Genomic DNA, 57,671 nt, shown 5'->3' on the forward strand with positions numbered 1-57,671 from the left:
TAGCCGGCAAGCCCGGCATCGCCAGCGGTGTCTGGCTGACCCGGCAGACATTGGCGATCAACCGGACCGGCGAGCTGGACGCGGTGTGGCCGCAGGTCTGCGAGGAAGTGCTGCACTACCCCGCCCTGCGCAACGTGCGCATCCAGCTCAATGCCCGCCCCGGTGTGGATGAGCCGGTGCGCTGGCGGCAGTGCGCTACGTATTGATGGGGCAGCATCCACGCATAGCGTGGATCTACTGAACCCCGGTTGCGATTGGGCGATGCGCGCGAACCTCTGGTAGATCCACGCCACGCGTGGATGCCTTTGCAGAGTTGAGCCACGCGCGAACAGCAGCCGAGCATCGGCTCGGCTGCACATGGCGCCTGCTCAGCCCAATGCCGCGAGATGGGCGATGTAACTGGAGCGCGATTCACCCGCCGCTCTGGCCTGCGCATCCAGCCTCGCCAGGATCCGGCGTGGCAGGCTGATATTGACCCGCTCGATGGTGTCGTCCAGCAGAGCTGGATCAATGCAGATGTACGCAAGAATCCAACGGATGTCCTTGGATGCCTCGGTGGCGATCTTCTGCGGCGCGGAAGGTGTCGGAATCGAGCGCCCCTCATCCAGGGCCGCGTCAATCCAAGCGAGCGCAGCTTCCTCGGCAGCGCTGAGCGCATCATCAAGCGTGTCGGCCGCCGAGAAGCACCCCGGCAGATCTGGAACGACCACACCCCACGCGGTGCGTTCATCGCCTGCCTCGATCAAGACTGGATATCGCATGGGCCCTCCTACGTCAGTCCCGCGAGCTTCCGCAACGCCTGCACCAGCCCCGTCCCCAGATCCTTCCTTGGGTGAGGAACGGTGATGATGTGAGGGTGCTGCGGGTGCACGAATACATGATGGGATCCGCGGATCCGGCGACAGATCCAACCTGCCGCTTCCAGTTCCCGGATGAGGTCCCTGCTCTTCATGCAGGGACGATACACATCGTACACACGCCCCGACAGAGTTCAAGGCGACAGCCGTTCCGGCCCAGTAGATCCACGCCATGCGTGGATGGAATCCCTACCGCGTCCCGGGCGCGAAGCGCGCCACCAGGTCCCAGGCATCGCCGAGGAACACCTGGCGCACGCGGGTGATCGGCTGTTCGCCGCGCCAGGTCAAGCGCTCGATCACCAGACAGGCGGTGCCGGGCTTCACGTCCAGCAGCTTGGCGGTGGCGGTATCCGCGCCCCAGGCACTGATGCGGTGCTGGGCACGGGTCCACGACACGTTCTGCAGCAACCAGCTGCCCGGCGCGGTAGTGCTGAAATCGACCTCTAGCACCTCGGGCACGCCCACCGGGCTGATCAGGCGATGCTCCAACGCCAGCGGGCGACCATCGGCCAGATGCAGGCAACGCATCGCCAGCAGGTTTTCCTGCCCGGCCAGCTCGACTTCACCGGCATTGCCGGCATCGGCAAGGCGCAGGTCGCGCTGCAGCAGACGATAGGCGTACTGATGGCCGCGCGAGCCGACCTCCATCGCGATATCGGGAATCTCCAGCGCCACCTGCTCCAGGTGCGGGGGTTGCCGCGCGACGAACGAACCGGCACGGCGGCGACGCTCGATCATGCCGCTCTCGGCCAACGCGGTCAGCACCTTGTTCACCGTCATCCGCGAGCAGCCGTACTGCTCCATCAGCTCGTGTTCGTACGGAATACGAAAGCCCGGCGCCCATTCTCCGCTGAGGATGCGGCTTTCCAGATCGCTGCGGATACGCTGGTTGAGCGTGGCGGACTTGCTGGCCTTCACGTAATGGGGTCTCTGTGACGGGAGGCGATCAGCCCAGCACGCCACGCAGGGCGGCGGCGAAGGCGGTGGTGATCGCCTCGCGCTGCAGGTGGCGGCCCTCGGCCACGCATTGGCGGCCATGGCGCCAGACCGATCGCAGCGCGCCATTACGTGCGGCGAACACCCAGCTGTCAAGCCATGCGTCATCCTGTCGCGCCTGCAGCGCCGGGTGTGCGGCATCCAGTTCGACCAGGTCGGCACTGGCGCCGACCTGGAGGCCAGCGGCCACGCCCAGCGCCTGTGCACCACCGTGCAATGCACCTTCAAACAGGAAGCGACCGGTGCTGCGGGTGGCATCCGGGGCCAGTACGTTGCGCCCGCGCAGGGTCAGCCGCTGGCCGTACTCGAGCAGGCGCAGTTCTTCGGCCGCATCGATCAGCACATTGGAATCGGAGCCGACACCGAAGCGCCCACCCTCGCGCGCGAACGCCTGCATCGGGAACAGGCCGTCGCCCAGATTGGCTTCGGTGATCGGGCATAAGCCGGCCACCGCCTGGCTGGCCACGATGGCGGCGCGCTCATCGTCGGTGATGTGGGTGGCGTGCACCAGGCACCAGCGCGCATCCACCGGCGCATTGTCGTACAGCCACTGCACCGGACGCTGGCCGCTCCAGGCCAGGCAGGCCTCGACTTCACGCACCTGCTCGGCGATATGGATGTGCACCGGGCCGTCGGTAAGCGGCAGCAACGCACTCAATTCCTCGCCGGTGACTGCACGCAGGCTGTGCGGCGCGATGCCGAGCAGCGCATCCGGCAGCGCGGCCAGTGCCGGCTTGGCGGCGTCCAGCAGCTGCGCGAAACCGTCCACATCGTGGATCAGGCGGCGCTGCGCCGGATTCGGCGGCGCGCCACCGAAATCGGCATGTGCATAGAACACCGGCAGCAGGGTCAGGCCGATGCCGGTCTGGTCGGCCGCAGCGGCAATCCGCGCACTCATCTCGGCGCGGTTGGCATAGGCATGGCCCTCGGCGTCGTGGTGCAGGTAGTGGAATTCGCCGACGCGGGTGAAGCCGCTTTCCAGCATTTCCATGTAGGCCTGGGCGGCGATGGCCTGCACCGCGTCGGGGCGCAGATGGGCCAGGAAGCGGTACATCAGCTCGCGCCAGCTCCAGAAGCTGTCACCGTCACCGCCGCCGATCTCGGTCAGCCCGGCCATGCCGCGCTGGAAGGCGTGGCTGTGCAGGTTGGGCAGGCCCGGCACCAGGATGCCGACGCGGGTGTCGCCGTACTGGGCGCCCTGCCCCGTATGGATCGCCGTGATGCGGCCGTCCTGCACCTGCAGACGGACATCGCGGGCCCAGCCGTCGGCCAGCAGGGCGTGGGCGGCATGGAAACCGTGCGGGGAACGCGAATCGGACATGGCTGGACAACCCGAAATGGACGCCTATATTGTATAGACATATAAGCACAGCCGCGTTGTGGATGCCATGCACGTCGATACCCTCTGGTCCAACGTTCACCTGATCACCCTCGATGGCGAAGGGCTGGGTGTCATCCGCGATGGCGTGCTGGCCTGCGCCGGCGGCCGCATCGTCCATGTCGGGCCAGCCGGCAGCGACGCCCACCTGCAGCCAACCACCCGCATCGATGGCGAAGGCCGCTGGATCTCGCCGGGCCTGATCGACTGCCACACCCACCTGGTCTACGCCGGCAACCGCGCCAACGAATTCGAGCAGCGCCTGCAGGGCGTCAGCTATGCCGACATCGCCCGTGCCGGCGGCGGCATCGTCTCCACCGTGCGCGCCACCCGTGCTGCAACTCCGGACCAGCTGGCCAGCGAAAGCCGGCCACGCCTGCTGGCGATGCGTGCCGAGGGCGTGACCACCCTCGAGATCAAGTCCGGCTACGGCCTGACCTTGCCCGACGAACGCAAGCAGTTGCAGGTTGCGCGTGCGCTGGGCGAGGAATGCCGGGTCAACGTGGTGACCACTTTCCTCGGTGCGCATGCGATTCCGCCGGGCCGCGAAGCACAGGAGTACACCGACGAGGTGTGCAACGTGATGATTCCGGCCATCGCCGCCGAAGGCCTGGCCGAAGCGGTGGATGTGTTCTGCGAGAACATCGCCTTCTCGCCGGCGCAGGCGCGGCAGGTCTTCGAGGCGGCGCGTGGCAACGGGCTGGCGGTGAAGATCCACGCCGAGCAGCTGAGCAACCAGCATGGCGCCGAACTGGCCGCCAGTTTCGGTGCACTCTCGGCCGACCACATCGAACATCTGGATGACGCCGGCATCGCCGCGATGGCCGCGGCCGGCACTGTCGCCGTGCTGCTGCCCGGTGCCTTCTACTTCACCCGCGATACCACCCTGCCGCCGATCGCCGCGCTGCGTGCGGCCGGCGTGCCGCTGGCGCTGGCCACCGACAGCAACCCGGGCACCTCGCCACTGACCAGCCCGCTGCTGGCGATGAACATGGGCGCCACCCTGTTCCGCCTGACCGTGGACGAGTGCATCGCCGGCTTCACCCGTGAAGCGGCGCGCGCGCTGGGCCGTGGGGATCGCATCGGCCGCCTGGCCGTGGGCATGGACTGCGACCTGGCGATCTGGGACATCGACGCCCCCGCCGACCTGGTCTATCGCATTGGATTCAACCCGCTGCACGCGCGCGTGGTGCGCGGACAGCCCGACCTGCCTGCCTCCTGGAGCAACACATGAGCAACACCCTGGTTCTTCGCCCTGGCCATGTCACTCTCGCCCAGTGGCGGCAGGTCTATCGCGGTGCGCCGCTTGCACTGGACCCGGCTGCACTGCCGGTGGTGCGCGCCAGTGCTGCGGCGGTGGCCGCCATCGTCGCCAAGGGCGCGCCGGTGTATGGCATCAACACCGGCTTCGGCAAGCTGGCCAGCGTGCGCATCGAGCGCGAAGACCTGGCCACCCTGCAGCGGAACATCGTGCTCTCGCATGCCGCCGGCGTGGGCGAGCCGATGCCGGCCAGCGTGGTGCGCCTGATGATGGCGCTGAAGCTGGTCAGCCTGGCACAAGGTGCTTCGGGCATCCGCGAGGAAACCCTGCTGCTGCTGGAAGCGATGCTGGTCAAGGGCGTGCTGCCGGTGGTACCGGCGCAGGGCTCGGTGGGTGCCTCGGGCGATCTGGCGCCGCTCTCGCACCTGGCCAGCGTGATGCTGGGCGTCGGCGAAGCCTTCATTGGTGACGAGCGCCTGCCGGCGGTCGATGCACTGGCACGTGCCGGCCTGCAGCCAATCGAGCTGGGCGCAAAAGAAGGCCTGGCGCTGCTCAACGGCACCCAGTTCTCCACCGCCTATGCGCTGGCGGGCCTGTTCGAGATCGAGACCGTGTTCCAGGCCGCGTTGGTCACCGGTGCACTGTCGGTGGAAGCGGCCAAGGGTTCTGACACCCCGTTCGACCCGCGCATCCACGCCATCCGCGGCCAGCGCGGGCAGATCGCCACCGCCGCCACCCTGCGCACGCTGATGCAGGGCTCGGACATCCGCGAATCGCACCGCGACAACGACGTGCGCGTGCAGGACCCGTACTGCCTGCGCTGCCAGCCGCAGGTGATGGGCGCGGCGCTGGACATCCTGCGCCAGGCCGCAACCACACTGGAAATCGAAGCCAACGGCGTGTCCGACAATCCGCTGGTGTTCACCGACACCGGCGAAGCCCTTTCCGGTGGCAACTTCCACGCCGAGCCGGTCGCCTTTGCCGCCGACATGCTGGCGATGGCGGTGTGCGAGATCGGTTCGATCAGCGAGCGCCGCCTGGCGATGCTGGTGGACCCGGCACTGTCCGGCCTGCCGGCGTTCCTGACCCCGCGCCCGGGCCTGAATTCCGGCTTCATGATTCCACAGGTGACCGCCGCTGCGCTGGTCTCGGAAAACAAGCAGCGCGCCTACCCGGCCAGTGTTGATTCGATCCCGACCTCGGCCAACCAGGAAGACCATGTGTCGATGGCCGCGCACGGTGCGCGCCGCCTGATGCAGATGGCCGAGAACGCCGCCAACGTGATCGGCATCGAACTGCTGGCCGCTGCGCAGGGCTGCGACTTCCATGCGCCGCTGCGCTCCAGCACCGCGCTGGAAACCGTGCGCGCCACCCTGCGTGCGCAGGTGCCGACGCTGGAAGAAGATCGCTACTTCCATCCGGACATGGTGACGGCCACGAATCTGGTGCGCAGTGGCGCGCTGGCGCAGGGCCTGGGAGAGCTGCTGCCGACCGTGGAACCGCAGGCATGAATGCCCATCCCGAATGGTTGACGGTGCACGAGGGCGACGCCCCGTTGATCGTCAGCTTTCCACATACCGGCAGCGAACTGCCGCACGATCTGATCGGCGACTACCACTCGCCGTGGCTGGCCCGCCGCGATGCCGACTGGTGGGTGCACGAGCTGTACGACTTCGTGCGCGGCATGGGCGCGACCACGGTGCGCTCGGCGATCTCACGTTCGGTGATCGACCTCAACCGCGACCCCAGCGGCGTATCGCTGTATCCGGGCCAGAACACCACAGGCCTGTGCCCACTGACCACCTTCGACAACCAGCCGCTGTACCACGCGGGCCGCGAGCCGGATGAAACGGAAATCGCACGTCGCCGCGACACGTATTTCCTGCCTTACCACGATGCGCTGGCTTCGCAGATCACGCGCCTGCGTGCACGCCACGGCACCGTGGTGGTGTACGACGCGCACTCGATCCGCTCGCATATCCCGCACCTGTTCGAGGGCGAACTGCCGCAGTTCAACCTGGGCACCGCCGGTCCGTCCGGCGCACCGGACACGTCCTGCGACAACGCCCTGAGCGACGTGGTGGAGAACCTGCTCAAGATCAGCGGCATGAGTCAGGTGCGCAACGGCCGCTTCAAGGGCGGCTGGATCACCCGCCACTACAGCAACATCGCCGGCGGCGTGCACAGCCTGCAGATGGAGCTGGCCTGCCGTGGCTATATGCACGAACCCCTGCCCGACCAGGTGGACGAGCACAGCTGGCCCACCCCGCTCGACCCCGACCACGCCGCACCGCTGCGCCACACCCTGGCGCAGGTGCTCAACGCCTGCCTTGAATTCGCTACGAACCGGAGCGCCGCATGACCCGCAACGACCCGTCCCGCACCATCGCCGCGCCGACCGGCACCACGCTGAACGCCAAGAGCTGGCTGACCGAAGCGCCGCTGCGCATGCTGATGAACAACCTGCACCCGGACGTGGCCGAGCGCCCGCAGGAACTGGTGGTGTATGGCGGCATCGGCCGCGCCGCACGCGACTGGGAAAGCTTCGATGCCATCGTCGATACGCTCAAGCGCCTGGACGATGACCAGACCCTGCTGGTGCAGTCGGGCAAGCCGGTGGGCGTGTTCCGCACCCACGCCGATGCGCCGCGCGTGCTGATCGCCAATTCCAACCTGGTGCCGCGCTGGGCCAACTGGGACCACTTCAACGAGCTGGATAAGAAGGGCCTGGCAATGTACGGCCAGATGACCGCCGGCAGCTGGATCTACATCGGTGCGCAGGGCATCGTGCAGGGCACCTACGAGACCTTCGTGGAAATGGGCCGCCAGCATTTCGGTGGCGACCTGACCGGCAAGTGGCTGTTCACCGGTGGCCTGGGCGGCATGGGTGGCGCACAGCCGCTGGCTGCCGTGATGGCCGGCGCCTCCTGCCTGGCCGTCGAATGCCGCAAGAGCAGCATCGACATGCGTCTGCGCACCGGTTACCTGGATACCTGGACCGACAATCTGGACGAAGCGCTGCGCCTGATCGACGACGCCTGCAAGGCCGGTACGCCGAAGTCGGTGGGCCTGCTCGGCAACGTCGCTGATGTGCTGGCTGAGTTGCTGGCGCGCGGCATCAAGCCGGACCTGCTGACCGACCAGACCTCCGCGCACGACCCGGTGAACGGCTACCTGCCGCAGGGCTGGACGGTCGAACAATGGGACGAGAAGCGTGTGAGTGCACCGAAGGACGTGGAAAAGGCAGCGCGCGCATCGATGGCCAACCACATCCGCGCCATGCTCGGCTTCCACGCGCTGGGCGTACCGACCGTGGACTACGGCAACAACCTGCGGCAGATGGCGCTGGAAGAAGGCGTGGCCAATGCGTTCGACTTCCCCGGCTTCGTACCGGCCTACATCCGCCCGCTGTTCTGCCGCGGCATCGGCCCGTTCCGTTGGGCCGCACTGAGCGGCGACCCGGAAGACATCGCCAAGACCGATGCCAAGGTGAAGGAACTGATTCCGGACAACCCGCACCTGCACCGCTGGCTGGACATGGCCGCCGAGAAGATCAAGTTCCAGGGCCTGCCGGCACGCATCTGCTGGGTGGGTCTGGGCGACCGCGATCGATTGGGCCTGGCCTTCAACGAGATGGTGGCCAATGGCGAACTGAAGGCGCCGGTCGTGATCGGTCGTGACCATTTGGACAGCGGCAGCGTCGCTTCGCCGAACCGCGAAACCGAAGCGATGGCCGACGGCTCCGATGCGGTGTCCGACTGGCCGCTGCTGAACGCACTGCTCAACACCGCCAGCGGCGCCACCTGGGTCTCGCTGCACCACGGTGGCGGCGTGGGCATGGGCTTTTCGCAGCACGCCGGCATGGTGATCGTCTGCGACGGCACCGAGGCGGCGGCCAAGCGGATTGGCCGCGTGCTGTGGAACGACCCGGCGACCGGCGTGATGCGCCATGCCGATGCGGGGTATGACATCGCGATCAACTGCGCGAAGGAAAAGGGACTGGATCTGCCAGGAATTCTCGGCTGATCGCAGGGGTGCCGGCCGCTGGCCGGCTCTCCCTGATGCGGGAATCGGTGCCCTTGACCCGCTCTTCCGACGTGACCAACATGCGCCATCACCGCTGACGGATCACCGCGATGTACCGCACCCTGGCTGCTGCATTGCTCTGCACGCTGTTTGCGATCCCACCCGTTTCGGCGCTTGAAACTTCCGGCGATCTTTCCAATCAGCTCGACGCCCAGCTGCAGACCAACCGTGAACGTTACGGCATTGCCGGCCAGGCGGTACTGGTCGCACACAACGGCCAGGTGCTCTACCAGGGCGCCAGCGGTGAACGTGATCCCGCTACCCATGCACCGGCCACCGTCGATTCCATTTTCGCCGCGCAATCGATGGCCAAGCTGCTGACCAGCACGCTGGTGATGCAATTGGTCGATCAGGGCAAGGTGGATCTGGATGCGCCGGCCAGTCGCTATGTGCAGGACCTGCCCACAGCATGGCAAGCGATCCACGTGCGCGATTTCCTCAACCACAGCTCAGGTATCGGCGAGTACTACGACCGCGTGGACAACCGCTGGGTGAGCAAGGGCTACCCCGGTGTAGCGCCTGACCTTGCCGCTGCACTGAAGGTGGCCGGCGCGGCACCAATGCAGTTCGCCACCGGCAGCCGCGTGCAGTACACCCAGGCCAACTACCTGGTGCTGACCGCCTTGCTGGAAGCGCATTACCGCAAGCCCTACCCGGCCATCGCGCGCGAACGCATCCTGCAACCGTTGAAGATGACCAGCACCTCATGGGGCGTCACCCGCGTGCCAGCCACGCGCGCGGCGGTGCCTTACATCGGCAAGGACGGCCAGCTGCAGCCAGCGAACGAAGACCCCTGGCCGGACTACGGCTGGGGCCATGCCGATCTGCAGACCACCGTAGGCGACATGAACCGTTTCCTGCAGGCGCTGGCGACCGGCAAGCTGTTGCGCACGGCGACCCTGGAAAAACTCTGGCGGCCGCAGAAACTGGCCGGTGGCGGCAACAATTTCTTCTCCACGGGATGGGACACCACCCGCAGCGACGGCTACACCCAGGTTGGCCACGATGGCGGCACCCGCGTTCGTGCGCGGTTGGCTTACAAGGGCACGCTGGCCAGCGGTTACTGGGTGTTCGTGTACCTGACCAACGGCAGTGCCCGCAATGTCTGGTCCAGCACGCTGGTGGAGAGCGCGATGGCGGTGGCCGCGCCGCAGGAGTTTCCGCACGCTGTGCTGTCCGAACGGTTGATCGGCTACGCGCTGGATGACAGCGCCGATGCGAAACCGCTGATGCGTAGCTGGCTGCGCGACAGCAATGGCGTTCCCACCGGCGAACTGGAACGTGCGATCAATGGTGATGGTTACGCCATCCGCGAGAGTCTGGGTGCCAGCAAGGCACTGAAGGTGTTCGCGCTCAACGCCGAGCTGTATCCGGATTCGGCCAACGCGTGGGACAGCCTGGCCGAGTGCCATGCGGCGCTGGGCGATGCAGATATTGCCAAGGCGCTGTACGCGAAGGCCAAGGCGCTGGCGAAGCCTTCGCCGTAAACCCTGCTGTAGCGCCGAGCCCATGCTCGGCTGCTCTTCGTGGCGATCGCAGAGAACCCGCGCTGCGCGCGATAGCCGAGCATGGGCTCGGCTCTACAGGGCCACCACAGGTGGCCATACGCAGGTGGAGGGTGACGTGGAGGCCACCGACCTGTTAACTTGCGCGCCACTTTCGTGGTTTACAGCATTCCCACATGTCGCTCTCGTCGTACCGCCCCACCCCCTCGCTGCTGTTCCTGGCCGTTTCCCTCGGCCTCTCTTCCACCGCCGCTGCGGCCCCACAGGCCACCACGCTGGATGCTGTGCAGGTCACCGCTGCCGCCGATGCCAGCGCCCAGGCGCGCGAGGCGCTGAAGCGCGTGCCGGGCGCCAGCAACGTCATCGACGTGGCCAAGGCCGACAGCCGCCTGTCCAGCAGCGCCGATGTGCTGGCCTACCAACCGGGTATCAGCGCGCAGTCGCCGGGCAACGAAGGCACCAAGATCTCGATCCGGGGCTCGGGCATCAACCGGGGCCCGGGCGCGCATGCCTCAGGCATTGCGGTGTCGATCGACGGTCTGCCACTGACCGGTCCGGGCGGCACGCCCTACGAGCTGCTGGAACCGCTGTGGCTGTCGCGCGTCGAAGTCCTGCGCGGCGCCAACGGCTTCGAGAGCGGCGCGCTGGCGCTGGGTGGCGCCATCGACTACGTCAGCCGCAGCGGTCGTGATTCGGCGGGCGTGCAGCTGCACTACGAAGCCGGCAGCCGTGGCTACCAGAAGCGCGGCATCAGCTGGGGCGGCGTCAGTGGTGATGTCGACTACTTCCTGGCCTACACCGATACCGAATTCGATGGCTATCAGCGCCACGCGCGCGGCGACGGCAAGGGCGCAATGGCCAACATCGGCTGGCAGATCACGCCCGACCTGCAGACGCGCTTCTTCGTGCGTTACCGCGAAACCAATCATGAAACGCCCGGTCGCCTGACCCGCGATCAGATCCGTAACGATCCGCGTGCCGCGAATGCGGCCAACCTGGCCATCGATGCGCGTCGCCCGCAGCCGGGCAGCACCTGGGTGGGCAACGTCACCACGCTGCAGATCGATGAGGACTCCTCGTTGCAGGCCGGGCTGGTCTATCACACGTACCCGATGGACTTGAACGAGAGCCTGTACCGGCAGCAGCTGGACTACGCCAACCTCAACGCCACGCTGGACTACCGCCGCCGCCACCGGCTGTTCGGCCTGGACAGCGAGACCACGGTCGGCCTGCGCGTCACCCACGATCTGGACGCCGATGTACGCGAGTCGCTGCGCTTTGCCAGCAACGGCTATGCCGCCGGCACGCGCACGCGTGACTTCCGCCACCACGGCACCGACAGCACGCTGCACGTCGGCAATACCCTCGCCTTCAACGACCGCCTGCGCATGCAGACCGGGCTGGCACTGATCAACACCCGTCGCGATGTGCAGGTGACCTGGCCGAGCAGCGGCGGCCGCCTGCGCGGCCACGACTGGGACTATACGCCGCGACTGGGCCTCACCTGGCAGCACAGCGCCCAGACCCAGTGGTTCGGCAACCTCAGCCGCTCGGTGGAGGCGCCGCATCCGTGGTCGATGATCTGGGGCTCGAACCAGTACTTCGGGCCGGGCACTGGCCCGTCCACCGGCCGCCAGCGCGCGCCGGTGCCGATGCAGAACCAGACGGCCACCACGCTGGAACTGGGCGCACGCGGTGACGCGGCGCTGGGTCGCTGGGAACTGACCGGCTACTACGCACACGTAAACCACGAACTGCTCAGTGTCGAACTGCAACCGGTGCCGAACCTGTTCATCGCCGAGAACAACGCCAGCCCCACCGTTCACCGCGGCATCGAAGCCGGGTTGGACAGCACGCTGTGGCAGGCTGCACCGGGCCGCCTGTCGCTGCGTCAGGCGTATACCTTCAGCGATTTCCGCTACCGCCACGACGCGCGTTTCGGCAGCAACCGGCTGCCCGGCCTGCCGCGCCACGCCTACCAGGCCGAGCTGCGCTTCGATCATGCCTCCGGCCTGTACGCCGCGCTGAACACCGAATACGCCTCGCGTATCGCAGTGGACTACGCCAACAGCTACTGGGCCGACAGCCATGTGATCTTCGGCAGCCGCATCGGCTACGACGCACCCGGTGGCCGCTGGCAGGCCTGGGCGGAGATGCGCAACATCGGCAACCGCCACTACGCCACCACGGTCACGCCGGGCTACGACGACGCCGGCAAGGATGTCGCGCGCTCGACGCCAGGCGAAGGCCGTGGCGTCTATGCGGGCGTGCGCTGGCGCTTTGACTGATTGCCGCAGGCGGCGCCGGGTGTGGCCCGGCGCCGTCGTTCCAGGGTCAGCCGATACGCCAGGCCGGCAGGCGTTCGCTGCGCTTCCAGATGGAAGGCGCGAAGCCGATCAGCACCAGCGCCGCCAGCCACTTCGGTGAGGTATTGAGCAGTGTCGAGGTGAGCGAGCCATCGACAGGGGCGGCCATTTCCTGCCACGGGTTGTAGCCCAGGTAGACGACGCTGCCAGCCCACCACAGCAACGCCAGGCCGATGCCCACCAGCAGCAGGGCCAGCGTGCGGCAGGTCCAGCGATGTGACGTGGTGCCCCACTCGCGGGACACCGCTACCAGCAGGCCCACCACCAGCAGCGACACCAGTGCAACCAGCCCGATATCGACCTTGTGCCCAATACGCTCATAGCTGCAGGCGCGGCATTGCGCCTCTTCCGCGGCAGTGGCGGCTTCGGCGCCATCGGCCTGCCCGGCTGCGGGCTGCGCCATTGCTGCAAACGGCGTCAATACTGCCAGCAGCGTCATCATGATCCAACGAAACAACATCCTGTTGCGGTGCGTAGCGACGTCCATGCGCTCTTCCTCGTCAGTGGTTGTACGTCCAGGGCCGCAGTATGCGGCCATCCCATACGCCGCCCAGACCCCGTTCCGGGGGTTCGGCTATCCAGCGTCCTTGTTCGCGATGCAGTACGACAAGCTCCCGGTAGACGAAATCGCCGGAACACGAATCCCAGGCGACCGCGATCATAGCCCACTGCCCATCGACGCTGAAAACGGGCCGGGTCAGATAGGCGAAGTGGTCGTATGTCCGAGCCGGCCCATGCATCGTTGCCCTGCACCCCTGCTCCCGCAGCGCTCGAAGCCCCGCGCCGTCCATCCGCTGCGCACCGGCCAATGCGGCCGCAGGCACTGGCGTGGGACGGCGATTGGCGGGAACCAGGTCCGCCTGCAGCTGCAACCGCAGCGCATGAATGTCCGGCGGCCACCGGTCGTCCAGCGGCAGGACCAGATCGTCCACCTCCTGGCAGGTGGAGGCACCGCTGCCCGGCCAGCAATAGGGCAAGGTCTGCTCCATCACGTAGATGTCCTCCCCCACCGGGTCGGTCAACTGCGGCTGCTCCTGCGGGCGCCATCGATCGACGCGCGTGGACGGCGTCTGCGGTGCGGTGGGCACCTCGCCCAGCGGCGATGGCAGAACTGGCGTTGGCTGCGGCACTGACGGGGGTGGAGGGGGGAAAGGCGGCCTCCGCCGGATCGCCAGCGCCATCGCCTCCGCCTGCATCTGCGCGGTTCCCAGGTTGACCGATGGCGGACCGATCGCCTGCTGCCACCTCGGGCGCAGGCTGCAGATCCCGGCCATGAGAGCCAAAGCCGACAGCGCCGCCGCCAGCGATGCAATACGTCGCCAGGCGATGCGCCGTTGGTCATCGCGGCCTGGCATGCACGAGGTGCCCGTCATCACGACTCCGTCAACGCTGGCCACAGACCATTCCCCCAGCGCATATAGCCAAAAGGCTGCGCTTGAATACGCTCCCATCCGCCCTTCCTGCGGTGCAGAAGGTAGAGGACGCGCATCGCCGTTCCTCCACTGCACAGATCCGAGGCGATCGATGCCATCGCCCAGTTCCCATCCAGGCTGAACACAGGACGCTGCAGATAGACAACGCCAAGATCCGGATTGCCCGGTCCCCCCGTGCATCCGTCGACACCGCGCGCCCGCCGTTGCTGAAGCTCGTCCCACGTCATCCGTTGCGCCCGCACATGCGCAAGCTCAAACGCGAGGTCGGGTACCCGTACAGCCCGGCGGTTCGCAACCTGCAGCATCGATTCCAGATGCTGCTGCAGCTGAAGGGACGCCGCACTGTCATCATCGCGCCACTCGACGACGCTGTGACGAACCTGGCAGACCGGGGCGGGATCTCCTTCACCGCAGGAAGGCGCAGTCCATTCCATCACAGCGAATGGAATGTCCGGCTCCCAGCCGCGCGGCTCGAAGTGTGCTGACGCGACGTCTTGTAGTGGCACCTCCGCGGTCGCGAACCCGCTGTTACCGGTCAGCATCGGGGAGGAGGCTGCCTTCATTGGAATCGGTGGTACCGGCGGTTTTCCTGGCGGTGTCGGTCGCAGGTCGATGAGCTCTGCCATCACCTCGGCCTGCATCTGTGCGGTTCCGAGGTTGATCGGCGGCGGGCCGGCGTCCTGCCGCCACTGCGGGCGCACACTGACCACCAGCGCTGCGCCCGCAGCCACGAACAGGACGACCGCTGTCGTCAGGATGCGCTTCCGTGCAATGCGCTGTCGCATGAAGTTCCTGGAAGAAGTGATGCAGGTTGGGATATCGGCCGGGAACGTGGCGCTACAGCGCTTGAATGACCTGCAGCAGGAACTCGCACCTGGCGCGAGTTCCTGCGCGAGCCAGCCCAGCACCACGAAGAACAGCAGCAGGCCGAGCAGCGGCCAGATCGTGTGCGTTACGCATATCCGCCACCCTCCCTGCTCCTGCATGCCCTGCATGCGCCGGTACAGGCCTCCGGCGATGGCAGCGTCCACCGGCAGCTCGGTGGATCGTGGCGCATGGAAGCTCAAGAACCTGATACAGCATGCGGACATCCTTGCCGGGCACGCGTGGGCGGTGTTGCGCGGATTCTACCGCGGTCGGGGGCGCTGTCCAGACGACGGGCCGAGGCCATCGATCATCAGCTGCGGTCGACGATCCGCACGATACGACCGTCCTCAAAAGCGAACTCGCTGTGTCCGTGCAGGGCCAGTTCCGTGCCCGCGCTGGGACCATCGGGAATGTCCTGCGCGAACACGCCACGCCAGCCGATGCTGGCCAGCGCCACATCATCCCTGAAGGCCAGCTCGAGCAACCGCTGCTCGCGCTCACGGAACAACGGCGCCGATTGCCGTGCCAGTTCGCCGAAGGCATCGATGCCTTCGGTGACCATCGTCAGCTGGCCACCGCTGTGGTTCTCGAAACGCACGTTATGCGCCAGTACCGCCAGCATGGCGTCGATGTCGAAACGGTTGTAGGCCTGCAGGTAGTGCTCGATCAGGTGGCGGCAGTGCGATTCGTCCATGGCGGCGTCCAGTCAGGGCCTGCGCCGAGTCTCCCGCGACCGTGCCGCCGGATCAAGGCCGCGCGGCGGCCTTCAGCAACTGCGCGGCCACCTGATCGAACGGGGCGATGTCCTGCAGTGCGCGGCACATCGCCACCGCACCTTCCACGCTGGCAATCACCAGACTGGCCAGGCCGCCCGCCGCGGCAGGGTCGTGGCCGTCGGCGATGAACGCCGCGGCCAGATGACCCTGCCAGCGTGCGAACACCTCGGCGGCGGCGGCACGGGGCTGGCTCGGCACCGCCTCCACCGGTTCCTCCACGGCCGCGGCCAACACCGGGCAGCCGGCGCGGAATTCGGAGCGCAGCAAGCGCTCGCGCCACATTGCCAGGAGCTGCTGCAGGCCCTGCACTGCGCCGCCCTTCAGCAGCTCCACCAGCAGCGCTTCCACCTTGTCGCCAGCCATGTAAGTGGCACGCGCCAGCAACTCCTGCTTGCCGCCGGGAAAGTGGTGATAGGTGGAGCCCAGCGGCGCTTCGGCCAACTTGGTCACCTCACGGATGCTGGTGGCATTGAGACCCACGCGTGCCAGCATCTGTGCCGCAGCATCAATCACGCGTTGTGGCGCATCAGAGGGGCGCGGGCTCACGGCAGGCTCCTTGCCAGGACAGTCGTCATAGATTAGCGTATCGGCGATACTATAACAGTCGTCATAACCATGAACCTCTGGTTCCGCCTGCTCCACCTGCTGCTGTGCAGCCTGTTCCGGCCGAAGCTGGAGGCCCCGTTCGGGGTCTCGCGCCTGCAGTTCCGGGTGCTGCCCAACGATCTGGACAGCAACCTGCACATGACCAACGGCCGCTACTGGAACATCTTCGATCTGGGCCGGCTGGACCTGATCCTGCGCATGGGCCTGGGCCGGGTGGCGCTGCGCGAGAAGTGGGCACCGATCGTCGGCGCCGGCACCATCCAGTTCCGCCGCGAGCTGAAGCCGTTCCAGCGCTTCACCCTGGAAACGCGCCTGGTGGGCTGGGTCGGCTCGCGCGGCATCATGGAGCAGCGCGTGCTGATCGGGCCCGAGCAGAAGATCGCCACCCGTGCGCTGCTGGTCACCGGCATCTACGACCGTCGCGCGCGCCAGTTCCTGGGCATGCCGAAGATGATGGAAGCGATCGGCGTGGTTGCCCCGCCATCGCCGCCGCTCAGTGCAGCCGCCGAGGCGCTGCTGGCGGCCGATGCGGCGTTGAAGCAGGACGACGCCTGAGGCACCTCAGCCTACCTTCGGCATGTTCTTGGTCACGCAATGGATGCCGCCACCGCCGCCGGCGATGGCATCGATATCCACCTGTTCGATCACGCGACCGGGATACATGTCTTCCAGCAGTTCACGGCAGAAGCCATCGGCTTCGTCGTCACCGAACTGCGGCGCGACCACCGCGCCGTTGATCGGCAGGTAGTTGATGTAGCCCGTTGCCAGATCATCGTTGTCGCGGGTATGCACGTTGTCGCGCCCGTCCAGCGGCGGCGGAAGGGTGTGCACCTGCAGGCGGCGACCATCGGCATCGGTGGCCCCGCGCAGAATGTCCAGATGCTCGCGGGTCAGATCGTAGTCGTAGGACTCCGGATCGTTGTCCAGGTTGGCGATCAATACGCCGGGGCGAACGAAGCGCGCATAGAAATCCACATGCGCGTCGGTGATGTCTTCGCCGGCAATACCGGGCAGCCAGATCACCTTTCGCAGGCCGAGGTGATGCTTCAGCTCGGCCTCGATATCCGCGCGCGACCAGTCTGGATTGCGGTTACGGTTCACCCAGCAGCTTTCGGTGAGGATCGCGGTGCCATGGCCATCGACTTCGATGCCACCGCCCTCGCCCACCAGATCGCTTTCCAGCAGCGTCGCGCCGGTCACCTGCGCCAGCCACGGTGCCACCGCACCATCGTTGCGCGCGCTCTGCTTGCCGCCCCAGCCATTGAAGTTGAAGTCGACCAGCCCCAGTCCGCCCTGGCCATCGGTGACGAAGCAACCGCCGTAATCGCGCACCCAGATGTCATCCAGCGGCACCTCGAGGAACTCGATGTTGTCGCGGCCGCAGCGGTCCTGCGCCTGCTTCCGCTGCGCCGGCCGGCACAGCACGCTGACGGGCTGGTGGCGGGCGATGGTGCGGGCCAGGCGTGCCACGGCGGTGTTCACCGCATCGGCCTGCGCGCCCCACACCCGCGGTTGCGCGGCGAAGGCCAGGAAAACGCGTTCCTGCGGCCCGTGCTCGTCCGGCATGCGCCAGATACCCGCACCCGGCCCCGCTGCGGATACGCGCGCCGGCAGCCCCGCCAGGCCGAGGGCGGCCAGGCCGCCAAGGCCAGCTGCGCCCGCCAGTTGGGTGAGGAAGTGACGACGGCTGCTCATGACGGGCTCCAGGGCCGGTGTGGGATGGACGCTATGCTGCGCTTGCGTATCGATAAGAACAAACGATAGATTCAGCCATCAATTGAACAGTTTTACTTATCTGAAATGCTGAAGCATTGGCCACCGCTGAACGCGCTGCGTGGTTTTGAGGCCGCCGCCCGCCTGGGTAGTTTCCACAGGGCGGCCGAGGAACTGCACCTGACCCAGTCGGCCATCAGCCAGCAGATCCGGGGCCTGGAAGCCTCGCTGCAGCAGCCGTTGTTCTTCCGGCAGGGCCGCAGCGTCACCCTCACCGACGCCGGCATCGACCTGCTGGAAACCACCCAGTCGCTGCTGCGGCAGCTGGCGAGCGGCATCCGCCGGCTCGATCAGTACCGCAAGCCGAATCAACTGATCGTCAACACCAGCCCAGCCTTTGCCCGGCATTGGCTGGTGCCGCGCCTGGCCAGCTTCCACCGCCTGCGTCCCGGCGCCGACCTGTGGCTGCTGACCAGCGAGGATGCGCCGGATATGAGCACGCAGACGCTGGACGTAGCGGTACGCGATGACCTCGACTCACAGGCGCAGTGCCAGCATCGCGTGCTGCTGCAGGATCGCCTCTTTCCGGCCTGCCATCCGGCCCTGCTCGCCACACCGGTGCACGAACGCCTCACCCTGCATGGCGAGCGCGAAATGGACTGGAGCCAGTGGCAGGTCCAGGGCGGCGCCGATGTCGGCCAGCGCCGCGAAGGCATGAACTTCTCCGAACCTGGGCAGCTACTGGATGCCGCCTGCCAAGGGCTGGGTATCGCGCTGGTCAGCGAGCTGCTGGCGGCTCGCGCCTGCGATCAGGGCCTGCTGCAGCCGCTGGATGAGGCACGCGTGCGCGGGCCGCGCTGGAGCTGGCTGGTGCATGAGGACAGCGCGGCCGATCCGCTGGTGATCAGCTTCTGTGAGTGGCTGCTGGCAAACCTGCCGGTTGAAGCTACTACTGCTGCAGCGCGCGCTTGACCGCCGCCTCGGCCAACGGCGCCATCACCGCATAGCCCTTTGCCGTGGGATGCACGCCATCCTCGGCCAGCTGCGGATCCAGCCCACCGGCGGCATTGGCCATCGGCGTGTAGTAGTCCAGATAGACCAGATGCTGTGCATCGGCATAGCGCTTCAACGCCGTGTTCAATGCACGCACCTTGGGCGCAGGTGCCGTACCCGGCAACCACGGGTAATCGCTGACCGGCAGCACCGACGACAGCACCACGGCGATGCCATGTGCACGGGCCAGTTCCACCATCGCGTGCAGGTTGTCTTCAATCATCGCCTGCGTGGACAGGCCGGTGTTGCCGGCGATGTCGTTGGTGCCGGCCAGGATCACCACCACCTGCGGCTTCAATGCGATCACGTCCTGCGAAAAGCGCACCAGCATCTGCGCCGTGGTCTGGCCGCTGATGCCACGGTTGAGCCAGCCTTTGCCGGGGAAGAAACCGGCACTGCCTTCCCTGCCCCAGCCTTCGGTGATGGAGTCGCCGAAGAAGACCACGCGTGGCTGGCCCGGCACCGCCGCGGGCAGTCGCGCGTTGGCGTCTCGGTAACGCTGCAGCTCCGGCCAATCAGCCAGGCGCTGCTGCATGAAACGAACCTCGTCGGGGCGCAACTGGTCAATGGGCGTCTGCAGTAGCGGATTGACTGAGACGGCTTCTGCGGCACCCAGCGGAGAAGCCAACGCCAGGCTCAGCGTCACGACGGTGGCAGTGGCAAGCTCAACAGGTCCACGCATGCGGGTACTCCTGAAATCAACTTCCGCAGTCTAACGCCCTGCCCCGTGCTCAGCGTGCAGCCGTACGCGCCGCCACACCCGTGACTTTCGCCGGCATCCACATGCCCGGCGTCCAGCCGCTGGCGGCCAGGATCGTCTTCGGGTTGTCCTGCTGGATCAGCGCACGCACCGCATCACGCTTGTCCTTGGCCTGCAGGTAATAGGCCTTGGCGATGCGGTAGCCCACCCAGTACCCCAGGTCGTAAGGTTCCTGCGAGCCCGGCTTGTAGTTGTACAGCCACGGCGACAGATCGGTGCTGTCCAGATCCAGCGCGAACGCGCTTTCGATATGCACTTCCCGACCACGGGTCCAGGCCGCGTGGCGCCCGTTGCCGACGTTGCCGGAAATCAGTTCGGCGATGAACTCAGCAATGCCCTCGCCCAGCGAAACACGCAGCACCGTCGCATGCGGGTCGCCCGGCTCGAAGTCGGTCAAGCCGGTCTGCTGGATATGCACGTACTCGTGCGCGATCACATGCACGAAGCGGTCCTGCACATTGGGATTCATGAAATCGGCTGCGCACAGCGCTTCCAGGCCGATGATCACTCCGCTTTTCGAGGTCAGCCCGACCGGACGGCCACGGCCGACCGCGATGGTCACCGGCGGAAACGCGGCCTGCGGGTAGATGGCCTGCAGGTTGGAAAACACCTGCGTCAGGCGTTGTTTCACCGCCGGCAGCTCGGCCAGGCAGCTTCGTCCCTGCGCATACAGTTCCGGCTGGTTGGCGATGGACTCGGCAATGCGCTCGGGGGTTACCCGGCGCGCCTTCGCCAGCTCGGCCAGGCCCGCCGAACCCTCGGCCATGTATCCCCGCAACTGCGCAACGCTGGGTTTGCCACCTGCGTCGTCATACAGCGCGTAGAAGCGACTGACATCGTCGGTGACAATCTGAGGCCCGGCCGGTACCGCCGCCGTGGCCATGCCCACCGCCCCGGCACAGGCCAGGGCCAACAGGCCGCGCAGGATCATGGGCATCGCTCCGTCCTTGGTGGAGTGCAGGCGAAGCGCGCAATCTATCACTCCGGCCCCGCCGCCGCAGCAAGCAGATGCGGGCACCCTGGCGCTGTGCCAGACTCGATTCGGCACCTGCCACGGAAGATGGAGCACCCTGCGATGATGATCGTTCCCGCGTACTGGGCTGAAGCCCGCCTGCAGGCCCGCTTCCGTGGCCGGCCGGTGGTGGTGCGCCGCTTCGGCTGGTCCGACGAAGGCCCTGCCGAAGCGCAGGGACACGCCGACCGCCGCGCCAATGAAGCCCTCAATGCCATCCTCGCCGGGCAGGCGCTGCCGCGCCGTGAAGTGCGCAGCAACTACGGCGTGGAGGGCGTGCCGATCCGCGAGCAGATCGTGCAGCGCGACGGCGACGTCATCATCACCCGCAACAGCTATGGCGCACTGTGCCTCAACAGCCCGGACGTGCTGTTCGCCGACATCGACCATGCGCAGCCGCCTGCCGGCTGCGTGATGCCGGCCATCGTTGCGGCGGTCGTGCTGCTTGCCGGCGCCGTCACCGGCACCCTGCTGTGGCACTGGCTGGTAGGGCTGGTGCTGGGCGTGGCGGCGGTGGTTCTGGTCAATGCCGCGTTGCTGATGCGCCGCAGACAGCGGCTGGCCGCTGCCGGTGGCGCCGAAGGGCTCGCGCTGCGGCGTGTGGAAGCCTTCAGCGAACAACACCCCGACTGGCATCTGCGCGCTTACCGCACGCCTGCGGGACTGCGCGTGCTGGCGATGCATGCCACGTTCTCGCCCGAGGACGAGCAGCTGCAGGCGTTCTTCAAGGTTCTGGGTACCGACACCTTGTACGCGCGCATGTGCCGGCTGCAGCACTGCTTCCGTGCGCGACTGACACCCAAACCATGGCGCGTCGGCCTGAAGTACCGCATCCGCCCGCCAGTGGCCGCGTGGTCAGCCGAACAGGCCAACAATCCGGATCGACTGGCCTGGATTGCCGAGTACGAAAAGAAGAGCGCCGGCTTCGCGGCCTGCGCTTATCTACGCAGCTTCGGCGATACCACTCGGGTGCATGCCAAGGCCGAGCATGTGCGCGACCTGCATGACCGGCTGTCGCACGCGCAGGGTCGTCTACCGCTGGCGTGAGAGTGGCAGACGCTCAGTCAACGCTCTGCACGAACGGCTGCCCTGCCAGGGTAGTGCCCAGCCGCACCGCGATCTGTTGACCGTCCTTTTCGAAGGTCGTCGCGCATTGTTTTCCGCCCTTCTGGCATCCGACCTCCGGAAAGCCCTCCAGCGATTCCGGCGCGCCCTGCACCGGCTTCACCTGCCATCCCGCAGCATCCAGCAGGCGCTTGGCCTTGGCGTAAGGCATGCCGGCGATGATCCCCAGCTGCGCCAGCTCGGTGGGCAGGGCTTGGGCGTGTATCGCAGACGCCTGCGCCACCATCAGTAATGCAGCAAGAACCACAACCTTCATCGGTGCGCCCTACAACGTACGCTGGAACTACAGGGTAGCCCAGTGGCGGCCGCTGTCGGTGCCCGGCTCACCCATTGTTACCCAATCCGGGCAGGCTGTTACCTGATGTTACCGTTCGGCCAATGCCCCGCCGGGCGAAGCTCATCGACCCAACCCGCCCGCAACGGCCCTGTTGCCGAAGCCGTTGCGGGCATGCCACCTCATGCGCAGGCCGGATCAGCCCGGCACAAGCGTGGCGCGCGCCTCCTGACGGTGCAGTGCACCCGCCCACAGGGATGGGTCCACATCGGCCAGCTGCACAGGTGCATCGCCAACAAGCCCGGTGGCAGCACCTGCCCGGAACGCGCCCATAGCCCCTACCAGATGCTGCAACTCGGCCTCCAGCGACATTCCCTCCGGCGCAGACGCGGCGTCAGACGTCATGCTGGTGCGCAGTGCCGTCATCGGTGTCAACTGATTGGCAATCTGATCGGCGGTGATGGCGTAGCCACCATCGCCAGGCTGCACGAAAGCGATGGCGTACTGTCCACCCTGGAAATGACGAAGCACACGCATCTGCTGCCCTGCGCTGCCATCCACCCTGACGATCAGATCATCGCCGTCACGGTGATAACTCAGGCGGCTGCGATCAATGCCATCGAAGTACAACCAGTCGGTACCGCCACCGGTGTTGTCCACCGTATCGGCGCCCGACCCGGCGCGGTAGAAATACGTGTCGTTGCCCACGCCGCCGATGAGCATGTCATCGCCATCCTCGCCTACCAGCTGGTCATCGCCGGCGCCACCGATCAGGATGTCCTTGCCGGATCCGCTGAAGCTGCCGTTGCCACCGGACAGGTAATCATTGCCATCGCCACCTTCCAGCTTGTCATCGCCCCCCATGCCGAACAACTTGTCGTCGCCGGCAAGGCCCTTGATCAGGTCACGCCCGCTGGTACCGACCAACTGCTCGGCGTTCGCCGTACCGTTGATCTTGGACGGGTAGTCGGCATCGTTTCCGGTGCCCGGGGTACCTCCTCCATCACCGCCGCCGTTACTGACCAGCGCATTGATGGCCGCTGTGTTGAGCGCATTGCCGGTGGCAGCCTGCAGATAGTCGAGCGCCCAGTCACCGCCCAGGAAGTGATTGGTCACCGTAACACGCTGGTTGGCATTTCCGTTCACAACGATCACCAGATTGTCACCTTCGCGGGTGAAACCAAGCTGGCTGGTGGTGATGCCGTTCTGGAAGAACAACCAGTCGACGCCGCCCCCCGTGTTGTCGATCACATCGTTTCCGCCGCCATGGATGTACTGGTCATCCCCGCTGCCGCCCACAAGCACGTTCTTGCCGTCCTGGCCGCGCAGGGTATCGTTGCCTGCCCCTCCCTCAAGCCGGTCATTGCCGGAGCCCGCAGCACTGCCATTGCCGCCTGCAAGCTGATCGTTGCCATCGCCTCCGCGCAGCGTGTCGTCGCCTGCCATGCCGAACAGCGTGTCATCGCCCCCCAATCCCTCGATCAGGTCCTTGCCGGCGGTGCCTACGAGCTGTTCTCCCGCTGACGTACCGGTGACGGTGCTGTCGAACCCGCCTCCACTGCCACCATTCACCAGCTGGTTGATCTGCGCCGCGCTGAGTGAACTGCCGCCGTCAGGCTGGACCTGATCGATGGCCCAGTCCCCGCCGAGGAAGTGATTGCGCACGCGGACCGCCGGCGTGGCCGCCTGATCGATCCGGATCAACAGGTCATCGCCGTCGCGGGAGAAGCTCAGCCGCTCCCGGGTGACGCCGTTCTGGAAGAACACCGTATCGTTGCCGCCACCGGTGTTGTCGACCACATCGCTGCCCGAGTTCGCGTCGACCAGATAGGCGTCGTTGCCAGCGCCGCCCAGCAGGGTATCGTTGCCCGCCCCACCACTGAGCGTGTCGTTGCCGCCCCCTCCGTTGAGCGTGTTGCTACCGCTGTTGCCCGCCAGGTAGTTGCCCAGCGCGTTGCCGGTCCCGTTGATGTCGGCACTTCCGGTCAGGAACAGGTTTTCCAGATCCGCTGACAGCGTGTAGGAAGCCGAAGACTGCACCTGGTCCGTGCCACCGCCGGCCAGCTCGATGATCGTGTCCGCCGTGTTGTCCACGATGTAGATGTCATTGCCTGCCCCACCGCTCATCTGATCGGCACCGCTGCCGCCATCAAGATAGTCCGCACCATTGTCACCGCGCAGGACATCGTCACCGCTGCCGCCCCACAGCTGGTCATCGCCGTCACCGCCGACAAGGGTGTCGTTGCCGTCCATGCCGCTCAGCTTGTTGGCCGCAGTGTTGCCAGTGATGACATTGTCCAGCGCATTGCCGTTGCCGGACACGATGCCGTTGGCCAGGATCAGGTTCTCGACGTTGTCGGCCAGGATCAGGTTGGTCTCGAAACGGCGCTCGATGGTATCCACGCCACTGTCTTCGTCCTCGAACACGCGATCCTGGGCCGATTCGATGATGTACAGATCATCGCCCAGGCCACCGTACAGACGATCAGCACCGACGCCACCCTCGAGCCGATTGTTGCCATCATTGCCGTACAGCTCGTTGTCCAGGCTGTTGCCAACCCCGCTCAGGTTGCCGGAGCCGGTCAGCACCAGGTTCTCCAGATGGTCGCCGAGCTGCCAGTCCAGCGCCGACTCCACGGTATCGATGCCTTCACCCGCCACCTCGATGACAACGTCGCCGGCACTGTCGACCACGTAGGTATCATCGCCGCCACCACCGACAAGGCGATCTTCGCCGGCCTGGCCATCCAGCCGGTTGTCGCCCTGGTTGCCGATCAACGTGTTGTTGCCCTGGTTGCCAGTCCCTTCATACGCACCGTCCAGCAGCTCGAGCCGCTCGACATTCTCGCCCAGCACGTAGCGATGACTGCCACTGCGGACAGTGTCGTCGCCGCCGCCGGCCAGTTCGATTACCTGCTGGCTCGGGTCGCTCACCACATAGATGTCGTCGCCCTCGCCGCCATACAGGCGATCATCGGCACCTGCACCATTCAATACATCATTGCCCGCTCCGCCATGCAGATCGTCACGGAACTGGGTGCCGGTAAGCACATCCCCGCCGTCGGTACCCCGCAGCACGTTGCGTACATTCAGCGTCAGCCAGGCCGTGGTGCGCTGCCCCCAGCTGTCGGCGGCGATGATCTGCAGCGAAAGATCCGCACCGCCATTGGGCGGCGTGCCCGTCAGCTGGCCGGTGAGCGGGTCGATGACCAGCCAGGCCGGCGCGTTCGCACTCAGTGAATAGGTCAGCGTGTCCTGCGCCTCATCCTGGAACATGCCCGAGGGAATCTGCGCCGAGAAGGCCGCCTCACCGATGGCCTCGAACTCGACGAACGGGATCAGCGTGACCGGAGGCTTGTTGGTGTAGGGCAGCTGGTGCAGATCGCCGCGACGCACGGTGCCATCGGCGAACAGGAAGTGGTCGATCACCCCACGCACCACCAGACTGCCACCCTCCTCATACCAGTAGCTGCTGACCAAGAGCTGGTCATTCGGATCGCTGCCAACCTGCACGATCAGGTCCAGCCCACTGCGGCTGAAGGTGACGTCGTCCGGGTCGATGCCTGCACCAAACACCACACGGTCGCGCCCGGCACCCGGCCGCGAATCCACCGTATCGCGGCCATCGCCGATTCCGTAGTGGAAATCGTCGTCGCCATAACCGCCCCTGAGCAGGTCATCGCCGGTGCCGCCATGCAGGTCCGCTCCACCCTGGCCTGCGATCAGCTGGTCATTGCCTTCTTCACCGTAGAGATAGTCCCGGCTGGCCTTGTAGACCGTGTTCGGCTCGCGATCGCCGCCTTTGAGGGTATCGTTGCCTCCGCCGCCGCGGATCTCGTTGCTGAATCCGTTTCCGGTCAGGACATTGTCGCCGGCATCGCCGCGCAGATTCGCATGGAATGCGCCACCGTTGATGGTGCCCTCGCCGCGTCCGTCAGGCACCAGGTTGTTGCCCAGCTCCAGGTTTTCGACGTTTGCGAAGTGGGCGACGTCGAACCACTGGTTCTGCGGTGCGCCGTCCTCGAGGGCGTCGATTACCACGGTATCGTTGCCTTCCCCGGCCAGCTCCACCACCGTGTCGTTGGCACTGATGATGTAGCGATCATCTCCCATCCCACCGTACAGGTGGTTGGCGCCTGTCGACGTGCGGCCGTTGAGCGTGTTGTCGCCGGCATTACCCCAGCCCGACCAATCGCCGCTTCCGACCAGCTCCAGGTTCTCGATGTTGACCAGGTTGGCGATCGAGTAGGACAGGCTGGCACGTACCGTATCAATGGAGAAGCGGTTGTCCCAGCCCCAGTCACCCTCGATGATCACATCGCCGAGGCTGTCGACCACATAGGTTTCGTTGGCCTGGGTTCCGATCAGCGTGTCATTGCCGGCACCGCCGTCAAGCAGGTAGTAACGTCCACTATGGCTGCCCAGGTAGGACGGCTTGCCAAACTGGATGATGTTGTCCAGGTCATTGCCGACCAGAGCGCGGGGAATGTGCACGATCCAGCCGGGATAGGACGGATTCTGCCAATACCAGGTGCTGCTGTTGAACACGCCCACCAGGTTCTCGACATTGGCCGTCAGGGTGTACGAGAAGGACTCGGCAAAGACGGTGTCCACGCCTTCGCCTTCCAGTTCGATGACCGTGTCCGGGGACGAGCCGTACTGGTAGCCGGTGCTGATGTAGTAGCGATCATTGCCTGCGCCACCCCGGAGGATGTCCGGGCTGCCATCACTGAATTCATTCGCATACAGCATGTCGTCGCCGGCGCCGCCATCAAGCAGGTCCGCTCCGCCATCGCCGTAGATCACATCGTTGCCGTCGCCACCGAACAGCTGATCGTCGCCTTCGCCGCCGAAGATTCGATCGTTGCCCCCCTGGCCATGGACGATATCGTTGCCGGCACCCGCACGCAGGTTGTTGCCTTCATCGGTCGCCGTGTACGTATCATCACCGTCGGTACCGTTCCAGCTGCGCGTCGTCTCGACGAAGTCCTCGGCGCTCAGCCACGTGCCATCGTCGAACTCGATGATGTGACTGCGATTGCTCCCGGCAAGGAATCCATCCAGGCTCAGCGATTGGAACCCCGCGCCGGTGAAGAAGGCGAGCATCAGGTCATCGCCGGATATCTGGATGTTATTGATCATCGCCCGAGTCAGACCAGGACCGATTCGGATGATGTCCGTGCCCGCCTCGGCGCTGCCCAGATTGATGATGCGGTCGTAGCCATGACCGAAGTCGTAGTGATAGATGTCGTTGCCGGCGCCGCCGTCGAGCACGTCATGGCCAAAACCACCGATCAGTAGGTCATCGCCGCCGCCGCCGAACAGCCGGTCGTTGCCCTCCAGGCCCATCAGTGTATCGTTGCCGTCGGCACCGTACAGACTGTCATCGCCGCTGGTGCCCAACATGCTGTCATCACCGCCGGTACCGAAGACAAGCGACGGCAGCTCCAGTTGTTCCTCCAGGCGTCCGCGATCGGTGACGTCGATGCCGCCCACCGCGATCCCGCCCGCTCCGTTGGATGCAAAGTAGTTGTGCACCACCACCATATCAGCGCCGTTGATGTGGCGAATGATCAGATCTAGCCCGTAAGCCTCGTAGTGCAGATCGGCCTGGTTGATGCTTGAACCGAAGGTGACGCGATCAGAACCCGGATTGCCCTCCTGCAGGTAGACATGATCGATACCAAACCCCGCTTCGAAGTGGTACTGGTTGTTACCTGTACCACCGTAGAGCACGTCATTGCCGGTGCCGCCGTCCAGGATGTCGTCGCCGGCGCCGCCGGACAGCAGGTCATTGCCTGTGCCACCGCGTAGCGTATCGTTGCCACCCGGGCCATTGTCTTCATCACCGTACAACCTGTCATCGCCGGCGCCGCCATTGAGCTCGTCGTGCCCGCCCTGCCCGAACAGCACGTCGTTGCCGGCACCGCCGTCGAGATAGTCATTGCCAGCCGCTCCGGAACTGCCGGCGCCGCCATCACCGGCCAGGACGTCGTCACCGTCACCGCCATACAGACTGTCGTTGCCATCCTCACCAAACAGACGGTCAGCGCCGTTGCCACCGTTCAGGGAATCATTGCCGGCGCCACCCTGCAGCTCGTCGTCGCCACCGCCGCCGTCGAGCGTGTCGCGCCCATCGCCGCCCATCAACATGTCGTTGCCCGCACCGCCGGCAAGCACGTCGTCCCCCGCTTCACCGCGCAGGGTGTCGGCGCCCTCGCCACCGGACAGTGTGTCCTTGCCAGATCCACCCCACAGTTCGTCGTCGCCCTGGCCACCTATGAGCGTGTCATCGCCTTCGCCGCCGATGAGCACATCCTTGCCGGCGCCACCATCGAGATGATCATTGCCATCGCCACCTTCCAGATGATCGGCGCCCTCGCCGCCCAGCAGAACATCATTGCCATCCTGCCCGAACAGCCGGTCGGCGCCATTGCCGCCGTCGAGGGTGTCGTCACCGTCTTCGCCCTGCAGCTCATCGTCACCGTCTTCGCCCATCAGGCGATCATTGCCGGTACCGCCAACCAGAAGATCGTTGCCAATGCCGCCGGACAGCAGATCATCGCCGGCCTGGCCTGACAGCTGGTCGTTGCCGGCGCCACCCCGCAGGATGTCGTTGCCGCCGCCAACGATTCCGGATTGCGGGTAATAGTCACCCCAGATCAGATCATCACCATCTCCACCGTCGATCAGGTCATTTCCACCTTCTCCCCACATCTCGTCGTTGCCGGCGCCGCCGTCGATGCTGTCGTTGCCGTCACCGCCGGCCACCTGGTCGTTGCCGGCCCCGGCCAGGATCACATCGTGGCCGCCTTCACCACTGATCGCATCGTCACCATCTCCCCCATCGAGGTAGTCCGCTGCACTGCTGCCACCGAGCTGATCGTTGCCGTCTTCGCCAAACAGGCTCACACCGCTGGTGTAGGTGATGCCGGAGCCGGCCTCCGTGGTGATCCGTCCCTGGCCCAGCGGGATGCCATCCGGCTCGGTGGCGCTGCTGTAGACCAGGGTGTAGGTATCATTGTCCAGGCGCCGGAATCTGAACGTCCAGCCTGGCGCCACCGAGGCGCCACTGAAATCGAACATGCCCGACAGGCCATAGTCGAAGCCGATGGCCAGGCTGCCATCATCGCGGCGTCCCAGCCTCTGCATTGCACTCCAGCTGAAGAAGGCCTCCACGTCCCGCCAGATACCGGATTCGGTAATCGGTACACGTGAATTCGTGCGCACGTCAAAGCCGAAGTTCCACTGAGCGTTGAGGACATCATTGCCCTCTCCGCCATGCGCGATCGTCCCCGATCCCAGGCCGGAGATGAAGTCGTCGCCGACACCGCCGGTGATGGTGTCGGCGCCACCGCGACCGTTGATGATGTCACTACCTTCACCGCCGTCCAGGGTGTCACCACTGCCGAAGGCGGTGCCCCAGATCATGTCGCGGCCGTTGCCACCGGACAGGTTGACCGCTGCGCTGGGCACGCTGTTCACGAAGGGATTGAGGAAGTCGGCCAGCCCGGTGCCTCCTGTGCCTGCCTGGCCCGGCTTGAACTCGGGAAGCGTGATGCCCAGGTGGCCCTGGCTCCAGCCGTCGACCATCACGCTGCCGGTGTCGGTGCCACTGCGGATGATCAGCTTCGAACCGTTGGCGACCGAGTGGCTGACCTTGATCTGGCCATCGGCGCTCTCCCAGGTGGTGGCTGACGTCGCGATGAGTCCGTTGGCCCAAGCGCCGTTGCCGTTGATGATCACGGTACCGTTGCCATCGGTATCAACGATCGTATCCAGATCGCCGGCCAGGCCAGTACCAATGCTGTAGGTGTCAAAACCCAGACCGCCGTGCAACTGGTCGCTGCCGGTACCACCGTCGAGCGTATCGTTTCCCGCGCCACCGAACAGTGCGTCATTGCCGGCGCCGCCGTTCAGGGTATCGTTGCCGGTGCCGCCGTCGATCACATCGTTGCCGGCCAGGCCAGAGAGCACGTCTGCGCCATCCTGGCCGAAGATGACGTCGGCCTCATCGGTACCGTCGATGGCATCACCCTGCAGCGAACCATAGGCGGTCAGTCCGCTCCCTTGCTTGACCGACAGCTTCAGCACCTCGGGCAGGGTGTTGAGGAATTCGCGGATCTGGTCCTTGTTGAACTCCAGGTCCGAGGCATCCAGCGCCAACGCGCCGGTGAAGAACAGGAAGGGATCCAACGGCCGGGCGACCCAGCTGGAACCATCCTCCAGCGTTTCGGTGCTCAGCCGTGCCATCCATGCCGAGTACACATCCGGATTCAAACCCAGACGCCAGAACCATGAACCGGCTCCCAAGGGGTCGTTCTCTGCGTTCTTGACCACCTTCACCAGCAGTTCGATGCCGGCCTTGGTATCCCATGGCAATCGCCCGTTGCTGTTGAGCATCGAGTCCCAGATGGCATCGCGTTCCTGCTCGTCCAGAAGTTTGAACGGCGTGTTCAACGTCCAGGAATCAACCGGTAGATTCAGATCGGTGAACACACGGTTGTGGAAGGTCCATGCTTCGCCAGCGGTGATCTCACGAACAACGTTACCGGCTGCATCCACGATCTGGTCGAGCATGTCCAGGAGGCCTCGGGCCATGCCCGCACGCACTGCCTGGATCTTCGCATCGTCCACGGGAACGCCATGGGCCCTTGCGGTTTCCTCAAGAAACTCCAGTGCAGTCAACCCGGAGAACATGTTGCCCACGGCCACGCCACTGGCCAGCCGGGCATAGCGATGCCCGAAACCAGCGATGAACTGGTACATCTCCTCGATCTTGCCGCTGTCGAGCATCGCCCGCGCCAGTGCACGCTGTTCGGCTGTCATCATTTCAACCACGTTCAATCTCCTTCACGTTCCGGTGTGTAGGGCAATGGGACCTGATGCGTTGCAGATAGGTCTGGACATCGGCCTGGATCTCCTGCCAATGCGGCAACAGGTTCTGACGGTAAACAACGGTGGTGCGTACATTCCGCAGCCCAGGCTGCTCAAGCGAGGCCTCGCACAGGGGCGTCCACTGCGGGGGTGAGTACTGCGGCCCGGTCATGCAGCGGATCAGAACAGTGGGTGCGCGTGCCGGGTCCAGGCTGTCGGTATAGGTGATACGGTTCCAGTTGAAGCTTTGACGCTCCGGCAGCGCCGGTCGGGCCATCTCCAGCCCGAGCGCTGCGTCACGACCGAAATCGAAGGTGACTTCGGCGGGCAGTCGTTGATGGTGAAGGCGATACAGGCCCCAGTCCCGTATCTGCCGCAGCGTGATGTTCTCACCCTCGCCGGCCTGGCTCATTCCGATGTCGATCCAGTTCGAATCGCCGTTCCCCGCCGAATCGCGCCGGTCGTAGTCCTGTCGGGTCTGCGCATTGCGCGGCGCCATCTCCGGCCAACGCAGCTGGATGGAAACGCTGCGCAATGGCACACCGCAGCGTGACGCGGGGTCCGCTCGCGCGTCCCGGTCCTGCTCCCATATCCATACATCCTGTCTGGGCACCTCCAGCGCGACACCACCGATGCGTCCCTGCAGCCGCGTGGCCTCTGGTCCTTTCCTGTCGGACCCGCATCCCCCCAGCACGACCGACAATGACAACCACAGCAGCATGTCGTACCGCAGCCGGCACGCGTTCAACCACCTGCCAGCCACCACAGGATCGGCCTCAGCGTTCACGCAGCGCTTCCTGCGCGTGCTGCTGCAGTGGGCTGAGCAGATAGTCGATGACCCGCCGCCGCCCCGTCTTGATCTCTGCGGACAGGCTCATGCCAGCACTCATCCTCACCTTGACGCCGCCGATGTCCAGCTCGGAACGATCCAGGCGGATCCGTGCCGGAAATACCAGGCCCAGCTGCTCATCCTGTGCCGCATCATGGGACACGCTCACGATGGTTCCGGTGAGGTAGCCATAGCGGGTATAGGGAAAACTGTCGATCTTGATCGTGACCGCCTGGCCCGGCCGCACGAAGCCGATGTCCTTGTTGAGCAGCGTTGCTTCCACTTCCATGCCGTCGCCACTGGGCACTACCACCAGCAGCGGTTGTGCCGGCGTCACCACGCCGCCCACGGTGTGCACGGCCAGCTGCTGCACGGTCCCGTCCACCGGTGCGCGCAATGTCATCTGTCGATTGCGCTGTCCGGTCTTGGCCACTTCCGGCCCCATCTGCCCGATCTGCTCCTGGGCCTTGCGCAGTTCATCAAGGGCCTGTTGCCGGGTGTCGGTGACCAGCACCCGTAGTTCCTCCCGTGCCGCCAGCAGGGCCGAGCGCAGCTCCTGCACCCGATTGCGCTGGGTGGCCAGGTCGCGCTCGGCGGCGATGCGTTCCTGCTCGCGCAACAGATAGTCGTGGCGCCCGACGTAGTTGCCCTCCACCAGGCGTGCATAGTCCGCCGCGCGGGTGCGTGCGATCTGCGCCGAGTCGCTCAACGGCTGGATCAGGCCCTCGGTGGTGTGAAGCTCTGCCTGGCGCTGCTGGATGCCGGCCTGCAGGCCATTGCGCCGGGCCTGGAAAGCCTCGAACTGACTACGCACGAGCACCTGTTCGTCCGCCAGCCGCTGCGCGGGCAGCCCACTGTCCGATGGCAACTGCGGCAGGTTGCCCGTGTCGAAGGCCCCCAGCAGTGCTTCCAGTCTCAGCGCCGCCAGCCGGGCGTTGGTCAAGGCTTCGCCGGCCTGGGCGAGCTCTGCCCCGGCGCCCGCCCCCTCCAGCTCGATCAGCAGCTCACCTGCTTTCACCGTCTGCCCGTCGCGCACCAAGATGCGACGGACCACAGCAGTCTCGGCCGGCTGCACCACCTTGGTACGCGAGTTGACGACGGTCTTGCCCGGCGCCACCGCCACGATGTCCAGCTGGCCGATGCATGCCCACAGCAGTGCAATACAGAACAATGCAATGATGATCCGCATGCTCCAGCGTGACGTTGGCGAGACGGGCGTCTCGATCAGCTCCAGGTGGGCGGGCAGGAAGTCGCGCTCATCGGCCGTTCGCTGCGGCGACTCCATCTGCGCACGTGCCTTCCACGCCGCACTCGCCACCCGCACGTATCGACCCAGAAAATCGCCTGCGGCCTGTATTCGATGCTTCATGCGGCCCCCGCCTGCAGTCGCTGCAGGTGGGCATAGAAGCCATCAGGCAGGCGCATCAGTTCCTCATGTGCACCGGCCTCGACGATCCGCCCCTTCTCCACCACCACGATGCGGTTCGCATGGCGCACCGTGGACAGCCTGTGGGCGATGATCAGCACCGTGCGGCCCTTGCATATCGCGCGCATGTTGGACATCACGGCGTGCTCGGACTCGTAATCCAACGCACTGGTTGCCTCGTCGAAGATCAGGATGCGCGGATCGGTGATCAGCGCCCGGGCGATGGCGATGCGCTGGCGTTGGCCACCGGAAAGCCCGGCACCGTGTTCACCGACCTTGGTATCGTAGCCCTCGGGCAGCTCGACGATGAACTCATGCGCGCCGGCCAGCGTAGCGGCCTGGATCACCCGTTCCAGCGGCATGCCAGGTTCGCCCAATGCAATGTTCTCGCGCACAGAGCGGTTGAACAGGAAATTCTCCTGCAGGACCACGCCGAGTTGTCGACGCAACCATGCCGGATCGGCCAGCGCCAGATCATGTCCATCGATCAGCACCCTGCCCTGTTCCGGCGAATACAAGCGCTGCACCAGCTTGGTCAGCGTGCTCTTGCCCGAGCCTGAGCGCCCGACGATGCCAACCACTTCGCCAGGCCGGACATCCAGTTCGATATCAGTAAGCACGGCCGCAGCGTCTGGACGATAGCGGAACCCGACGCGTTCGAACGTGATCCGGCCCTGGATCGGAGGCAATGCCATCCGGCTTCCCGGCAGCTCAGTGCGCGTATTGAGGATATCGCCCAGTCGTTCGACGGAGATTCCGACCTGCTGGAAGTCCTGCCAAAGCTGTGCCAGGCGGATGATCGGCGCCGCCACTTGGCCGGACAGCATGTTGAAGGCAATCAACTGACCCAGGCTCAACTTGCCATCGATGACCAGCTTCGCCCCCCAGAACAGGATCGCAACGGCCACCAGCTTCTGCACAAGCTGCACACTCTGCTGGCCGAGCGTGGCGATGCGGGTGACGTTGAAGCCTGCGCTGACGTATCCCGCCAATTGGCTGTCCCACGTGCGGGTCACCCTCGGGTCCACCGCCATGGCCTTGACCGTTCCGATGCCGCTGACGGTCTCCACCAGAAACGCCTGGTTGTCGGCGCCACGCTGGAACTTGTCATTCAGGCGCCTGCGAAGTACAGGCGTCACCAACGCCGAAATCAGCGCATACAGCGGAAGCGAAAGCGCCACGATCAGGGTCAGCCATCTGCTGTAGTGGAACATCACGGCAAGAAAGACAACCGTGAAGAACAGGTCCAGCACCGAGGTCAACGCCTGCCCAGTGAGGAAACTGCGGATGTTCTCCAGTTCCCGCACGCGGGCGATGGTGTCACCCACGCGGCGCGACTCGAAGTACGCCAACGGAAGCGCAAGCACATGCCGAAACAGGCGCGCGCCGAGTTCGACATCGATTTTGCTGCTGGTGTGTGAGAAGACGTACGTACGCAGGCCTGACAGCACAACGTCGAACACCGCCATCGAAACCAGGCCGACGGCAATCACATCCAGCGTGGTGAGCCCTCGGTGCACCAGCACCTTGTCCATCACCACTTGGTAGAACAGCGGTGTTACCAGGGCAAACATCTGGATGAAGAACGAGACGATCAGTACTTCGACCAGTAAGCGCCGGTACTTGATGACCGCCGGGATGAACCAGCTGAAATCGAATCTTGCCAGTTCGCCCAGCACCGACGCACGCGAGGTCACTTGCAGCAGGCGTCCTACATAGCGCTGCCCCAGTTCGTCCAGCGTGAGCGTTCTCGGCCGCTTTTCGGCCAGGTCGTGGATGAGCACCTGATCGCGGTCGATCCGCGCAATGATGAAAGGGTGCGGGCCCGCCAACGCCAGCGCCGGCAGTGTGACCCTGGAAAGACGCCGCTGCGGCGTCGCTGAGATCCGGGCTTTGAGGCCCAAGCGGCGGGCGGCCAGCAGCAGGGTCGTCTCGTCAAATGCTTCGCCGTTGCGTCCATGCGCATGCGCCAGCTGCTCCGCATCCGCAGCGATGCCGTGGAACTGCGCAAGCAGCACCAGCCCCCGCAATGCCAGATCTGGCTGGGCGTGAACCACGCGCTCGCGCGCGACGCCCTGACTGGCTACCGTCCCCTGGTGCATGTCATCCCTGAATGCGTTTTCCCCGGCCCGATCATCGGATGGGCCTCCCGCGGATGTCAATACCGCGTGATACCCGCCCGATCGACGCCCCCTCTCCGCCGGTTACTCCCCATCCCTGCCACGCAGCAGCCAGCAGCAGGGCCGCCCCGGGGCGGCCCTGCTGCATCTCACTTGGCGTTCTTCACGTAGGTGTCAAACCAGTTCAGCATTTCCGCCACCAGCTGCTCGTTGGACTCCAGCGCGGTATACCAGTGCGGTTCGTTCGGCAGCATCACCAGGCGGGTGGTGCCGCCGTTACCGCGGATCGCCTGGTACAGCTTGCGCGACTGGAACGGCTCGGTGCCCGGGTTGGCGTCGTCCTCACCGTGGACCAGCAGCAACGGCAGCTTGATCTTGTCGGCATAGAAGAACGGCGAGGCCTTCAGGTACACGTCCTGCGCCTGCCAGACCGAGCGGCGTTCGTTCTGGAAGCCGAACGGGGTGAAGGTCTTGTTGTACGAACCACTGGTCGCCACGCCGGCCTTGAACAGGTTGGTGTGCGCGATCAGGTTGGCGGTCATCAGGCCACCGTGGCTGTGACCGGTCACGCCGATGCGGTTGCGGTCGACCACGCCCATGTCCACGGCCTTGTCCACCGCCGCCTTGGCGTCGGCTTCCAGCTGCTCCAGGTAGGTGTCGTAGGCGTTCTTCGGGTCACCCACAATCGGGAACGAGGCGTTGTCGATGATCGCATAGCCGGCCAGCAGCATCAGGCGGTACGGCTGCAGACGGGTGAAGGTCTGCTGCGAACCGGACACCTGGCCCGCCTGCGCGGCATTGGCGAAGTCGGCCGGGTACGCGTACAGGATCGCCGGCACGCGCTGGCCTTCCTTGTAGCCCGGCGGCGTGTACAGAGTGAACGACAGGTCCACGCCGTCGGCACGCTTGTAGGTCACCAGCTGCTTCTTGATCTGGCGCACTTCCGGAGTCGGGTCGACCAGCTTGGTCAGCGCGGTCGCGGTGGAGGCGAACTGTGCCTCGCCAGCCTTCGCATCGGCCACTGCCTCACCCTGCTGGCGGATGAAGGCATTCGGCGGATCGATCACCGACTGGTGCCAGGTCAGGTAGCGGCCCGGCGTGCTGCTGAAACCGAGGAACTGCTCGTAGGCGTCGGCGCCGCTGCGGAACAGGCGCTCGCTCTTCAGCGTGCCCAGGTCCAGGCGGTCCAGGAACGGACGATCGCCCTGCGGCGACGCGCCACGGCCGCTGAGGAACACATGGTTGCCCTCACGGCGCACGACCTGCGCGCCATTCGGCAGGCGGGTGAAGACCAGGTTGCCGGGGTTGCCGTACAGCTCATCGCTGGACATGTCCCACAGCAGGCGGCCTTCCTTCTTCGGCTGGTCCACATCGACGATGCGGGTCTGCATCCAGTGGCGGTTCTCGTCGTTCTCGTACTGGAACGCCACGGACGGATCGGCGGACCACGCAAAACCTTCAAAGCGCTGCGTGGTGCGGGTGATTTCGGTCGGCTTGCCGTTGAACGGCGCCTTCAGCATCAGCACGCGGTCGCGATGCGGCACGCTGACCTTCCAGTCGCCCTTGTCCAGCGCTTCGGCATAGACCAGGGTGGCCGGATCGGTGGCACGCCAGTCGAAACCGCGCGGGCCTTCCGGTACGCCGTGCACCGGCACGCGATCGGCCAGCGGCAGGCTGGCGATCGGCGTGCTGCGGCCATTGCTCACGTCCAACACCGCCACGTCGTTGGCGAAGCGCTGGTAGGTCACCGCATGCGAGTACGGCGCCTTGATCGATTCGGTCAGCACGTGCACGCCATCGGGCGCGGCGCTGACTTCATTGAACAGCGCCGGCTGCCCGACCGGATGCACGCTGTTGGCGGCGGTATCGACCACGGCCAGCTGCGAGGCGCCGTAGTAGGCGAACAGCTTTTCGTCATGCACGCTGGTCAGCGTGTCGCGGGCTTCGTAGGTGCTGCTCTCGCCACTGCTGCCCAGCGATTCCTGCGCATCCGGACCGGTCGGCACGCCACCGTTGGAAGGCGCCGGGCCCTGGTTGGCCGGCACCAGCTTCACCAGCAGGTTCTGGCTGCCGCCCAGCCACTGCACGGTGTAGCCGAAGATCGGGTTCAGCTGCACGTTCGGCACCTGCTTCACCTGACCGGTGGCGGCATCGCCCACCCACAGCTGCACGCTGGTATCGACCGCATTCTGGAAGGCGAAGTGGCTGCCATCGGCCGACCACAGCGCACCGGTGGCGCAGCCCTGCGGCAGGTTGACCTTGGTCTCCTTGCCGCTGCCGATGTCGACCAGGGTGAAGTCGGCCACGCAGGCCGGAATGCCATAGCCACCGGGGGTGTCATGGCGGCTGCGGTTCTTCGGCTCCAGGCGCACGCCGGCCAGCTTCAGGTAGGGCTGGGCGACGCGGCTGATCGACGGGTAGGTCTGCGCGGTGGTCAGCAGCAGGCGCTGGCCGCCCGGGGCCACGTTCGGCGCCGGCGGCGGCGGTGCCTTCAGCACCTTGAGCAGGTGTTCCGGCGGCTTCGCGTAATCGGCAAGCGCCGGGCCAGCGGCCAGCAGGCCGACGGTGGCAACGGCAACCGCCGCTGCCAGAGAGGTTCGACGGATCAGCATCCTTATCCCCTGGGGTGTGAATGGGCGCCCGGAATCGGGCATGGACCCGAATCTAGCACCGCAGGGGTTGTCGTGAATGGGCCGGAAGGGCTAGTGGCCGGATGGGGCAAAGTGCAGTCCCGGAAGGTGCCGGGGAACTGCCGGCACCTGCCAGGCCTGGACTGGCACTACTGCTGCGCGTGCAGGTCCCAGGTGGCCAGATAGTCGGGGTCGACCACGATCATGCCACTGGTGCGCATGCGGTACTCCCCGGGCTCGGCTGGTTGGTACTGGTCCAGCATCGGCGGCAGATAGCGCTCGTGGCCATCATTCTCGTCGGCCAGCACCACGCCCTCGTCGGCACTGATGCGCAGCACCGTACCAGCGTACTGCTCCAGCCCCTTTACCTGTCCGTCGCCGCCATAGCGGGTCACACCGACCAGCACCAGCTTGCCGATCATTTCCTCAACCTTGGCATCGTCCAGGGGCGGCAGCGTTCCATCGTATTCGTCGCTCATTGGTACACCTCCAAAGCCTGCAGGAACATCATGGAGATGGCGCTCTCCCGCACCTGGAATGCCAGCGGCAAGACAGGGGGAATCTGGAGGCGCACATGCCTGGATCGCAGCACCGGCAGGACAGCGCCGGATCTGCGATGCGTGAAAGGTGGCAGGTATTGCGGGTGGCGGCCATCCGTGCCGGCAAGGTGGCCGTATCAGACCGGATTCAACACCACGCGGTGCAGAGCATGCAGGATGAAACGTGACAGCTGCGCAGTAGCGGCATGACAGCCTCCTGTTGAAGGTCACACCCGGGGTGGATGCTGCTTGGGAACCGATGCTGCCACCGCAACGGGAAGGGCGGAGTGAAGACCACGCCTCAAGTGCGCTTAACCTCTGCTTCATCCGGCTGGCCCTAGGGTCAGCCTTCAATCTGCAAGGAACGCATATGCCCCGGTACGCATTCATACGACCGTGGACCATCGCATTGTCTGTGGCCACGCTCTGCACCAGCGCACATGCCGCCGACCGCACGCCAACTTCTCAAGGAACCGACACCATGGCCCCCGCCGCATCCGAGACCACTTCGCCCTCCCCGCTCAATGCCGAGCAACTGTTGTCGCGCCTGCTGGACCTGATCAAGGCAACGACGTCCACGCGCGAGCTGACCGCCGAACGCCTGTCCGCCGCAATGCAGGCACCGGCGCAGACCTTCGGCCCCGGCCACTTCGGCTATGGCGGCACACTGACGCCGGAATGGGGCTATGGCCTGGAAGTGAAGCAGAGTGGTGCAGCCGGTGCGCGATTGGATCTGAACTTCATCGATACCAGCAGCGACCGCAAGGCCTCGGCTGCGGCGATCTGCCAGGTCGACTTCAACCACTTCGCCTCGGCATTGGATGCCGCCGGCTTCAAGCGCGAGACGGTGCGCGGCGAACACGGACGGGTGATCTACGACCGCTTCGATCGACCGCAGCTGAGCATCAAGGTCGACACCATGCCTGAGAACCCCCAGACCCTCGGCGACGCCACGCATGCCTGCGTGCGTCTTGTCACCGTGCAGTAAGGGGAGCCATCAATGACGACCCTTTCCGCAGAAACGGAACGCCTGCTGGGCGAGTTCGCCGGCAGGACCGACGTCACCAGCGACCAGGTCGACAACCTGCGCAGCGTCATCGCGGGTTCGCCTGTACTGGCAAAGCAGGTGGACGCAGCCATCGCGGCAGGCTATCTGGAACGCTTCGAACTGTTGCCCGCCACAAGCAATGCGGGTGGCACCTACGAGACCGGCACGAAATCCATCAACCTGCCCGCCAGCAGCTTGTCGACCCCGGCGGCACCGGACAGGTTCGACGCGGCCGAGGTCACCTTTGTGCTCGGTCACGAGATCCAGCATGGCTTCAACGATGCTGATGTCGAGCGTGCCTACGTGCAGTTCGATGCCGACGTGGAGCAGATCGCAGGCCGTACCACCAGCCATGATTACACCGAGGCGATCGGCACCCTGCTCGCGGCCAACCGCCGCGATGAGGCCTCTTCGAACATCGCAGGCTGGAATGCGCTGGTCAGCCAGGTACGTGCCAGCAACCCGGACGCCACCCTGCGCGACCTGTATGAAGCCAGCACCCGCTCGACAGACGTCATCCAGTCGCGACCCGGCCCGCCGATCACCTATGCACCGCACCCGGAGCTGACCCTCAATGCGGACCTGACCATCTCCCCCACCGCAGCCAACATCGAGGGAATGGCCAGGCACTATTACGATCAGGGCGTCAGCACCGGCCTGGGCCATCATGGGAATTCGGACTACCAGAATTTCTACGGCGTCCAGGCGATCGAACTGGCCAGCGGATACGAGGCCGCGAATCCAGCGCCGGACGGCGTCAGCCGGATGGAAGTGAACATGAAGAAGCTGGGCCTGGACGAGCGCCTGCTGGAGCAGAACGGGCTCAACCTCGGCGAGGGCTCGCCCCCGCGCCAGCCCTACTTCGATACCAGCACCTCGCCGTCGACGCTCCATTATTTTGACCACACCGAAGGCACGCATACACATGTCCCCATCACCGCCCGGCAGGCCTCTGCCGGTGATGCAATGGCGTCGCCACTCGCGGAAGGCCGTGACCGTTCCCTGCACGAGCAGATCCGCGGCAAGGTAGCGGAGCTGGATGCTGCCAACGGACGCAGTTTCGATGCGTCCAGCGAGCGACTGAGCGCCAGCCTGCTGGTACTGGCACGCGAAAACGGGCTGGACCGGGTCGACCATGTGGTGCTCAGTCGCCAGACCGACGGTGCAGGCGCGGCGCAGAACATCTTCGTGGTGAAGGGGCCGCTGGATGATCCGGCCTCGCTGCGCGCGTCATCGCCCACCGCCGAGGCCGCGCAACGCCCGGTGCAGGACAGCCTGGATACGCTTGCCGTGGTCAACCAGCGACAGGCCGAGCATGCCTCGCAGGAGCAGACCCGCACGCAGGTGCAGGAACAGCAGCGTAGTGCGTTGTCACACTGAGGGCAGATGGCAGGGAGCCGCCGCGGCATCGCCCGGCGCTCCCGACCCGGCAGCACGCTAGAATGCGCCCATGCGCACCGTACATGCCCTCCGCTACATCACCCCCTTGCGGGAAGGTGGCTCCCTGCCGGCCGTGGTCGAGACCGACGACGACGGCATGGCCGTGCTGAAGTTCCGTGGCGCCGGCCAGGGCCCGAAGGCGCTGATCGCCGAGCTGATCGCCGGCGAGATGGCGCGCACGCTGGGCCTGCCGATTCCGGAGATCCTGTTCGTGGAGCTGGACCGCGAGTTCGCCCGCACCGAACCGGACCCGGAAATCCAGGAGCTGATCCGCGCCAGCGAGGGCTTGAACCTGGGTCTGGACTACCTGCCCGGCGCGATCAACTACGACCCGGCAGCGATGCCGGTGGATGCCGACCTGGCCTCGCGCATCGTCTGGTTCGATGCGTTCACCAGCAATGTCGATCGCACCACGCGCAACCCGAACCTGATGGTGTGGCATCGAAAGCTGTACCTGATCGATCACGGTGCGGCCATGTACTTCCATCACGACTGGGCCAACGCCGGCGATGCCTGCGAAAAGCCGTTCGTGCTGATCCGCGACCATGTGCTGCTGTCATTCGCCAGCCGCATCGCCGAGGTGGATGCCGAACTGGCCGCGCGCCTGACCGATGCCAAGATCGAGCGCATCGTCGGCCTGGTGCCGGACAGCTGGCTGGTGGACGAGCCGGCGTTCGACAGCCCGCAGGCCTACCGGCAGGGCTATATCAACTACCTCAAGCACCGCCTGAAGGTGCGTGCGGTGTTCGTGCAGGAGGCCATCCGTGCCCACGCTGCACACGTATGACTATGCGGTCATCCGCGTGGTACCGCGGGTGGAACGCGAGGAGTTCATCAACGTCGGGGTGATCGTCTCCTGTCCTGGCGCGCGACATCTGGAGGCGGCCATCGAGATCGATCCTGCGCGCCTGCAGGCCTTCGCGCCGGCGCTGGACCAGGAGGCGCTGCAACCGTGGTTGGATGCGATCGTGGCCATCTGCCGCGGCGACGCCAGCGCCGGCCCCATCGCGCAATTGCCCGCTCGCGCTCGCTTCCACTTCCTCACCGCCAAGCGCAGCTCGGTCGTGCAGATGTCGAGCACGCATGTCGGCCGCACGGCCGACCCGGCGGGTGTTGTGGAACACTTGATGACGAAGATGGTGCGGGTGCCGCGCTGATGCGCCGGCCTCTCACTTCCTGGCGCGCGCCCTTTGCCAGGCAATGAGTGCACAGGCTACCGCAGCGGCAATCAACACCCAACCGGCTGCCGCCTGTCCATGCAGGTAGCCTTGCGCATACGCCGCACTGGTACCTTCGCTGGCCATCGCCGGGACACCCTTGAGTATCACGTGCACCCCGCGCAGCAGGAGCACCATGCTGGCGACCAGACATACCACGGGAATCAATCGGTTCATGACCCGATTCTGGTCCGCCACCTGCCCCAGCGTCAACATCGCTGCAGCACAGTCGCTCGGGCCTACAGCGGCACTCTTCGCGCGATGTAGTTGACCACGTTGCCGATCGCATCCGGATCGACATTGGCCAGGCCAACAATCACATAGCCCTGCGCGGGCAGCACCACGATAGCGCTGTTCGATCCAGGCGCACCGCCTTCGTGACCGTACTGGTGCTCCCTGCCCTCGCCCTGCACCACGAAGCCGAATCCGTACCAGCCCTTGTGGTTCTGCGCCGTGGTGGCCTGCTGCAGCAACGCAGGTGAGACCAGCTTCCCACTGCGCAAAGCCTCGGCAAACGTCACCATGTCGCTCACCGTGCTGTAGCCACCGCCGGCTGACATGCCGCGCCAGGGCAGCGACTTCGTTTCACGGACCCATTGCCCATCCTTCTTCGTGTAGGCGACGGCACGCTGCGGGACGTTCACTGTTTCCGGCTCGAAGCCGGTGCCGGTCATACCGGCCGGGCGCAGGATGTGCTTCTCCACATACGCGTAGTACGACTGCCCCGAAACCGCTTCGATGATGCGCCCCAATACGATGAAGCCATAGTTGGAGTAGCTGTCCTGGCTGCCCGGCGTGAACTGCGGTGCATCCTTGGCAAAGCGTTGCACATAGTCATCCAGCGTCTTCAAGGACGCGGAATACTGCTCGAAATCGTCGCCGAAGAAATCGCCCAGGCCACTGGTATGTGACAGCAGCTGGCGTACGGTCACGCTGTTGGCGACCGCCCTGTTCGGATAATCCGGCAGGTACTTGCCGATCGTGCCATCGAGATTGAGCCTGCCCTCCTGCACCAGCTGCAGGATGGCCACCGCGGTGAACATCTTGTTGGAGGATGCAAGGCGGAACTGCGTATCCACGGCCACTGGAATGCCAGCGGTGCGATCGGCATTGCCACCGCGCCAGTCCAGCAGCACCTTGCCGTTCCGTGCCACCTGCAATGCACCCGACAACGCGTCCTGCGCCCGCAGCGCCTCCAGTTTTGCTGTGGCATCGGCCATCAGCGCGGGCAAAGCAACCCGTTCCGGCTTGTACTTGTCCGGCGTTTCAGTGCCCTCGATCTGGAACTGCTTCACGTGCGACGGGTTGGCCGGGTCCATGACCGCCGTCACCCACATCGCACGTTCGCTCAGCTGGCCCCTCACCAGCAGCTTCGCCTGGCTGGGCGCGCTCTCGAGTGTTTCCAGCACACTCAGCGGACCTGTGCTCTCGCGGAACTCAAGATAGTCCTTGGGAGTGCTGCCTTCCTGCTTCGCATATCTGTCGGCGAATGCCTGCAACGCCTCGAGGCTGCTTGCATTGAAGGCCGCAAGCCAGTCATCGATGGCATCCTGCGCACGTGGATGTTCGCGCTCGGAAGATGCTGCGCCAGCTGCCGGAAACGCCGATGTGGCAACCAGGACCAAACAGGCCAGCGCATTGCAGAGAAACAGGCGTCCAACAGCCTTCATGGCAATTCCTTTGCGGGTATCCCTGGGCGCATCCTAGACGATGGGTCCGCCCGCCGCACCCACGCTAGGGACGCTGCCGCAATACCTCAACCGTCACGTCGAATGCTTCGATGCGTTCCCACTCGCTCCGCTCATGCGGCAGCGATTCCACACCCATCCCGATCTGGTACCTCACCGTGTCTGCACCTTCGCGCCAGCTGTACGGCGCACCATTGCTCCAGCCACAGCAGGTGTAGCGCAACATCGGCATGCCGAACGTCGCATGCAGATACGCCTCGACCCGCTCGGCACGGGCGCCTGCAACGCGGTAGTGGGCCTGCATGGGTTTGATGTAGGACGCGTCGTCCTGGCTGCAGCCCACGTACTCCAGCCCTGCCGGCTTCCGCCCCATCGCCTGCAGGAAATCCTGGCATTCGATATCAGGTCGCGCCAGGCCATCCGTGCGCCCTTGCACCTCCCACTCGGCCAACGCCTGCGCAGGTGCCTGTTGCGCAAGCACGCTGGCGCTGGAAAAGGACGCCAGCAGCAGGAAGCGGGCGGCATGCTGCGGCCACGGGAGAGAGATCACGGGGCGAGTCCTTCGCATGGGAACACGGGAATGCTGATCGATGCCACGCTATCGCCGTGCCATCGACTGCTCAGTGAAACGCGCCACGCAGAAGTCCAGGAAGCTTCGCAGCTTGGGGGTCAGCTGGCGATCGCGCGGGTACACCAGGTTGATCCAGGTCGATACCGGCACATGGTCCGGGAGCACTTCCACCAGCTCACCACGCGCCAGCGCGGCGGCAAGCATTTCGTAGGGCTGCAGGATCAATCCCAGACCACCCATGGCCGCTGTCAGCAGCGGCTCGGCCTGGTTGACCATGAAGCGGCTGGACACCGGCACGGTCAGCACGCTGCCATCGGCATCGCGGAAACTCCAGCGCGTGCGGATGATCGAATGCGCAAAGCCCAGGCACTCGTGCCGGCTCAGGTCATTGGGATGGGTGATGGCCGGGCGCGAAGCCAGATAGTCCGGCGAGGCGCACAGGACCAATGGATACGGCCCCAACCGCCGCGCCACCAGCCCGCTGTCGGCCAGATCGCCAGTGCGGAATACCAGGTCGTAGCCGTCCTCGACGATGTCCACCAGGCTGTTGGACAGATTCAGATCGACCTGCACGTCCGGGTACTGCTGCATGTAGGCCACCACCGCCGGGCCCAGTGCGTGCACGCCGAAGGTGACCGGCGCGCTGATGCGCAGGCGCCCCATCGGCCGTCCACGCGCCACTTCCGCCAATTGCTCGGCGCCCTCCACTTCCTCCAGGATCACCCGCGCCCGCGCCAGGTAGGCCTGGCCGAAGTCGGTCAGGCTCTGCTTTCGCGTGGTGCGGTTGAGCAGGCGCACGCCCAGATGCTGCTCCAGCGCCTGGATGTGCTTGCCGACCAGCTGCGGCGACAGGTCCAATGCCTCGGCAGCGGCGGCGAAGGAGCCGACCTCGGCCACCTTCGCGAAGGTCCGCAGGGGAACGATCAGGTCCATTGCAAACAATTGTTTTTCAATGAAACGCCAGATTACCCCTTATTCTGGTTGCAGACTACGCGCACAGTAGCGCTCACCCTTTCGCCGGCGCCCTCGTCGGCCCTTCCTCGGAGTCCCCCATGAGCCAGGTTGTCCGCATCCACGAATATGGCACCGCCGATGTGCTGCGCATCGACGATATCGACGTTCCCGCCCCCTCCGCCGACGAAGTCCAGATCCGGGTCAAGGCGATCGGCCTGAACCGCGCCGAGGTGATGTTCCGCAACGGCGCGTATCTGCAGGAAGCGCAGTTCCCCAGCCGGCTGGGCTACGAAGCGGCCGGCGTGGTCGAAGCCATCGGCAGTGCGGTGAGCGGCTTCGCTGCAGGCGATGCGGTCAGCGTGATACCGCCGCTGGACATCGCGCGCTGGGGCACCTACGGCGAGCTGGCCAATGTGCCGGCACGACTGGTGGTCAAGCACCCGCAGGGGCTGGGCTTCGAAACGGCGGCCGCGGTGTGGATGCAGTACGTCACCGCCTGGGGCGCGCTGCTGGAGCAGGCGCATCTGTCCGCCGGGGATTTCGTCATCATCACCGCTGCCAGCAGCAGCGTTGGCCTGGCCGCCATTCAGATCGCCAATGCGGTGGGCGCCACGCCGATCGCGGTCACACGCGGCCCGGGCAAGCGCCAGGCCCTGCTCGATGCCGGTGCCGCCCACGTCATCGCCACCCAGGAGCAGGATCTGGTGGCCGAAGTGGCGCGCATCACCGGCGGTGCCGGTGCCCGCGTTGTGTTCGATCCAATCGGTGGCCCGCAGTTCGTTCCGCTGACCGAAGCGATGGCGCGTGGCGGCATCCTGCTGGAATACGGCGCGCTGAGCAGCGAACCCACGCCGTTCCCGTTGTTCAATGTGCTGGGCAAGTCGCTGACGCTGAAGGGCTATCTGTACTCGGAAATCGTCTCCGACGATGCCGCGTTGGCCCGTGCCAAGGCATTCATCGTCGATGGCCTGGACAAGGGCACGCTGGCGCCGAAAATTGCCAAGGTGTTCCCGTTTGCGCAGATCCAGGAAGCACACCGTTACCTGGAATCGAACGAGCAGATCGGCAAGGTGGTGGTGACGGTGTGATCCAGCGTCATGTAATGGGGGTGGATCACCGCCCCCGTTGCGGTCACCTGGGCAACGCAAACGCCATCACGTAATCGCCGTTCGGGGTTTCCATGAAATGGTGGCCGCCGGCCATGATCACCACGTACTGGCGCCCGCCCTGCTCGTACACCATCGGGTTGGCCTGGCCGCCCGCGGGCAGTTTGGCATGCCACAGTTCCTTGCCGGTCTTCAGGTCGATGGCACGCAGCAGGTCATCGGTGGCGGCAGCGATGAAGATCAGGCCGCTGGCGGTCACCACCGAACCGCCATTGTTCGGCGTGCCGATCTCGATCGGCAGGCCGGAGCGGATGCCAAACGGTCCGTTGCCGCGCGCACTGCCGAACGGACGGTCCCACAGCAACTTACCGGTGCGCAGGTCGATGGCACGGATACCGCCATAGGGAGGCTGCTTGCACAGCAGACCGGTGAACGGCAGCCGCCAGCCAGCATTGACCTGGATGCCATACGGCGTGCCCACCTGCGGGTCGCCCGCGCCTTCTGCACCGCCCTTGTCGAACCGGATCTTCTCGCGCGGCAGCCAGCCCAGCCGGTCAGCCTCGGCACGTGGCACCAGCCGGTTGTAGTTGGGCATGTCGTTGTAGTTGGCCACGATCACGCCGCGGCGCGTATCGATGGACACACTGCCCCAGTCCGAGCCGCCGTTGTAGCCGGGGTACTCGATGGAATGGCGCTCGCTGCTCGGCGGCGTATAGAAACCTTCGTAGTACGCCTTGCGGAACTGGATGCGGCAGACCAGCTGGTCGATCGGGGTGATGCCCCACATGTCGCGCTCGGTCAGGTCATGCTCGCGGCGCAGCGTGTGGTACAGCGAAAACAGCTGGGTGGGAGAACGCTGCTCGGGTTCGACGCCGCCCACCGGTACCTTGCGCTCTTCGGCCGCGGTCAGCAGCTGGCCGTTGCGGCGATCGAGGATATAGAGGTCGCCCTGCTTGGTCGGCAGCAGGATCGCCGGCACCTTGCCGGCAGCCGTCGGGTAGTCGATCAGGCTGGCCTGCGAACCCAGGTCGTAATCCCACACATCCTTGCGCACGGCCTGGAAATGCCAGACCGGCTTGCCGGTGGCCACGTCGATCGCCACCAGCGAGGTTGCATAGCGGTTCTGATTCTCCGTGCGCGAGCCACTCCAGTAGTCGCCCGCGGAATTGCCCAGCGGCAGGTAGACCAGCCCCAATGCTTCATCACCGGTGGCGGTGGTCCACATGTTGGGGGTGCCGCGCGTGTAGGTCTGCTCGCGCGGCGGCAGGCCGTTGCGCTCGGGCTGGTCCATGTCCCACGCCCAGCGCAGCTTGCCGGTGATGGCGTCGTAGGCCTGGATCACGCCCGAGGGCGCATCGCGGCGCTGCCCATCCAGCACCTGATGACCGGTCACGATCACGCCGCGCACAATGGCCGGCGGCGAGTTGATCGACACGTAACCCGGTGGCACCTCGCCCATGCCCAGGGTGATGTCGACCTGGCCGTTGTTGCCGAAATTCGCGCAGGGGCGGCCGCTGTCGGCGTCCACCGCGATGATGCGACCGTCCAGCGTGCCTTCGATGATGCGCGCCCAGCACGCCGGTCGACTGCCCGGTGCAGCACTGCGGGTGACGCTGGGCGGCGGCTCCGGCAGCGCCAGATCAGCGGCAACATCGGCCAATGCCGCGTCGGCAATGGTCGGCGTGCTGGGCTGCTCGTAATAGCTCACACCACGACAGGCAGCGGTATAGGGAATCGAAGCATCCTTCACCTTTGGATCGAACCGCCACAGTTCCTTGCCGCTGGCAGCATCAAGCGCGATCAGGCGGTTGCGCGCGGTACACAGGTACAGCCGATCGCCGATCTTCAGCGGGGTGGTTTCCGCGCCCCAGCGCTTCTTCGGCATATCGCCGGTACGGAACTGCCAGGCCGGCTGCAACGTGGCCACATTGGCCGGGGTGATCTGCTGCAGCGGCGAATAGCGGGTGGCCGCATTGCTGCGGCCCCACGCCGGCCAGTCGCCCTCGGCGGGCTGGTCAGCCGGCTGCAGGCCCGTGGTATCGCGCGTAGGTTCCAGTCCGGCGCTGACCGCGCCTTCCGGGAACGGCTGATGCCCGTCCACTTCACCATGCGGCGCAAAGGCCAGGCCGAAGGCGGCGACGAACACCAGCATCAGCACGCCCGCCACGCTGCGCGACAAGCGCTTGGAGACCGGCTCGTGCAGGGTGGGCGCCAGCAAGGCCAGCACGATGCCGAGTGCGGTCACCAGGCCCAGCCGCGGCACCCAGCGCCAGTAGTCGCTGCCCGACTCCCACCAGGTCCACAGCAGCGTACCGGTGAATACCAGCGCATACAGCGATGCACCGCTGCGGCGGTTGCCGAACAACAGGATGCCGCTGGCCAGCAGGCCGAGGCCGGCGATGGCGTAGTACGCCGAGCCGCCAAGGCTGAGCAGCCACGCACCGAGCCCGCCGATGACCAGGCCGAGCACGACCAGCAGCAGCGACAGCACGGTGACAAGGGGATGCCGGGAGGCGCGGACGGAGGCAGGAGCGGACTGCGGCGTGGCGGACATCGTCGATCTCCGGGGGCAGCATGCGCCGTTATCCCACCGCCTGCGTGAAGCGCGCGCGTATGTGTGGCATCCGGATACGACGACGCCGGCCCAGGGCCGGCGTCGTCGGGTACCTCAGGCTCGCGGCAGGATCACTCCTGCGCGGCGTCCTCGCTGCTGGCAGCAGCCGGTGCGCCGTCGGTCGTGGCCGGGGCGGCAGCAGCCACCTCGTCCTCGTCCTCGTCGATCGAGGCATCCATGCGCTCCACCGCCTGCAGCTTCTCGTCCTTGGACAGGCGGATCAGGGTCACGCCCTGGGTGTTGCGGCCGACGCGGCTGATTTCCGAGCCACGCGTACGCACCAGGGTGCCACCGTCGGAGATCAGCAGGACTTCGTCGCTGGAGCCCATCAGCACCGCGGCGACCAGCTTGCCGTTGCGCTCGGTGGTCTGGATACCGATCACGCCCTGCGTACCACGGCCCTTGCGCGGGTAGTCCGGCAGCGGGGTGCGCTTGCCGTAGCCGTTCTCGGTGGCGGTGAGGATGTACTGCACGCTGGCGTCGTCGGCGCCGTCGATCACCGCATCACCATTGCTGGCGGCTTCCTCGACACCGTTGTCGTCCTCGTTCTCGTCCTCGATGCCACCGGCACTCTCGGCCACGATCAGGCTGACCACTTCCTCGCCGGCCGGCATCTTGATGCCACGCACGCCGGTTGCGGTACGGCCCATCGAGCGGACCTTGTCCTCGCCGAAGCGCACGGTCTTGCCGTTGGAGGCGAACAGCAGGATGTCGCGCTCGCCGTCGGTCAGGCCGACGCCGACCAGGGCATCGCCCTCGTCCAGGTTGATCGCGATCTTGCCGCGCGCCAGACGGAAGGCGAATTCGCCCAGCGGGGTCTTCTTGACCGTGCCGTTCTTGGTGGCGAAGAACACGAACTGGCCATCGGCATACTCGCGCACCGGCAGCACGGCCTGCACGCGTTCGCCCGGTTCCAGCGGAATCCAGTTGATGATCGGACGGCCGCGGGCGTTGGAGCCGGCTTCTGGCAGCTGGTAGACCGGCAGCCAGAACACCTTGCCCGAACTGGTGAAGGTCAGCAGCGTGTCGTGCGTGTTGACCAGCCACAGCTGTTCGATGAAATCCTCTTCCTTGGTGGACGCTGCACTGCGGCCACGACCACCACGGCGCTGGGCGCGGTACACGCTCACCGGCTGGCGCTTCACGTAACCGGCATGCGACACGGTGACCACCACGTCTTCCGGCGCGATCAGGTCGAGGATGTCCAGGTCTTCTTCGCTGTGGCGGATTTCGGTACGACGTTCGTCGCCGAACTCGGCCCTGACACTGATCAGCTCTTCACGGATCACCTGCAGCAGGCGATCGGGATCTTCCAGGATGTGGATCAGCCCGGCGATCACTTCCAGCAGCTGCTTGTATTCCTCGGTCAGGCGGTCCTGTTCCAGCCCGGTCAGGCGGTGCAGGCGCATTTCCAGGATCTGGGTGGCCTGGATCTCGGTCAGCTGGTAGCCGCCTTCGATCAGGCCCACACCCTTGGGCAGGTCATCCGGACGCGAGGCTTCGGCACCGGCGGCGCCCAGCATCGAACCGACCAGGCCCGGCTCCCACAGGCGCGCGAGCATGCGCTCGCGGGCTTCGGCGGGGTTCGGCGAGGTCTTGATCAGCTCGATCATCTCGTCGATGTTGGCCAGCGCAACGGTCAGGCCTTCCAGCACGTGGGCACGGGCACGCGCCTTGCGCAGCTCGAACACGGTGCGGCGGGTAACCACTTCGCGGCGGTGACGGACGAACGCCTCCAGCATCTGCTTGAGGTTCATCAACTGCGGGCGGCCATCGACCAGCGCCACCATGTTGATGCCGAACACCGATTCCATCTGCGTCTGCTGGTACAGGTTGTTCAGCACAACCTCGGCAGATTCACCGCGCTTGACCTCGATGTAGATGCGCATGCCGTCCTTGTCGGACTCATCGCGCAGCTCGCTGATGCCTTCGATCTTCTTTTCCTTGACCAGCTCGGCGATCTTCTCGATCAGACGCGCCTTGTTCACCTGGTAAGGAATCTCGGTGACGATGATCGATTCGCGGCCGTTGTCGGCCACTTCGATATCGGCCTTGGCACGGATGCGCACGCGGCCGCGGCCGGTGCGATAGCCGGCGACGATGCCGGCGGTGCCATTGATGATGCCGGCAGTCGGGAAATCCGGGCCCGGGATGTACTCCATCAGGCCGTCGACATCGATTTCCGGATTATCGATCAGCGCGATGCAGGCGTTGATCGATTCGGTCAGGTTGTGCGGCGGGATGTTGGTCGCCATGCCCACCGCGATACCGGCCGAACCATTGACCAGCAGGTTCGGGAACCGGGTCGGCATGACCGTCGGCTCCAGTTCCTTTTCATCGTAGTTGGGCTGGAAATCGACGGTTTCCTTGTCGATGTCCGCCATCAGCTCATGCGCCAGGCGCGACATGCGCGCCTCGGTGTATCGCATCGCCGCAGCGGAGTCACCGTCGACCGAACCGAAGTTACCCTGGCCATCGACCAGCATGTAGCGCAGCGAGAACGGCTGTGCCAGACGCACCAGCGTGTCGTACACCGACTGATCGCCATGCGGGTGGTACTTACCGATGACGTCACCGACGATACGCGCCGACTTGAAGTAGGGCTTGTTGCTGTGCGCGTTCAACTCGTTCATCGCGAACAGCACGCGGCGATGCACCGGCTTGAGGCCGTCGCGCGCATCCGGGAGCGCGCGGCCCACGATCACGCTCATGGCGTAATCGAGGTAGCTCTTGCGCATCTCGTCTTCCAGGTTGACCTGGATGATTTCCTTGGCGGTTTCTGCCATTCGGGTTCCGTTGTCTGGTAGCGGTCCAGTCCGGCGCAGCCCTCTGCGGGAGGGGGTCGCGCCGGAACCTCGATTCAACCTGTGGATACTACCACAACAGGCCGTTTTCCGCCTCCCTTTACAGGGATTTTACCGGCACAAATCAGGAACTTAGGGGGTTGCCGGCCAGCGGCCGGCACTGCTGGGGGCGGAGGTCACGCTGCCCCCTCCCCTGCACCTCAACCGCCGAAGGCGGCGCGCATGTTCCCGGCGGTCGGGTTCAGGATCACCCCGCGCTCGGTCACGATGGCATCGATCAGCTCGCCCGGGGTGACGTCGAACACCGGGTTCCAGGCGGCGATGCCTTCGGCCACGGTGCGGGTACCGCCCACGCCATACAGTTCGCCCGGGTCGCGCTGCTCGATCTCGATCTGGCTGCCGTCCACGGTGTCCATGTCCACGGTCGAGGACGGCGCCACCACCATGAACTTGACCCCGTGGTGGCGGGCGGCGATGGCCAGCTGATAGGTGCCGATCTTGTTGGCGGTATCGCCATTGGCACAGATGCGGTCCGCACCGACGATCACCCACTGCACAGCGCCGGTCTTCATCAGGTGCGAGGCGGCCGAATCGGCGATCAGGGTGGCATCGATGCCATCCTGCTGCAGCTCCCACACGGTCAGGCGTGCGCCCTGCAGCCACGGCCGGGTCTCGCCGGCGAAGACCCGGGCGATGCGGTGCTGGGCCATGCCGGCGCGGATCACGCCCAGCGCCGTGCCGAAGCCAGCGGTGGCCAGCGAACCGGTGTTGCAGTGGGTCAGCACGCCGCTGCCGGCCTCGATCAGGCCCGCGCCCAGCGCCCCCATGTGGCGGTTGGCGGCCAGGTCTTCCTCGGCGATGGCCTGCGCCTCCGCCTCCAGCAACGCCTTCCAGTCTGCACCAGCGGCAGTCAGGCAACGACGCATGCGCGCCAGCGCCCACGCCAGGTTGACGGCGGTCGGGCGCGACGCGTTCAGGCGTTGCAGCGCCGGCTCCAGCTGCTGAAGCGCATGCGCGCCATCAGCCGCCTGCACGTCCCGCGCCGCCAGCACCACGCCCCAGGCCGCGGCAATGCCGATGGCCGGCGCACCACGCACGGTCAGTGCGTGGATGGCGCTGGCAACGTCGTCACTGTCATGGCAGACCACGTGCTCGACCACGAACGGCAGCTTGCGCTGGTCGAGCAGTTGCAGGGCATCGCCGGTCCAGAGGATCGGGCGGATGTGGTCGTAACGGGCGTAGTCGATGTCGGAGGCAGTGTTCATGGGCCCATTGTAGGGCCACGCTGTGCGTGGTTGGAGCCCGCCCGGGCTCAATTCACCGAGAATTCGGCGCGGCAGCCACCGTCCACCCAGATCCCGTTGCGGTTCCAGCCCCAGGTGTTGCCTTCCTCGCACGGGGTGCTGGACAGCTGTTCGGTGACGACCGCGCCAACCGAAATGCTCGCGCCACAGAAGCGACGCTTCTTCGACTTCGACTCGCAGGTCAGGCGGCGCGGCACGTCGACAAAACGGCCGTCCTCGTCAGCCACTTCGAAATCGCCCTGGCAACCACGGCTGGTCCAGACTTCATTGCGCTTGTAGCCCCAGCCCTGCCCTTCGCGGCACGGCAGCACCGACAGCTGGCGCAGCAGGCGCACCGGCGCCCCGTCCAGGCGCACCGGGCAACTCTGCGGGCGGCCATTGGATTCGCAGCGCACCACACGGCGGACCAGGCGCTTGCCTTCCGTTGCCGCAGGTGCCGCACCTTCCGCACGACGCGCACGGAACTCGGCGCGGCAGCCAAGGGTGACCCACACGCCACTGCGGTCGGTGCCCCACTCGCTGCCACGGATGCAGCTGTTGCTGGACAGCTGGCGCACAAGGTCGATGCCATTGCTGACGTCGATATCGCAATGCACCCAGCCCATGTCGCGCGATTCGCAGGTCACCACTTCGCCGTCATAGCCCGCCTGCTGGGCCGACGCCGATGACGGCAGCCAGGCACCCCAGAGCGCGATGGAGTACACCGGTGCAGCGACAACCGCAAACCACTTGACCAAAGCCTTCCCCAGCAGGAATGGATGAACTGCGTGCCAGTGTCCGGCATCTGCCGTGATAAGAGCATCATCCTGCTTGCCGAAGCAAGCGCAAAAACGCGGAATTCCGTTCAGTCTTCGATGTTCAGGAACGTGCGCACCGCGCTCACGCGTGGGCGAAGTCGTAGGCCAGCACATCAGCGATACGCGGCGTGCGGTTCATCGCCATCAACAACCGATCGACACCCACCGCCACGCCGGCGCAGGCAGGCATCGACGGCAACGCCGACAGCAGCGCCTCATCCACGGCCGGTTGCACCTGGCCGCGCTCGTGGCGGCGCTGCAGGTCGCGTTGGAATCGCACACGCTGTTCGTGCGCGTCGTTCAGTTCGTGATAGCCGTTGGCCAGTTCCACCGCGCCCAGGTACAGCTCGAAACGCTCGGCCAGCGGCGGCGTGCCGGCACGGATACGTGCCAGTGCGGCTTGGCTGGCGGGCCAGTCGTGGACCGCGGTCATCACCGCGTCATCGAAATGCGGTTGGATATGATGGGTCATCAGCAGATCCAGCCAGTCATCGCGGGTCAACCCGACCGGGTCGATATGCACCTCTCCCAGCGCGGCACGCAGCGCGGCCTCATCGGCATCGAACGGATCCACGCCCACGTACTGCTGGAACAGCTCGCGGTAGCTGAGCACACGCAGCGTTGCACTGCGCCCGACCAGCGCCAGCGCCTGGCCTACCAGCTCGGCGGTTTCCTGCACCAGGCGGTGGTGGTCCCAACCGACCCGGTACCACTCCAGCATGGTGAATTCCGGGTTGTGGCGGCCGCCCGCCTCGCCATTGCGGAACACCCGGGCCAGTTCGTAACAGTCGCCCACGCCCGCCGCCAGCAGGCGCTTGAGCGGATACTCCGGCGAGGTGCGCAGCCAGCGGCGGCGTCCGCCGGCATCGACATGGCCGGTGAAATCGGTATGGAAGCTGTCGATGTTCGGCTCGGTGTTGCCGGCCACCGACAGGATCGGCGTCTCCACCTCCAGCACATCGCGCTCGGCGAAGAAGCGGCGCACCAGCGCATTGAGCGCGGCACGCTGCTGCAGCGTGCGCAGCAGAGCCTCGCTCACAGGATGCCCTCCGGGCGCGGGTGGTCCAGCGGCAGGGTCAGCAGGTCACGGGTGTCGTCGATGTAGCCGCTGGCCAGGTACAGCCTGCGGGCCAGCTCGTTGTGGTGGTTCACTTCCAGGCGCAGGCGGCTTACGCCGCGGCCGCGTGCCCGCTGTTCGCAGATGGCCAGCGCCTGCTTGCCGCGGCCGCGACCACGCGCGCGATGGCTCAGGTACAGCTCGTCCAGCAGCATGAAGTGGCCGCCCTGCTCCAGGCTGAAGCCCATCGCGATCACCGCGTAGCCGACCACTTCACCGGCTTCGTCCATCCACAGCAGCACCTCGCCATTGCGCGGGTCGGCCAGCAGCGCATCCACGCCGCGACGCACGCGTGCGTCGTCGAAGTCGATCCTGTCTTCGGCGTAGAACTCGCGCATCAACGCGATCAACAGTTCTTCGTCGGCGCGGGTGGCCAGGCGGAAATCCAGCGGAGCGGTCTGCATCGGTGTTCCTTTGTCTTTCATGCCGGGCGCGAGGCACCCGGCGGGGTCATCATTCGTGTTCGGCAAGGTAGGCCAGCAGGCGGTCTTCGTCCCACACCGGCACGCCCAGCGATTGCGCCTTGTCCAGCTTGGAGCCGGCTTCGGTGCCGGCCACCACGAAACTGGTCTTCTTCGACACGCTGCCGGAGACCTTGGCACCCAGCGCTTCCAGGCGCTCCTTGGCGGCATCGCGGCTGAGCTGGGCCAGGGTGCCGGTGAGCACCACGGTCTGCCCATCCAGCGGGCCGGCCACGATCTCGGCCAGTGCCGGCGCCTTGACCAGGATCTGCTGCATCGCCTTTTCGGCCGCCAGCAGCATCGCGCCATGGCCTTCGGCGTCCAGCCAAGCAGCCAGACCGCGCGCGGTGTCGTCCGGCAGGCCGGCGTTGACGAATTGGCCATGCTCGGCGTCGAGCACGGCCTGCGCGCCAGGCAAGGCAGCCACCAGCTTCTCCGCACGCAGGCGGGTGATGCCGGGGATCTCCGACTCGACCAGCAGCTGCGCCAGATCCAGTCCTTCGCGCAGCTTGGCGCTGGGCGCGTGCACATCGCTGATGCGCACCTGGCCGACCTGCAGCAGATCATCGATGGCCTGCTGGTTGCCCTGCTGCTCGAAGAAATGGCCGAGCGAGCGCGCCACTTCGCCGCCGATGTCCGGCACACGCTTGAACAGCGGCCACGGCAGGTGACGGATCAGCTCCAGGTCACCGAACCACTGCGCCAGCGCCTTGGCGGTGCTCTCGCCGACGTGCTCGATGCCGAGCGCGAACAGCAGGCGCTCCAGCGTGGCAGCACGACTGGCGTCGATCGCCGCGATCAGGTTGTCGGCCCACTTGGTGGCGATCTTCTTCGTGTTCCATTCGAAGCTGGCCGGCTGCACCAGCGCCTGCGCGCGCCAGCCCGGATCGGTGACGTCCAGCTTCAGCACCGCATTGAGCACCGCACCACTGCCCTCGGCAGGCAGGTGCAACTTGAGCGCAGCGGCCAGTGCCGACGGATCCTCGGCGTCCAGCACCAGCTTCAGGTGCAGCAGCTGGTCACGGCTGAGGCGGTACAGATCGGCCACGCTCTTGACGATGCCGGCGTCGACCAGGGTTTCGATGTACTTGTCGCCGAGGCCGTCGATGTCCATCGCGCGACGCGAGGCGAAATGGGCGATGGCTTCCTTGCGCTGCGCCGGGCACGACAGCTCACCGGAGCAGCGCCACGCCGCAGCACCTTCCTCGCGCACGATCTCCGAGCCGCACACCGGACAGCGCGTAGGCATCTGCCACGGCGTGGTGCCCTGCGGGCGGCGGTCGAGGATGACGCTGACCACTTCGGGAATGACATCGCCAGCACGGCGCACGATCACGCTGTCGCCGACGCGTACATCCAGGCGTGCGATCTGGTCGGCGTTGTGCAACGTGGCGTTGGAGACGATCACGCCGGCCACGGCCACCGGCGCCAGGCGCGCGACCGGTGTGGCAGCACCGGTGCGGCCGATCTGGATCTCGATCGCCTCCACCGTGGTGCTCTGTTCCTGCGCCGGGAACTTGTGCGCGATGGCCCAGCGCGGCGCGCGCGAGACGAAGCCCATGGCCTGCTGGCCGGCGCGGTCATCCAGCTTGTAGACCACGCCGTCGATGTCGAACGGCAGGCCGTCGCGACGCTCGCCGATGTCACGGTAATAGCCAAGCAGGCCGTCGGTGCCTTCCACCACCTTGCACAACTCGCTGACCGGGAAGCCCCAGACACCGAGCTGGGCCAGGGTGCCCGAATGGGTGTCCGGCAGCTCGCCGCCCTGCACTTCGCCAGTGCCGTAGGCGAAGAAACTCAGCCTGCGCTGTGCACTGATCTTCGGGTCGAGCTGGCGCAGCGAACCGGCCGCCGCGTTGCGCGGGTTCGCCAGCACCTTGCCGCCCTGCTGGCGCGCACGTTCGTTGTAGGCCTCGAAGTCGGCACGGGCCATGTAGACCTCGCCGCGCACCTCCAGCACATCCGGCCAGTCCTTGCCGTGCAGGCGCTTGGGAATGTCGCCGATCTCGCGCAGGTTGGCGGTCACGTCCTCGCCGGTACTGCCATCGCCACGGGTCGCGC

The 57,671-nt window shown here is 65.9% G+C and carries 46 protein-coding genes (2 of these 46 cut by a window edge); 16 read left to right on the forward strand and 30 right to left on the reverse strand.

What is annotated here, in order from left to right; all coding sequences use genetic code 11:
- Window positions 1-206, forward strand: partial view of a restriction endonuclease gene (locus AC13GF_RS08570; protein WP_483004338.1) — the final stretch only. The gene continues 805 nt to the left of window position 1, outside the view; only the last 206 of its 1,011 coding nucleotides appear in the window; its start codon lies beyond the left edge, outside the window; its stop codon occupies window positions 204-206.
- Window positions 207-368: 162 nt separating this feature from the next.
- On the opposite strand, the gene AC13GF_RS08575 is transcribed toward AC13GF_RS08570, so the two are convergent.
- From AC13GF_RS08575 to AC13GF_RS08590, 4 genes are all read right to left on the reverse strand, one after another.
- Window positions 369-761 (reverse strand): type II toxin-antitoxin system HicB family antitoxin, encoded by a 393-nt coding sequence (locus tag AC13GF_RS08575; protein WP_059034761.1) that lies wholly within the window; start codon window positions 759-761, stop codon window positions 369-371.
- 8 nt (window positions 762-769) lie between these two features.
- On the reverse strand, window positions 770-952 hold the full coding sequence (locus tag AC13GF_RS08580) for a type II toxin-antitoxin system HicA family toxin (RefSeq protein WP_483004339.1): 183 nt from the start codon (window positions 950-952) through the stop codon (window positions 770-772).
- Window positions 953-1,046: 94 nt separating this feature from the next.
- Entirely contained in the window at window positions 1,047-1,775 is a 729-nt protein-coding gene (gene hutC, locus AC13GF_RS08585) for a histidine utilization repressor (protein WP_483004340.1), read from the reverse strand.
- A 28-nt stretch (window positions 1,776-1,803) separates the two neighbouring features.
- Complete coding sequence (locus AC13GF_RS08590; protein ID WP_483004341.1) at window positions 1,804-3,174, reverse strand: formimidoylglutamate deiminase; 1,371 nt, start codon at window positions 3,172-3,174, stop codon at window positions 1,804-1,806.
- 67 nt (window positions 3,175-3,241) lie between these two features.
- Here AC13GF_RS08590 and hutI point away from each other — a divergent pair, with 67 nt between their 5' ends.
- From hutI to AC13GF_RS08620, 6 genes are all read left to right on the forward strand, one after another.
- Window positions 3,242-4,465: an imidazolonepropionase gene (hutI, locus tag AC13GF_RS08595; protein WP_483004342.1), complete on the forward strand. Its 1,224-nt coding sequence runs from the start codon at window positions 3,242-3,244 to the stop codon at window positions 4,463-4,465.
- Window positions 4,462-6,003 carry a histidine ammonia-lyase gene (hutH, locus tag AC13GF_RS08600; RefSeq protein ID WP_483004343.1) on the forward strand — a complete coding sequence of 514 codons (1,542 nt, stop codon included), beginning with the start codon at window positions 4,462-4,464 and terminating at the stop codon, window positions 6,001-6,003. The genes hutI and hutH overlap by 4 nt, the downstream gene beginning before the upstream one ends.
- Complete coding sequence (gene hutG / locus AC13GF_RS08605) at window positions 6,000-6,854, forward strand: N-formylglutamate deformylase (protein ID WP_483004344.1); 855 nt, start codon at window positions 6,000-6,002, stop codon at window positions 6,852-6,854. The genes hutH and hutG overlap by 4 nt, the downstream gene beginning before the upstream one ends.
- Window positions 6,851-8,518, forward strand: a complete 1,668-nt coding sequence (gene hutU / locus AC13GF_RS08610; RefSeq protein ID WP_483004345.1) for a urocanate hydratase — start codon at window positions 6,851-6,853, stop codon at window positions 8,516-8,518. Before hutG ends, hutU begins: the two co-directional genes overlap by 4 nt.
- Window positions 8,519-8,628: 110 nt before the next feature.
- Window positions 8,629-10,065, forward strand: coding sequence for a serine hydrolase domain-containing protein (locus AC13GF_RS08615; RefSeq protein WP_483004346.1), 1,437 nt, complete (start codon window positions 8,629-8,631; stop codon window positions 10,063-10,065).
- A 194-nt stretch (window positions 10,066-10,259) separates the two neighbouring features.
- Entirely contained in the window at window positions 10,260-12,371 is a 2,112-nt protein-coding gene (locus AC13GF_RS08620; RefSeq protein WP_483004347.1) for a TonB-dependent receptor family protein, read from the forward strand.
- A gap of 46 nt (window positions 12,372-12,417) precedes the next feature.
- Here the strand turns inward: AC13GF_RS08620 and AC13GF_RS08625 are convergent, their stop codons facing one another.
- The 5 genes from AC13GF_RS08625 to AC13GF_RS08645 all read right to left on the reverse strand — a co-directional run bounded on the left by AC13GF_RS08625 (window position 12,418) and on the right by AC13GF_RS08645 (window position 16,071).
- Window positions 12,418-12,936 (reverse strand): hypothetical protein, encoded by a 519-nt coding sequence (locus AC13GF_RS08625; protein ID WP_483004348.1) that lies wholly within the window; start codon window positions 12,934-12,936, stop codon window positions 12,418-12,420.
- Between the two features lie 13 nt (window positions 12,937-12,949).
- Window positions 12,950-13,822: a hypothetical protein gene (locus tag AC13GF_RS08630; protein WP_483004349.1), complete on the reverse strand. Its 873-nt coding sequence runs from the start codon at window positions 13,820-13,822 to the stop codon at window positions 12,950-12,952.
- The gene (locus tag AC13GF_RS08635) at window positions 13,822-14,913 is read right to left on the reverse strand and encodes an energy transducer TonB (protein WP_483004350.1); all 1,092 of its coding nucleotides are present in this window, start codon (window positions 14,911-14,913) and stop codon (window positions 13,822-13,824) included. The genes AC13GF_RS08630 and AC13GF_RS08635 overlap by 1 nt, the downstream gene beginning before the upstream one ends.
- A gap of 146 nt (window positions 14,914-15,059) precedes the next feature.
- On the reverse strand, window positions 15,060-15,443 hold the full coding sequence (locus tag AC13GF_RS08640) for a nuclear transport factor 2 family protein (RefSeq protein ID WP_483004351.1): 384 nt from the start codon (window positions 15,441-15,443) through the stop codon (window positions 15,060-15,062).
- Between the two features lie 52 nt (window positions 15,444-15,495).
- Window positions 15,496-16,071: a TetR/AcrR family transcriptional regulator gene (locus AC13GF_RS08645; RefSeq protein WP_483004352.1), complete on the reverse strand. Its 576-nt coding sequence runs from the start codon at window positions 16,069-16,071 to the stop codon at window positions 15,496-15,498.
- A gap of 69 nt (window positions 16,072-16,140) precedes the next feature.
- Here AC13GF_RS08645 and AC13GF_RS08650 point away from each other — a divergent pair, with 69 nt between their 5' ends.
- Window positions 16,141-16,686 (forward strand): thioesterase family protein, encoded by a 546-nt coding sequence (locus AC13GF_RS08650; RefSeq protein WP_049397600.1) that lies wholly within the window; start codon window positions 16,141-16,143, stop codon window positions 16,684-16,686.
- Between the two features lie 6 nt (window positions 16,687-16,692).
- Here the strand turns inward: AC13GF_RS08650 and AC13GF_RS08655 are convergent, their stop codons facing one another.
- Window positions 16,693-17,826: an agmatine deiminase family protein gene (locus tag AC13GF_RS08655; protein ID WP_483004353.1), complete on the reverse strand. Its 1,134-nt coding sequence runs from the start codon at window positions 17,824-17,826 to the stop codon at window positions 16,693-16,695.
- Between the two features lie 105 nt (window positions 17,827-17,931).
- Here AC13GF_RS08655 and AC13GF_RS08660 point away from each other — a divergent pair, with 105 nt between their 5' ends.
- On the forward strand, window positions 17,932-18,816 hold the full coding sequence (locus AC13GF_RS08660; protein ID WP_483004354.1) for a LysR family transcriptional regulator: 885 nt from the start codon (window positions 17,932-17,934) through the stop codon (window positions 18,814-18,816).
- Here AC13GF_RS08660 and AC13GF_RS08665 read toward each other — a convergent pair.
- Window positions 18,794-19,579, reverse strand: a complete 786-nt coding sequence (locus AC13GF_RS08665) for an SGNH/GDSL hydrolase family protein (protein WP_483004355.1) — start codon at window positions 19,577-19,579, stop codon at window positions 18,794-18,796. The genes AC13GF_RS08660 and AC13GF_RS08665 overlap by 23 nt on opposite strands.
- 49 nt (window positions 19,580-19,628) lie before the next feature.
- Window positions 19,629-20,594, reverse strand: coding sequence for a DUF2268 domain-containing putative Zn-dependent protease (locus tag AC13GF_RS08670; protein ID WP_483004356.1), 966 nt, complete (start codon window positions 20,592-20,594; stop codon window positions 19,629-19,631).
- Between the two features lie 138 nt (window positions 20,595-20,732).
- Here AC13GF_RS08670 and AC13GF_RS08675 point away from each other — a divergent pair, with 138 nt between their 5' ends.
- Window positions 20,733-21,716 (forward strand): hypothetical protein, encoded by a 984-nt coding sequence (locus tag AC13GF_RS08675; protein WP_483004357.1) that lies wholly within the window; start codon window positions 20,733-20,735, stop codon window positions 21,714-21,716.
- Between the two features lie 13 nt (window positions 21,717-21,729).
- Here the strand turns inward: AC13GF_RS08675 and AC13GF_RS08680 are convergent, their stop codons facing one another.
- The 7 genes from AC13GF_RS08680 to AC13GF_RS08710 all read right to left on the reverse strand — a co-directional run bounded on the left by AC13GF_RS08680 (window position 21,730) and on the right by AC13GF_RS08710 (window position 38,429).
- Window positions 21,730-22,050, reverse strand: a complete 321-nt coding sequence (locus tag AC13GF_RS08680; protein ID WP_483004358.1) for a hypothetical protein — start codon at window positions 22,048-22,050, stop codon at window positions 21,730-21,732.
- A 216-nt stretch (window positions 22,051-22,266) separates the two neighbouring features.
- Window positions 22,267-30,900, reverse strand: a complete 8,634-nt coding sequence (locus AC13GF_RS08685) for a putative Ig domain-containing protein (RefSeq protein ID WP_483004359.1) — start codon at window positions 30,898-30,900, stop codon at window positions 22,267-22,269.
- Window position 30,901: 1 nt separating this feature from the next.
- Window positions 30,902-31,732 carry a hypothetical protein gene (locus tag AC13GF_RS08690; RefSeq protein ID WP_483004360.1) on the reverse strand — a complete coding sequence of 277 codons (831 nt, stop codon included), beginning with the start codon at window positions 31,730-31,732 and terminating at the stop codon, window positions 30,902-30,904.
- On the reverse strand, window positions 31,722-33,143 hold the full coding sequence (locus AC13GF_RS08695) for an HlyD family type I secretion periplasmic adaptor subunit (protein WP_483004361.1): 1,422 nt from the start codon (window positions 33,141-33,143) through the stop codon (window positions 31,722-31,724). The genes AC13GF_RS08690 and AC13GF_RS08695 overlap by 11 nt, the downstream gene beginning before the upstream one ends.
- Window positions 33,140-35,302, reverse strand: coding sequence for a type I secretion system permease/ATPase (locus AC13GF_RS08700; protein WP_483004362.1), 2,163 nt, complete (start codon window positions 35,300-35,302; stop codon window positions 33,140-33,142). The genes AC13GF_RS08695 and AC13GF_RS08700 overlap by 4 nt, the downstream gene beginning before the upstream one ends.
- 167 nt (window positions 35,303-35,469) lie before the next feature.
- Window positions 35,470-37,932 (reverse strand): S9 family peptidase, encoded by a 2,463-nt coding sequence (locus tag AC13GF_RS08705; RefSeq protein ID WP_483004363.1) that lies wholly within the window; start codon window positions 37,930-37,932, stop codon window positions 35,470-35,472.
- Window positions 37,933-38,099: 167 nt separating this feature from the next.
- Window positions 38,100-38,429, reverse strand: coding sequence for a hypothetical protein (locus tag AC13GF_RS08710; protein ID WP_088026476.1), 330 nt, complete (start codon window positions 38,427-38,429; stop codon window positions 38,100-38,102).
- Between the two features lie 95 nt (window positions 38,430-38,524).
- Here AC13GF_RS08710 and AC13GF_RS08715 point away from each other — a divergent pair, with 95 nt between their 5' ends.
- From AC13GF_RS08715 to AC13GF_RS08735, 5 genes are all read left to right on the forward strand, one after another.
- Window positions 38,525-38,677, forward strand: a complete 153-nt coding sequence (locus AC13GF_RS08715; RefSeq protein WP_483004364.1) for a hypothetical protein — start codon at window positions 38,525-38,527, stop codon at window positions 38,675-38,677.
- A gap of 293 nt (window positions 38,678-38,970) precedes the next feature.
- On the forward strand, window positions 38,971-39,477 hold the full coding sequence (locus AC13GF_RS08720) for a hypothetical protein (RefSeq protein WP_483004365.1): 507 nt from the start codon (window positions 38,971-38,973) through the stop codon (window positions 39,475-39,477).
- A gap of 12 nt (window positions 39,478-39,489) precedes the next feature.
- On the forward strand, window positions 39,490-40,917 hold the full coding sequence (locus AC13GF_RS08725; RefSeq protein ID WP_483004366.1) for an XVIPCD domain-containing protein: 1,428 nt from the start codon (window positions 39,490-39,492) through the stop codon (window positions 40,915-40,917).
- 70 nt (window positions 40,918-40,987) lie between these two features.
- Window positions 40,988-41,764, forward strand: coding sequence for a HipA family kinase (locus tag AC13GF_RS08730; RefSeq protein ID WP_483004367.1), 777 nt, complete (start codon window positions 40,988-40,990; stop codon window positions 41,762-41,764).
- On the forward strand, window positions 41,742-42,134 hold the full coding sequence (locus tag AC13GF_RS08735; protein WP_443028274.1) for a DUF3037 domain-containing protein: 393 nt from the start codon (window positions 41,742-41,744) through the stop codon (window positions 42,132-42,134). The genes AC13GF_RS08730 and AC13GF_RS08735 overlap by 23 nt, the downstream gene beginning before the upstream one ends.
- A gap of 12 nt (window positions 42,135-42,146) precedes the next feature.
- Here AC13GF_RS08735 and AC13GF_RS08740 read toward each other — a convergent pair whose 3' ends face one another.
- The 4 genes from AC13GF_RS08740 to AC13GF_RS08755 all read right to left on the reverse strand — a co-directional run bounded on the left by AC13GF_RS08740 (window position 42,147) and on the right by AC13GF_RS08755 (window position 45,386).
- Window positions 42,147-42,371: a hypothetical protein gene (locus AC13GF_RS08740; RefSeq protein ID WP_483004368.1), complete on the reverse strand. Its 225-nt coding sequence runs from the start codon at window positions 42,369-42,371 to the stop codon at window positions 42,147-42,149.
- A gap of 62 nt (window positions 42,372-42,433) precedes the next feature.
- Window positions 42,434-43,864: a serine hydrolase domain-containing protein gene (locus AC13GF_RS08745; RefSeq protein WP_483004369.1), complete on the reverse strand. Its 1,431-nt coding sequence runs from the start codon at window positions 43,862-43,864 to the stop codon at window positions 42,434-42,436.
- Between the two features lie 64 nt (window positions 43,865-43,928).
- Window positions 43,929-44,432: a DUF4952 domain-containing protein gene (locus tag AC13GF_RS08750; protein ID WP_483004370.1), complete on the reverse strand. Its 504-nt coding sequence runs from the start codon at window positions 44,430-44,432 to the stop codon at window positions 43,929-43,931.
- 48 nt (window positions 44,433-44,480) lie between these two features.
- Window positions 44,481-45,386: a LysR family transcriptional regulator gene (locus tag AC13GF_RS08755; protein ID WP_483004371.1), complete on the reverse strand. Its 906-nt coding sequence runs from the start codon at window positions 45,384-45,386 to the stop codon at window positions 44,481-44,483.
- A 119-nt stretch (window positions 45,387-45,505) separates the two neighbouring features.
- Here AC13GF_RS08755 and AC13GF_RS08760 point away from each other — a divergent pair, with 119 nt between their 5' ends.
- Entirely contained in the window at window positions 45,506-46,495 is a 990-nt protein-coding gene (locus AC13GF_RS08760) for a zinc-dependent alcohol dehydrogenase family protein (RefSeq protein ID WP_483004372.1), read from the forward strand.
- Between the two features lie 43 nt (window positions 46,496-46,538).
- Here the strand turns inward: AC13GF_RS08760 and AC13GF_RS08765 are convergent, their stop codons facing one another.
- From AC13GF_RS08765 to ligA, 7 genes are all read right to left on the reverse strand, one after another.
- On the reverse strand, window positions 46,539-49,067 hold the full coding sequence (locus tag AC13GF_RS08765) for a membrane-bound PQQ-dependent dehydrogenase, glucose/quinate/shikimate family (protein ID WP_483004373.1): 2,529 nt from the start codon (window positions 49,065-49,067) through the stop codon (window positions 46,539-46,541).
- Between the two features lie 131 nt (window positions 49,068-49,198).
- A complete protein-coding gene (gene gyrA / locus AC13GF_RS08770; RefSeq protein ID WP_295557405.1) occupies window positions 49,199-51,913 on the reverse strand; it encodes a DNA gyrase subunit A in 2,715 nt (904 codons plus the stop codon).
- Window positions 51,914-52,131: 218 nt separating this feature from the next.
- Entirely contained in the window at window positions 52,132-53,196 is a 1,065-nt protein-coding gene (mtnA, locus tag AC13GF_RS08775) for an S-methyl-5-thioribose-1-phosphate isomerase (RefSeq protein ID WP_483004374.1), read from the reverse strand.
- Between the two features lie 47 nt (window positions 53,197-53,243).
- On the reverse strand, window positions 53,244-53,972 hold the full coding sequence (locus AC13GF_RS08780) for a DUF3011 domain-containing protein (protein ID WP_032127686.1): 729 nt from the start codon (window positions 53,970-53,972) through the stop codon (window positions 53,244-53,246).
- Between the two features lie 142 nt (window positions 53,973-54,114).
- Window positions 54,115-55,071, reverse strand: a complete 957-nt coding sequence (gene epmA / locus AC13GF_RS08785) for an EF-P lysine aminoacylase EpmA (RefSeq protein WP_483004375.1) — start codon at window positions 55,069-55,071, stop codon at window positions 54,115-54,117.
- Complete coding sequence (locus AC13GF_RS08790) at window positions 55,068-55,553, reverse strand: GNAT family N-acetyltransferase (protein ID WP_053497333.1); 486 nt, start codon at window positions 55,551-55,553, stop codon at window positions 55,068-55,070. Before AC13GF_RS08790 ends, epmA begins: the two co-directional genes overlap by 4 nt.
- A gap of 49 nt (window positions 55,554-55,602) precedes the next feature.
- A protein-coding gene (ligA, locus tag AC13GF_RS08795; RefSeq protein ID WP_483004531.1) for an NAD-dependent DNA ligase LigA crosses the window boundary here: on the reverse strand, window positions 55,603-57,671 show its 3' portion. It continues 403 nt past the right edge of the window; 2,069 of the gene's 2,472 nt are visible here — the last part of the coding sequence; the start codon falls outside the window, past its right edge; it ends in the stop codon at window positions 55,603-55,605.

This window comes from Stenotrophomonas sp. 22LJNL06-5-1 (genome assembly GCF_056861455.1).

What these genes read in the sequence shown, in the direction of transcription:
- AC13GF_RS08575 (WP_059034761.1), bottom strand. Translation starts at nt 761, where the DNA reads ATGCGATATCCAGTCTTGATCGAGGCAGGCGATGAACGCACCGCGTGG.
- AC13GF_RS08580 (WP_483004339.1), bottom strand. Translation starts at nt 952, where the DNA reads ATGAAGAGCAGGGACCTCATCCGGGAACTGGAAGCGGCAGGTTGGATC.
- AC13GF_RS08590 (WP_483004341.1), bottom strand. Translation starts at nt 3,174, where the DNA reads ATGTCCGATTCGCGTTCCCCGCACGGTTTCCATGCCGCCCACGCCCTG.
- hutI (WP_483004342.1), top strand. Translation starts at nt 3,242, where the DNA reads ATGCACGTCGATACCCTCTGGTCCAACGTTCACCTGATCACCCTCGAT.
- hutH (WP_483004343.1), top strand. Translation starts at nt 4,462, where the DNA reads ATGAGCAACACCCTGGTTCTTCGCCCTGGCCATGTCACTCTCGCCCAG.
- hutG (WP_483004344.1), top strand. Translation starts at nt 6,000, where the DNA reads ATGAATGCCCATCCCGAATGGTTGACGGTGCACGAGGGCGACGCCCCG.
- hutU (WP_483004345.1), top strand. Translation starts at nt 6,851, where the DNA reads ATGACCCGCAACGACCCGTCCCGCACCATCGCCGCGCCGACCGGCACC.
- AC13GF_RS08615 (WP_483004346.1), top strand. Translation starts at nt 8,629, where the DNA reads ATGTACCGCACCCTGGCTGCTGCATTGCTCTGCACGCTGTTTGCGATC.
- AC13GF_RS08620 (WP_483004347.1), top strand. Translation starts at nt 10,260, where the DNA reads ATGTCGCTCTCGTCGTACCGCCCCACCCCCTCGCTGCTGTTCCTGGCC.
- AC13GF_RS08625 (WP_483004348.1), bottom strand. Translation starts at nt 12,936, where the DNA reads ATGGACGTCGCTACGCACCGCAACAGGATGTTGTTTCGTTGGATCATG.
- AC13GF_RS08630 (WP_483004349.1), bottom strand. Translation starts at nt 13,822, where the DNA reads ATGACGGGCACCTCGTGCATGCCAGGCCGCGATGACCAACGGCGCATC.
- AC13GF_RS08640 (WP_483004351.1), bottom strand. Translation starts at nt 15,443, where the DNA reads ATGGACGAATCGCACTGCCGCCACCTGATCGAGCACTACCTGCAGGCC.
- AC13GF_RS08650 (WP_049397600.1), top strand. Translation starts at nt 16,141, where the DNA reads ATGAACCTCTGGTTCCGCCTGCTCCACCTGCTGCTGTGCAGCCTGTTC.
- AC13GF_RS08655 (WP_483004353.1), bottom strand. Translation starts at nt 17,826, where the DNA reads ATGAGCAGCCGTCGTCACTTCCTCACCCAACTGGCGGGCGCAGCTGGC.
- AC13GF_RS08660 (WP_483004354.1), top strand. Translation starts at nt 17,932, where the DNA reads ATGCTGAAGCATTGGCCACCGCTGAACGCGCTGCGTGGTTTTGAGGCC.
- AC13GF_RS08665 (WP_483004355.1), bottom strand. Translation starts at nt 19,579, where the DNA reads ATGCGTGGACCTGTTGAGCTTGCCACTGCCACCGTCGTGACGCTGAGC.
- AC13GF_RS08670 (WP_483004356.1), bottom strand. Translation starts at nt 20,594, where the DNA reads ATGCCCATGATCCTGCGCGGCCTGTTGGCCCTGGCCTGTGCCGGGGCG.
- AC13GF_RS08675 (WP_483004357.1), top strand. Translation starts at nt 20,733, where the DNA reads ATGATGATCGTTCCCGCGTACTGGGCTGAAGCCCGCCTGCAGGCCCGC.
- AC13GF_RS08680 (WP_483004358.1), bottom strand. Translation starts at nt 22,050, where the DNA reads ATGAAGGTTGTGGTTCTTGCTGCATTACTGATGGTGGCGCAGGCGTCT.
- AC13GF_RS08685 (WP_483004359.1), bottom strand. Translation starts at nt 30,900, where the DNA reads ATGATGACAGCCGAACAGCGTGCACTGGCGCGGGCGATGCTCGACAGC.
- AC13GF_RS08695 (WP_483004361.1), bottom strand. Translation starts at nt 33,143, where the DNA reads ATGAAGCATCGAATACAGGCCGCAGGCGATTTTCTGGGTCGATACGTG.
- AC13GF_RS08700 (WP_483004362.1), bottom strand. Translation starts at nt 35,302, where the DNA reads ATGCACCAGGGGACGGTAGCCAGTCAGGGCGTCGCGCGCGAGCGCGTG.
- AC13GF_RS08705 (WP_483004363.1), bottom strand. Translation starts at nt 37,932, where the DNA reads ATGCTGATCCGTCGAACCTCTCTGGCAGCGGCGGTTGCCGTTGCCACC.
- AC13GF_RS08710 (WP_088026476.1), bottom strand. Translation starts at nt 38,429, where the DNA reads ATGAGCGACGAATACGATGGAACGCTGCCGCCCCTGGACGATGCCAAG.
- AC13GF_RS08715 (WP_483004364.1), top strand. Translation starts at nt 38,525, where the DNA reads ATGCCTGGATCGCAGCACCGGCAGGACAGCGCCGGATCTGCGATGCGT.
- AC13GF_RS08720 (WP_483004365.1), top strand. Translation starts at nt 38,971, where the DNA reads ATGGCCCCCGCCGCATCCGAGACCACTTCGCCCTCCCCGCTCAATGCC.
- AC13GF_RS08725 (WP_483004366.1), top strand. Translation starts at nt 39,490, where the DNA reads ATGACGACCCTTTCCGCAGAAACGGAACGCCTGCTGGGCGAGTTCGCC.
- AC13GF_RS08730 (WP_483004367.1), top strand. Translation starts at nt 40,988, where the DNA reads ATGCGCACCGTACATGCCCTCCGCTACATCACCCCCTTGCGGGAAGGT.
- AC13GF_RS08740 (WP_483004368.1), bottom strand. Translation starts at nt 42,371, where the DNA reads ATGAACCGATTGATTCCCGTGGTATGTCTGGTCGCCAGCATGGTGCTC.
- AC13GF_RS08745 (WP_483004369.1), bottom strand. Translation starts at nt 43,864, where the DNA reads ATGAAGGCTGTTGGACGCCTGTTTCTCTGCAATGCGCTGGCCTGTTTG.
- AC13GF_RS08755 (WP_483004371.1), bottom strand. Translation starts at nt 45,386, where the DNA reads ATGGACCTGATCGTTCCCCTGCGGACCTTCGCGAAGGTGGCCGAGGTC.
- AC13GF_RS08760 (WP_483004372.1), top strand. Translation starts at nt 45,506, where the DNA reads ATGAGCCAGGTTGTCCGCATCCACGAATATGGCACCGCCGATGTGCTG.
- AC13GF_RS08765 (WP_483004373.1), bottom strand. Translation starts at nt 49,067, where the DNA reads ATGTCCGCCACGCCGCAGTCCGCTCCTGCCTCCGTCCGCGCCTCCCGG.
- gyrA (WP_295557405.1), bottom strand. Translation starts at nt 51,913, where the DNA reads ATGGCAGAAACCGCCAAGGAAATCATCCAGGTCAACCTGGAAGACGAG.
- mtnA (WP_483004374.1), bottom strand. Translation starts at nt 53,196, where the DNA reads ATGAACACTGCCTCCGACATCGACTACGCCCGTTACGACCACATCCGC.
- AC13GF_RS08790 (WP_053497333.1), bottom strand. Translation starts at nt 55,553, where the DNA reads ATGCAGACCGCTCCGCTGGATTTCCGCCTGGCCACCCGCGCCGACGAA.